56 protein-coding genes and 1 tRNA gene (2 of these 57 running past the window's edge) are annotated in these 55,676 nt (G+C 71.5%); 28 read left to right on the forward strand and 29 right to left on the reverse strand.

Annotated features, from left to right (window positions below; all coding sequences use genetic code 11):
- Positions 1-1,115, reverse strand: the 5' portion of a protein-coding gene (locus tag JYK04_RS15110) for a steroid 3-ketoacyl-CoA thiolase (RefSeq protein WP_189748648.1). It extends 55 nt beyond the left edge of the window; only the first 1,115 of its 1,170 coding nucleotides appear in the window; its start codon is at positions 1,113-1,115; its stop codon lies off the left edge, out of view.
- Positions 1,116-1,357: 242 nt separating this feature from the next.
- On the opposite strand from JYK04_RS15110, the gene JYK04_RS15115 reads away from it, so the two are divergent.
- On the forward strand, positions 1,358-2,602 hold the full coding sequence (locus JYK04_RS15115) for a cytochrome P450 (protein ID WP_189748645.1): 1,245 nt from the start codon (positions 1,358-1,360) through the stop codon (positions 2,600-2,602).
- A 436-nt stretch (positions 2,603-3,038) separates the two neighbouring features.
- Here JYK04_RS15115 and JYK04_RS15120 read toward each other — a convergent pair whose 3' ends face one another.
- Complete coding sequence (locus JYK04_RS15120; protein ID WP_189748643.1) at positions 3,039-3,584, reverse strand: PaaI family thioesterase; 546 nt, start codon at positions 3,582-3,584, stop codon at positions 3,039-3,041.
- 107 nt (positions 3,585-3,691) lie between these two features.
- On the opposite strand from JYK04_RS15120, the gene JYK04_RS15125 reads away from it, so the two are divergent.
- A complete protein-coding gene (locus JYK04_RS15125) occupies positions 3,692-4,633 on the forward strand; it encodes a GlxA family transcriptional regulator (protein WP_189748640.1) in 942 nt (313 codons plus the stop codon).
- Positions 4,634-4,692: 59 nt separating this feature from the next.
- Here JYK04_RS15125 and JYK04_RS15130 read toward each other — a convergent pair whose 3' ends face one another.
- Both JYK04_RS15130 and JYK04_RS15135 read right to left on the reverse strand, forming a co-directional pair.
- The gene (locus JYK04_RS15130; RefSeq protein ID WP_189748766.1) at positions 4,693-5,646 is read right to left on the reverse strand and encodes an IS481 family transposase; all 954 of its coding nucleotides are present in this window, start codon (positions 5,644-5,646) and stop codon (positions 4,693-4,695) included.
- 285 nt (positions 5,647-5,931) lie between these two features.
- Entirely contained in the window at positions 5,932-7,980 is a 2,049-nt protein-coding gene (locus JYK04_RS15135; protein ID WP_189736658.1) for a bifunctional glycosyltransferase 87/phosphatase PAP2 family protein, read from the reverse strand.
- Between the two features lie 254 nt (positions 7,981-8,234).
- Between JYK04_RS15135 and JYK04_RS15140 the strand changes: the two genes are divergently transcribed.
- Positions 8,235-8,441 carry an antitoxin gene (locus JYK04_RS15140; protein ID WP_189736660.1) on the forward strand — a complete coding sequence of 69 codons (207 nt, stop codon included), beginning with the start codon at positions 8,235-8,237 and terminating at the stop codon, positions 8,439-8,441.
- Positions 8,442-8,581: 140 nt separating this feature from the next.
- Positions 8,582-8,926, forward strand: coding sequence for an antibiotic biosynthesis monooxygenase family protein (locus JYK04_RS15145; protein WP_189736661.1), 345 nt, complete (start codon positions 8,582-8,584; stop codon positions 8,924-8,926).
- A gap of 109 nt (positions 8,927-9,035) precedes the next feature.
- On the opposite strand, the gene JYK04_RS15150 is transcribed toward JYK04_RS15145, so the two are convergent.
- The gene (locus tag JYK04_RS15150; RefSeq protein WP_189736664.1) at positions 9,036-9,431 is read right to left on the reverse strand and encodes a nuclear transport factor 2 family protein; all 396 of its coding nucleotides are present in this window, start codon (positions 9,429-9,431) and stop codon (positions 9,036-9,038) included.
- A gap of 107 nt (positions 9,432-9,538) precedes the next feature.
- Here JYK04_RS15150 and JYK04_RS15155 point away from each other — a divergent pair, with 107 nt between their 5' ends.
- Entirely contained in the window at positions 9,539-10,051 is a 513-nt protein-coding gene (locus JYK04_RS15155; RefSeq protein ID WP_189736666.1) for a GNAT family N-acetyltransferase, read from the forward strand.
- A gap of 28 nt (positions 10,052-10,079) precedes the next feature.
- Here JYK04_RS15155 and JYK04_RS15160 read toward each other — a convergent pair whose 3' ends face one another.
- Positions 10,080-12,149, reverse strand: a complete 2,070-nt coding sequence (locus tag JYK04_RS15160) for an MFS transporter (protein WP_189736667.1) — start codon at positions 12,147-12,149, stop codon at positions 10,080-10,082.
- A gap of 134 nt (positions 12,150-12,283) precedes the next feature.
- Positions 12,284-13,027: a hypothetical protein gene (locus tag JYK04_RS15165; RefSeq protein WP_189736669.1), complete on the reverse strand. Its 744-nt coding sequence runs from the start codon at positions 13,025-13,027 to the stop codon at positions 12,284-12,286.
- 40 nt (positions 13,028-13,067) lie between these two features.
- Between JYK04_RS15165 and JYK04_RS15170 the strand changes: the two genes are divergently transcribed.
- Together JYK04_RS15170 and JYK04_RS15175 are read left to right on the forward strand one after the other, a co-directional pair.
- The gene (locus JYK04_RS15170) at positions 13,068-13,241 is read left to right on the forward strand and encodes a peptidoglycan-binding domain-containing protein (protein WP_189736671.1); all 174 of its coding nucleotides are present in this window, start codon (positions 13,068-13,070) and stop codon (positions 13,239-13,241) included.
- A gap of 134 nt (positions 13,242-13,375) precedes the next feature.
- Positions 13,376-14,059, forward strand: coding sequence for an HAD-IA family hydrolase (locus JYK04_RS15175; RefSeq protein ID WP_189736673.1), 684 nt, complete (start codon positions 13,376-13,378; stop codon positions 14,057-14,059).
- A 1,504-nt stretch (positions 14,060-15,563) separates the two neighbouring features.
- Here JYK04_RS15175 and JYK04_RS15180 read toward each other — a convergent pair.
- Together JYK04_RS15180 and JYK04_RS15185 are read right to left on the reverse strand one after the other, a co-directional pair.
- Positions 15,564-16,091: a DinB family protein gene (locus JYK04_RS15180; RefSeq protein WP_189737423.1), complete on the reverse strand. Its 528-nt coding sequence runs from the start codon at positions 16,089-16,091 to the stop codon at positions 15,564-15,566.
- Positions 16,092-16,299: 208 nt separating this feature from the next.
- Entirely contained in the window at positions 16,300-16,881 is a 582-nt protein-coding gene (locus tag JYK04_RS15185) for a TMEM165/GDT1 family protein (protein ID WP_189736675.1), read from the reverse strand.
- Positions 16,882-17,457: 576 nt separating this feature from the next.
- On the opposite strand from JYK04_RS15185, the gene JYK04_RS15190 reads away from it, so the two are divergent.
- The 4 genes from JYK04_RS15190 (at position 17,458) to JYK04_RS15205 (ending at position 21,458) form a co-directional block, all read left to right on the forward strand.
- A complete protein-coding gene (locus JYK04_RS15190; protein ID WP_189737426.1) occupies positions 17,458-18,102 on the forward strand; it encodes an HNH endonuclease family protein in 645 nt (214 codons plus the stop codon).
- A 94-nt stretch (positions 18,103-18,196) separates the two neighbouring features.
- Positions 18,197-19,855 (forward strand): alkaline phosphatase D family protein, encoded by a 1,659-nt coding sequence (locus JYK04_RS15195; protein WP_189736677.1) that lies wholly within the window; start codon positions 18,197-18,199, stop codon positions 19,853-19,855.
- A 267-nt stretch (positions 19,856-20,122) separates the two neighbouring features.
- On the forward strand, positions 20,123-20,749 hold the full coding sequence (locus JYK04_RS15200) for a DedA family protein (RefSeq protein ID WP_189736679.1): 627 nt from the start codon (positions 20,123-20,125) through the stop codon (positions 20,747-20,749).
- Positions 20,750-20,921: 172 nt separating this feature from the next.
- On the forward strand, positions 20,922-21,458 hold the full coding sequence (locus JYK04_RS15205) for a hypothetical protein (protein WP_229875206.1): 537 nt from the start codon (positions 20,922-20,924) through the stop codon (positions 21,456-21,458).
- A gap of 12 nt (positions 21,459-21,470) precedes the next feature.
- Here the strand turns inward: JYK04_RS15205 and JYK04_RS15210 are convergent, their stop codons facing one another.
- Together JYK04_RS15210 and JYK04_RS15215 are read right to left on the reverse strand one after the other, a co-directional pair.
- Positions 21,471-21,698, reverse strand: coding sequence for a DUF2277 domain-containing protein (locus JYK04_RS15210; protein ID WP_189736681.1), 228 nt, complete (start codon positions 21,696-21,698; stop codon positions 21,471-21,473).
- 15 nt (positions 21,699-21,713) lie between these two features.
- A complete protein-coding gene (locus JYK04_RS15215; protein WP_229875207.1) occupies positions 21,714-22,358 on the reverse strand; it encodes a TRADD-N-associated membrane domain-containing protein in 645 nt (214 codons plus the stop codon).
- A gap of 126 nt (positions 22,359-22,484) precedes the next feature.
- Between JYK04_RS15215 and JYK04_RS42385 the strand changes: the two genes are divergently transcribed.
- Positions 22,485-22,559 (forward strand): 50S ribosomal protein bL37, encoded by a 75-nt coding sequence (locus JYK04_RS42385; protein WP_100661309.1) that lies wholly within the window; start codon positions 22,485-22,487, stop codon positions 22,557-22,559.
- Positions 22,560-23,174: 615 nt separating this feature from the next.
- On the opposite strand, the gene JYK04_RS15220 is transcribed toward JYK04_RS42385, so the two are convergent.
- Entirely contained in the window at positions 23,175-23,660 is a 486-nt protein-coding gene (locus JYK04_RS15220) for a DUF6650 family protein (RefSeq protein WP_189736683.1), read from the reverse strand.
- A 294-nt stretch (positions 23,661-23,954) separates the two neighbouring features.
- Positions 23,955-24,029, reverse strand: a tRNA-Val gene (locus JYK04_RS15225).
- Between the two features lie 105 nt (positions 24,030-24,134).
- Here JYK04_RS15225 and JYK04_RS15230 point away from each other — a divergent pair.
- The 3 genes from JYK04_RS15230 to JYK04_RS15240 all read left to right on the forward strand — a co-directional run bounded on the left by JYK04_RS15230 (position 24,135) and on the right by JYK04_RS15240 (position 26,575).
- The gene (locus JYK04_RS15230; protein ID WP_229875209.1) at positions 24,135-25,379 is read left to right on the forward strand and encodes a coiled-coil domain-containing protein; all 1,245 of its coding nucleotides are present in this window, start codon (positions 24,135-24,137) and stop codon (positions 25,377-25,379) included.
- 236 nt (positions 25,380-25,615) lie between these two features.
- On the forward strand, positions 25,616-26,329 hold the full coding sequence (locus tag JYK04_RS15235) for a DUF4383 domain-containing protein (RefSeq protein ID WP_373297417.1): 714 nt from the start codon (positions 25,616-25,618) through the stop codon (positions 26,327-26,329).
- A 33-nt stretch (positions 26,330-26,362) separates the two neighbouring features.
- Complete coding sequence (locus JYK04_RS15240; protein ID WP_094744670.1) at positions 26,363-26,575, forward strand: FmdB family zinc ribbon protein; 213 nt, start codon at positions 26,363-26,365, stop codon at positions 26,573-26,575.
- A 38-nt stretch (positions 26,576-26,613) separates the two neighbouring features.
- On the opposite strand, the gene JYK04_RS15245 is transcribed toward JYK04_RS15240, so the two are convergent.
- The 4 genes from JYK04_RS15245 to JYK04_RS15260 form a co-directional block, all read right to left on the reverse strand.
- Complete coding sequence (locus JYK04_RS15245; protein WP_189736687.1) at positions 26,614-27,273, reverse strand: O-methyltransferase; 660 nt, start codon at positions 27,271-27,273, stop codon at positions 26,614-26,616.
- Positions 27,270-28,100 carry an HAD family hydrolase gene (locus JYK04_RS15250; protein ID WP_189736689.1) on the reverse strand — a complete coding sequence of 277 codons (831 nt, stop codon included), beginning with the start codon at positions 28,098-28,100 and terminating at the stop codon, positions 27,270-27,272. The genes JYK04_RS15245 and JYK04_RS15250 overlap by 4 nt, the downstream gene beginning before the upstream one ends.
- Entirely contained in the window at positions 28,097-30,652 is a 2,556-nt protein-coding gene (locus JYK04_RS15255; RefSeq protein WP_189737442.1) for a phosphoribosyltransferase, read from the reverse strand. Before JYK04_RS15255 ends, JYK04_RS15250 begins: the two co-directional genes overlap by 4 nt.
- Before the next feature lie 65 nt (positions 30,653-30,717).
- Entirely contained in the window at positions 30,718-31,884 is a 1,167-nt protein-coding gene (locus JYK04_RS15260; RefSeq protein ID WP_189736691.1) for an HpcH/HpaI aldolase/citrate lyase family protein, read from the reverse strand.
- A gap of 194 nt (positions 31,885-32,078) precedes the next feature.
- Between JYK04_RS15260 and JYK04_RS15265 the strand changes: the two genes are divergently transcribed.
- Entirely contained in the window at positions 32,079-32,837 is a 759-nt protein-coding gene (locus JYK04_RS15265; RefSeq protein ID WP_189736693.1) for a TerD family protein, read from the forward strand.
- An 83-nt stretch (positions 32,838-32,920) separates the two neighbouring features.
- Here JYK04_RS15265 and JYK04_RS15270 read toward each other — a convergent pair whose 3' ends face one another.
- The 6 genes from JYK04_RS15270 to JYK04_RS15295 all read right to left on the reverse strand — a co-directional run bounded on the left by JYK04_RS15270 (position 32,921) and on the right by JYK04_RS15295 (position 37,493).
- A complete protein-coding gene (locus JYK04_RS15270; protein ID WP_030009305.1) occupies positions 32,921-33,661 on the reverse strand; it encodes a TerD family protein in 741 nt (246 codons plus the stop codon).
- Between the two features lie 121 nt (positions 33,662-33,782).
- The gene (locus JYK04_RS15275; protein WP_189736695.1) at positions 33,783-34,898 is read right to left on the reverse strand and encodes a DUF475 domain-containing protein; all 1,116 of its coding nucleotides are present in this window, start codon (positions 34,896-34,898) and stop codon (positions 33,783-33,785) included.
- 25 nt (positions 34,899-34,923) lie between these two features.
- On the reverse strand, positions 34,924-35,499 hold the full coding sequence (locus JYK04_RS15280; RefSeq protein ID WP_189736697.1) for a TerD family protein: 576 nt from the start codon (positions 35,497-35,499) through the stop codon (positions 34,924-34,926).
- Positions 35,500-35,706: 207 nt separating this feature from the next.
- Positions 35,707-36,282, reverse strand: coding sequence for a TerD family protein (locus JYK04_RS15285; protein ID WP_030715382.1), 576 nt, complete (start codon positions 36,280-36,282; stop codon positions 35,707-35,709).
- Between the two features lie 165 nt (positions 36,283-36,447).
- Complete coding sequence (locus JYK04_RS15290; RefSeq protein WP_189736699.1) at positions 36,448-36,906, reverse strand: peroxiredoxin; 459 nt, start codon at positions 36,904-36,906, stop codon at positions 36,448-36,450.
- Positions 36,907-37,067: 161 nt separating this feature from the next.
- Positions 37,068-37,493, reverse strand: coding sequence for a DUF3052 domain-containing protein (locus tag JYK04_RS15295; RefSeq protein WP_189736701.1), 426 nt, complete (start codon positions 37,491-37,493; stop codon positions 37,068-37,070).
- A gap of 480 nt (positions 37,494-37,973) precedes the next feature.
- Between JYK04_RS15295 and aceE the strand changes: the two genes are divergently transcribed.
- Together aceE and JYK04_RS15305 are read left to right on the forward strand one after the other, a co-directional pair.
- Positions 37,974-40,706, forward strand: a complete 2,733-nt coding sequence (gene aceE / locus JYK04_RS15300) for a pyruvate dehydrogenase (acetyl-transferring), homodimeric type (RefSeq protein ID WP_189736702.1) — start codon at positions 37,974-37,976, stop codon at positions 40,704-40,706.
- Positions 40,707-40,788: 82 nt separating this feature from the next.
- Complete coding sequence (locus JYK04_RS15305) at positions 40,789-41,619, forward strand: potassium channel family protein (RefSeq protein WP_189736704.1); 831 nt, start codon at positions 40,789-40,791, stop codon at positions 41,617-41,619.
- On the opposite strand, the gene JYK04_RS15310 is transcribed toward JYK04_RS15305, so the two are convergent.
- Positions 41,600-42,001: a peptidase inhibitor family I36 protein gene (locus JYK04_RS15310; protein WP_189736706.1), complete on the reverse strand. Its 402-nt coding sequence runs from the start codon at positions 41,999-42,001 to the stop codon at positions 41,600-41,602. The two genes, JYK04_RS15305 and JYK04_RS15310, sit on opposite strands and share 20 nt — an antisense overlap.
- 386 nt (positions 42,002-42,387) lie before the next feature.
- On the opposite strand from JYK04_RS15310, the gene JYK04_RS15315 reads away from it, so the two are divergent.
- From JYK04_RS15315 to JYK04_RS15325, 3 genes are all read left to right on the forward strand, one after another.
- Positions 42,388-43,050: a TetR/AcrR family transcriptional regulator gene (locus JYK04_RS15315; protein WP_189736708.1), complete on the forward strand. Its 663-nt coding sequence runs from the start codon at positions 42,388-42,390 to the stop codon at positions 43,048-43,050.
- A 219-nt stretch (positions 43,051-43,269) separates the two neighbouring features.
- Complete coding sequence (locus tag JYK04_RS15320) at positions 43,270-44,421, forward strand: alpha/beta hydrolase (protein WP_373297430.1); 1,152 nt, start codon at positions 43,270-43,272, stop codon at positions 44,419-44,421.
- Positions 44,422-44,487: 66 nt separating this feature from the next.
- Complete coding sequence (locus tag JYK04_RS15325) at positions 44,488-45,342, forward strand: DUF4429 domain-containing protein (RefSeq protein ID WP_189736710.1); 855 nt, start codon at positions 44,488-44,490, stop codon at positions 45,340-45,342.
- A 28-nt stretch (positions 45,343-45,370) separates the two neighbouring features.
- Here the strand turns inward: JYK04_RS15325 and JYK04_RS15330 are convergent, their stop codons facing one another.
- Together JYK04_RS15330 and JYK04_RS15335 are read right to left on the reverse strand one after the other, a co-directional pair.
- Positions 45,371-46,393, reverse strand: a complete 1,023-nt coding sequence (locus JYK04_RS15330; protein ID WP_189736712.1) for an aldo/keto reductase — start codon at positions 46,391-46,393, stop codon at positions 45,371-45,373.
- Complete coding sequence (locus JYK04_RS15335; protein WP_189736714.1) at positions 46,390-46,788, reverse strand: MerR family transcriptional regulator; 399 nt, start codon at positions 46,786-46,788, stop codon at positions 46,390-46,392. Before JYK04_RS15335 ends, JYK04_RS15330 begins: the two co-directional genes overlap by 4 nt.
- A gap of 78 nt (positions 46,789-46,866) precedes the next feature.
- Between JYK04_RS15335 and JYK04_RS15340 the strand changes: the two genes are divergently transcribed.
- A complete protein-coding gene (locus JYK04_RS15340; protein WP_189737448.1) occupies positions 46,867-47,685 on the forward strand; it encodes a serine hydrolase domain-containing protein in 819 nt (272 codons plus the stop codon).
- On the opposite strand, the gene JYK04_RS15345 is transcribed toward JYK04_RS15340, so the two are convergent.
- Positions 47,682-48,353 carry a pirin family protein gene (locus JYK04_RS15345; protein WP_189736716.1) on the reverse strand — a complete coding sequence of 224 codons (672 nt, stop codon included), beginning with the start codon at positions 48,351-48,353 and terminating at the stop codon, positions 47,682-47,684. The two genes, JYK04_RS15340 and JYK04_RS15345, sit on opposite strands and share 4 nt — an antisense overlap.
- Positions 48,354-48,445: 92 nt before the next feature.
- Here JYK04_RS15345 and JYK04_RS15350 point away from each other — a divergent pair, with 92 nt between their 5' ends.
- The 5 genes from JYK04_RS15350 (at position 48,446) to JYK04_RS15370 (ending at position 53,357) form a co-directional block, all read left to right on the forward strand.
- The gene (locus tag JYK04_RS15350; protein ID WP_189736718.1) at positions 48,446-49,663 is read left to right on the forward strand and encodes a PucR family transcriptional regulator; all 1,218 of its coding nucleotides are present in this window, start codon (positions 48,446-48,448) and stop codon (positions 49,661-49,663) included.
- An 89-nt stretch (positions 49,664-49,752) separates the two neighbouring features.
- A complete protein-coding gene (locus JYK04_RS15355) occupies positions 49,753-50,670 on the forward strand; it encodes an ACP S-malonyltransferase (RefSeq protein WP_189736720.1) in 918 nt (305 codons plus the stop codon).
- A gap of 19 nt (positions 50,671-50,689) precedes the next feature.
- On the forward strand, positions 50,690-51,694 hold the full coding sequence (locus JYK04_RS15360) for a ketoacyl-ACP synthase III (RefSeq protein ID WP_030009996.1): 1,005 nt from the start codon (positions 50,690-50,692) through the stop codon (positions 51,692-51,694).
- A gap of 57 nt (positions 51,695-51,751) precedes the next feature.
- Positions 51,752-52,000 carry an acyl carrier protein gene (locus tag JYK04_RS15365; RefSeq protein ID WP_030009997.1) on the forward strand — a complete coding sequence of 83 codons (249 nt, stop codon included), beginning with the start codon at positions 51,752-51,754 and terminating at the stop codon, positions 51,998-52,000.
- Positions 52,001-52,079: 79 nt separating this feature from the next.
- Complete coding sequence (locus JYK04_RS15370; protein ID WP_189736722.1) at positions 52,080-53,357, forward strand: beta-ketoacyl-[acyl-carrier-protein] synthase family protein; 1,278 nt, start codon at positions 52,080-52,082, stop codon at positions 53,355-53,357.
- A 79-nt stretch (positions 53,358-53,436) separates the two neighbouring features.
- Here the strand turns inward: JYK04_RS15370 and JYK04_RS15375 are convergent, their stop codons facing one another.
- Positions 53,437-53,931, reverse strand: a complete 495-nt coding sequence (locus JYK04_RS15375) for a DUF3145 domain-containing protein (protein ID WP_052875531.1) — start codon at positions 53,929-53,931, stop codon at positions 53,437-53,439.
- Positions 53,932-54,180: 249 nt separating this feature from the next.
- On the opposite strand from JYK04_RS15375, the gene JYK04_RS15380 reads away from it, so the two are divergent.
- Positions 54,181-55,083 (forward strand): SGNH/GDSL hydrolase family protein, encoded by a 903-nt coding sequence (locus JYK04_RS15380; RefSeq protein ID WP_189736724.1) that lies wholly within the window; start codon positions 54,181-54,183, stop codon positions 55,081-55,083.
- An 87-nt stretch (positions 55,084-55,170) separates the two neighbouring features.
- Here the strand turns inward: JYK04_RS15380 and JYK04_RS15385 are convergent, their stop codons facing one another.
- Positions 55,171-55,676, reverse strand: partial view of a beta-glucosidase family protein gene (locus JYK04_RS15385; RefSeq protein WP_189737451.1) — the 3' portion only. Its footprint extends 1,939 nt past the window's final position; 506 of the gene's 2,445 nt are visible here — the last part of the coding sequence; its start codon lies off the right edge, out of view; its stop codon occupies positions 55,171-55,173.

Below are 55,676 nucleotides of genomic sequence, written 5' to 3' on the forward strand. Positions count from 1 at the left end.
ATCAGCGCGAACTCCTTGTCACGGCGCTCCAGCTCGTGCAGCGCGGTGGTGATCAGCCGGGCGCCGGTCGCGCCGACGGGGTGGCCGAGCGCGATGCCCCCGCCGTTGACGTTGACCTTCTCCAGGTCCTGGTCGAAGACCTGCGCCCAGGACAGGACCACGGAGGCGAAGGCCTCGTTGATCTCGACGAGGTCGATGTCCCGCAGCGACATCCCGGCCTTGCCGAGCACGGCCCGCGTCGCGTCGATCGGCCCGTCCAGGTGGTAGTGCGGGTCGGCGCCGACGAGCGTCTGGGCGACGATCCGGGCGCGCGGCTTGAGCTTGAGGGCGCGGGCCATCTTGCGCGAGGCCCACATGACGGCGGCGGCTCCGTCGGATATCTGCGAGGAGTTCCCGGCGGTGTGCACGGCGGTGGGCATGACCGGCTTGAGCCGGGCCAGCGCCTCCATGCTCGTGTCCCGCAGCCCCTCGTCCCGGTCGACCAGGCGCCACATGCCCTGTCCGGCGGCCTGTTCCTCCTCGGTCGTCGGCACCTGCACGGCGAAGGTCTCGCGCTTGAACCGCTCCTCGGCCCATGCGGCCGCGGCCCGCTCCTGCGAGCGGAGCCCGAGCCGGTCGACGTCCTCGCGGGACAGGCCCCGGTGGCGGGCGATCCGCTCGGCGGCCTCGAACTGGTTCGGGAGGTCGACGTTCCACTCGTCCGGGAAGGGCTTGCCCGGGCCGTGCTTGGATCCGGAGCCGAGCGGCACGCGGCTCATGGCCTCGACGCCGCAGGCGATGCCGATGTCCATGACCCCGCCGGAGATCATGTTGGCGACCATGTGGTTGGCCTGCTGCGAGCTGCCGCACTGGCAGTCCACCGTCGTCGCGGCGGTCTCGTACGGGAGTCCCATGGCGAGCCAGGCGTTGCGGGCGGGGTTCATCGACTGCTCGCCGGCGTGCGTGACGGTTCCGCCGACGATCTGCTCGACGCAGTCGGGCTGGATTCCGGTACGGGCCAGCAGTTCGCGGTAGGTCTCACCGAGCAGGTAGGCGGGATGGAGGTTGGCGAGAGCGCCCCCGCGCTTACCGATCGGGGTGCGTACGGCTTCGACAATGACGGGTTCCGCGGCCATGAGCTCGTCCTCTCCTGCACTGCGTCAGCACGGCGGGCCGTCCCGGCGCCCCGCCCCGAACTAGTACGCGTTCTAGTTCTCCCCGCAGTCTTATGACCTGAGGCCCCGGCACGCAAGGGTCTTGCACGCGGCCTGCACGGATTCCACACGCAACAGTTGGCGCCAGGACCCTTGTCACTTCTAGAACTCGTTACTACCTTCAAGCCAACTTCTGATGGTCCGTCAGACTTTGGAGTTGCCCGATGTCCTGCCCCGCACTGCCCGAAGGCTTCGACGCCACCGACCCAGACCTGCTGCAGAGCCGCGTCCCCTTCCCGGAGTTCGCGCAGCTGCGGCAGACCGCGCCCGTGTGGTGGTGCCCGCAGCGGCGGGGCGTCACCGGCTTCGACGACGAGGGCTATTGGGCCGTGACCCGGCACGCGGACGTCAAGTACGTCTCCACGCACCCGGAACTGTTCTCCTCGACGACCAACACCGCGATCATCCGCTTCAACGAGCACATCCAGCGTGCTGCGATAGATGCCCAGCGCCTGATCATGCTGAACATGGACCCGCCGGAACACACGCGCGTGCGCCAGATCGTGCAGCGCGGCTTCACCCCCCGGGCCATCCGCGGCCTGGAGGAGGCCCTGCGGGACCGCGCCCGGAAGATCGTCGAGGAGGCCGCGGCGACGGCGGCCGACGGCAGCTTCGACTTCGTCACGCAGGTGGCGTGCGAGCTCCCGCTGCAGGCCATCGCCGAACTGATCGGCGTACCGCAGAAGGACCGCACCAAGATCTTCGACTGGTCGAACAAGATGATCGCCTACGACGACCCGGAGTACGCGATCACCGAGGAGGTCGGCTCCAACGCGGCGATGGAGCTCATCGGCTACGCGATGAACCTCTCCGCCCAGCGCAAGGAATGTCCGGCCAAGGACATCGTCACCCAGCTGGTGGCGGCCGAGGGCCAGGGCAACCTCGGCTCGGACGAGTTCGGCTTCTTCGTGCTGCTGCTGGCGGTCGCGGGCAACGAGACCACGCGCAACGCCATCAGCCACGGCATGCACGCCTTCCTCACCCACCCCGAGCAGTGGGAGCTGTACAAGGCGACCCGGCCGTCGACGGCCGCCGAGGAGATCGTCCGCTGGGCCACCCCGGTGGTGTCCTTCCAGCGCACCGCCACCCAGGACACCGAACTGGGCGGCGCGAAGATCAAGGCGGGCGACCGGGTGGGGATGTTCTACTCCTCCGCCAACCACGACCCCGAGGTCTTCACGAACCCGGACGTCTTCGACATCACCCGCGACCCCAACCCCCACCTGGGCTTCGGCGGCGGCGGCCCGCACTTCTGCCTCGGCAAGTCGCTGGCGGTGATGGAGATCGACCTGATCTTCAACGCCCTGGCCGACACCCTCCCGGACCTCCACCTGACGTCCGAACCCCCACGCCGCCTCCGCGCGGCCTGGCTCAACGGCATCAAGGAACTCCGCGTCACCCACCCATAGCCCCGCCGTCGTTCGAGGCCCTGAATCCGGGGCGGAGCCCCGATCTTCCAGCCCCTCCAGCCCCGCGTCCCCCTCCCCCCTTCCAGCCCCGCCGGCGATTGAAGCGCGGGGTCCGGGGCGGAGCCCCCCGGGTCTTCCAACCTCGCCCCCTCCCCTCCAGCCCCGTCGGCGATTGAGGCGCGGGGTCCGGGGGCGGAGCCCCCCGGGTCTTCCAGCCCCGCCGGCGTTTGAGGCGCGGGGGCTCGGGGGCAGCGCCCCCGCAACGGCGCCGCACCCGTTCGAGTGGCGGTCCGGCCCGAACGGAGTGATCCTGGCAAGCAGCGGCGATCCAGCCGAAGGGGCGCCGGGGCGACATGCGCCCCGGCGCCCCTTCGGCCTGACCCGATCCGGGCCAGGCCGACCCGGGCTGACCCGGATCGGGCCGGCCCGACCCGGGTCAGCCCATGCGCAGGATCGCGCACGTCGTGGTCGCGTGCGCGTAGAGCTTCCCGTCGTGCGTGCCCGTGACCCGCGCCTCGGCGGTGGCGGTGGTCCGCCCCACGTGCAGCGCGGTGCCCTCGCAGCGCAGGGTCGGGGTGTCCGCCATGACCGGCCGGATCATGTGCACCCCGAGCTGCACCGTGGTGTAGGCGGTGCCGGCCGGGAGCAACGTCATCACGGACGAGCCGAGCGCCGAGTCGAGCAAGGTGGCCAGGAAGCCGCCGTGCACCGTCCCCATGGGGTTGAGCAGGTGGTCGCCCGGATCCCCCTCGAAGACGGCGACACCCTCGGCCGCCCCGGTGAGCCGGAAGCCCAGGGTGCTCATCATCGACGCGCCGGGCAGCTCGCCCCTGAGGCTCGCCCGGAGGATCTCCAGTCCGCTCATGCCGAGGATCTCCGGGGTCATCTCCGGACGCGGCTGCCAGGTGTGCGTACGGCTGCGGAGCGGGGCGCCGGTCCCGGGGAGGCCGGTCTCGGGGGCGCTGGTCTCATACGTGGTCATGGCAACGACCCTAGGCACGGCCCGGCCACATCGGGAGTGTCGGATCCGGCAGCTTGCGTACGGATTCCGACAGCCCGTACGGGGCCGGTCGCCGCTACGGTGGAGCCGTGAAAGTCGCCGTACTGGCCCTCGACGGGGTCTTCGACTCGGGCATCTCCGCCGTCCTGGACGTGCTGCACACGGCCGACGTGCTGCGCGGCCGGGTGGCCGGAGCCCCGCCGCCCGCCTTCGACATCCGTACGGTCGGCGTGCGGCGCCGGGTCCGCACCGGGCTCGGCCACCGCATCGACACCGAACCGGCCGCCGTCGCCGAGGACGCGGACCTCCTGGTGGTGCCCGCGCTGATGGAGCGCCGCCCGGACGCCCTCGTCGAGGCCGTCGCGTCGGCCGCGCACCGCCCAGCCCGCCGGGTCCTGGCCGAGGCACGCGAACGCGGCACCCCGCTCGCCACCTCCTGCACCGGAACGTTCCTGCTCGCCGAGGCCGGGGTGCTGGACGGACAGCGGGCGACGACCAGCTGGTGGCTGGCCCCCTTCTTCCGGGACCGCTACCGCCGGGTCACGCTCGACGAGACCCGTATGGTCGTCAGCTCCGGCGGCGTCACCACGGCGGGCGCCGCGTTCGGCCATCTCGACCTGGCCCTGTCGATCGTCGGTACGCGCAGCCCCGCCCTCGCGGATCTCGTCCGGCACTACCTCGTCGTCGACGACCGCGCCTCACAGGCCGCGTACGCCATCCCCAGCGCACTGGCCCGCCACGACCCGCTCGTCGCCGCCTTCGAGCAGTGGGCGCGGACCCGGCTCGCGGAGCCGGCACCGATCGCGGACGCGGCCCGGGAGCTCGGCGTGAGCGAGCGCACCCTCCAGCGCGCGGTCGCCCGTACGCTCGGCCGCACGCCCGTCGGGCTGGTACAGGACCTGCGGGTGGAGCAGGCCGAGCACCTGCTCCGCACCACGGACCTGCCGCTGGCGGCGGTCGCCCGGCGGGTCGGGTACGAGAGCCCGGGACCGCTGCGCACGCTGCTGCGCAGGCATCGCGACGGGCGCTGACGCGGACACGTTCCCTGGGGCGCGGCCCGGAGGCGCGCCCCAGCGGCGAAACAGACGGCCTAGGTGTGTTGTTCGGACAGGTTGGTGCCGCGGCTGGCGGGTGTTTGGCCTGCGATGCCGGTGTGGGGTCGGTGGTAGTTGTACCAGTGCAGCCAGTCGGTAAACGCTTCCATGCGCTCGTGGTCTGAGGTGTAGGGCTGCCGGTAGGCCCATTCGTCGAGCAGGGTGCGGTGGAAGCGTTCGACCTTGCCGTTGGTCTGTGGACGCCAGGGCCGAGTCCGCCTGGGGCTGATCCCCAGGTCACGACAAGTATCGCGCCAGGTGTTCTTGCTGTAGGCCCAGGCGTTGTCGGTCAGGACCCGCTCGACGGTGATGCCCAGGGAGGCGAACCAGGCGGTCGCCCGCTGCAGGAACGCGGCGCAGGTGGGGGCGGTCTCGTCGGGCAGGTCTTCTGTGTAGGCGAGGCGGGTGTGGTCGTCGAGCGCGGTGTGTAGGTAGGCCCAGCCGGTACCGGTCTTGTTGCGGCGTCCTTCGGCTCTGCCGAGGGTCTTGTGGCCGCCGCCGTCGGGGATCCGGCCGAGTTTCTTGACGTCGATGTGGACGAGTTCGCCGGGGCGGGCGCGTTCGTAGCGGCGGATGGGTTCGCCGGTGGCCCGGTCGAGTGCGGCCAGTGGTGGCTGGCCGTGACGGATCAGGATGCGGTGGGCGGTCGAGGGTGTGATGCCGCAGCGCGCGGCGAGCCGTAGCGGCCCGATCCGGTGTTCACGCCGCAGACGCAGTACCTGGTCTTCCACCTCGGCCGGTGTTCGGCGCGGCTGGTGGTGCGGTCGGCTGGAGCGGTCACTCATTCCGGCGATGCCCAGCTGCCGGTAGCGGGTGGCCCAGCGGGCGGCGGTGGTGTGGCTGACCTGGAAACGTTCCGCTGCCCGCCGCAGCGGCCAGCCGTCGTCCACGACACAGCGGGCCAGGCGCAGTCGCCCGGTCTCGGTCAGCGGGGCGTTACGGTGGGGCACGAGGGCCTCCTCGGATCGGTGCAGATGTCGCAATCCACACCGAACCCGGAGGCCCTCACCCATTTCAAGTACCCAGCACGCGTGTCACCAACGTCCCGGGACAACACACCTAGGCCGTGTCCGCAAAGTCCCGCCTGCCCCGCGACGCCTGGCACCGCACCTCGCCGCGTTGTCGGGCCGCCCGAGTACGTCCAGTACACGGGCGACCCTCCGCCTTGCGATGCACGGCACCAGACGCCGCGGGGCCCGCCCTCCGGGCGGCCGGCGCTACTTTGCGGACACGGCCTAGGAGCGCGACCCCGCGACGGGCTCGGCGGCGGCGGTCGTCCCGGGCGCGGCGGGCGCCGCCCGTTCCGCGCCGTCCGTGCGCTGTTGCGCCGGGAGGCTGACGTGCAGGCCCCGCGGCCCGGACAGCACGTACACGAGCCCGAAGCCGGCGGACACGACGACGGCCCCGCCCACGGCGTCCAGCACCCAGTGGTTGGCGGTGGCCACGATGGCGCACACCGTGATCAGCGGGTGGAGCGCCCCGAGCAGCTTCTGCCAGCCCTTCGGCGCCAGCACCACGATCACGATCCCGCACCACAGCGACCAGCCGAAGTGCAGCGAGGGCATCGCCGCGTACTGGTTGGAGATCGCGGTCATGGCCCCGTACGAGGGGTTGGCGAGGTCCTGCGGCCCGTGCACGGTGTCGATGAAGCCGAGGCCGGGCATCAGGCGCGGCGGCGCGAGCGGGTAGAGCCAGAAGCCTATGAGGGCCAGCACCGTGGCCAGCCCCAGCGAGGCCCGCGCCCACCGGTAGTCGCCGGGGCGCCGCCAGTACAGGACCCCCAGGATCGTCAGCGGGACCACGAAGTGGAAGGAGGTGTAGTAGAAGTTGAAGAACGCCTCCAGCCAGGGCGTGTTCACCACGGCGTGGTTCACGGCGTGTTCGATGTCGATGCCCAGCGCGCGTTCGATCCCGTGGATCTGGCTGCCGTTGCCCTCGGCGAGGCTGCGGCTGGTGGGCGCGGCGGCCCGGATGTGCGAGTAGAGCGAGTAGCCCACGCGTATCAGCAGGAGTTCGAGCAGCAGGTTCGGGCGGGAGAGCACGCGCCGCCAGAACGGCATCAGCGGCACGCGCGCCCAGCGGGCCGCCGCGGGCCGCCCGTAGTCGGTGGGGACGGGCTCGCGCCAGTACGCCGACGAGCGCGGCAGGAACGGTACGGCGCAGGCCGCGGCCACGGCGGTGAGCAGCAGCACGTTGTCGCGTACGGGGGCCAGTGCGGCCAGGTTCGGCAGCAGCATCGTGCTCGGCAGGGTCATGGCGAGGACCACGGCCACCGGCCACACGGGCCGGTCGGCGGCCCGCTTGCCCACCTTGCCGGCGACGGCGAGGAGCACCCACAGCAGCTGGTGGCGCCAGCCGGTCGGGGACACGGCGACGGCCACGCAGCCGGTGACGGCGACGGCGAGCAGCAGCTGGCCGTCCCGGGCGTAGCGGACCGCGCGGCGCAGGCCGGCCCAGACGACGGCGGCCGCGAGGGCGGCGTAGAGCAGGATCTCGGCGGGTCCGGTCAGGCCCAGGCGCAGCAGCGCGCCGTGCACGGACTGGTTGGCGAGGCCGTCGGGGGTTCCGCCGAGGCCGGTACCGGCCAGGTGCTGGACCCAGTACGTCCAGGAGTCGCGCGGCATGGCCGCCCAGGACAGCGCGGTGGCTCCGGCGAAGGTCACGGCGGCGGTGCGCGCGGTGGGTCGGCGTCCGGTCAGCCACAGCAGCGGGGCGAACAGCAGCAGTGCGGGCTGGAGCGCGGCGGCGAGGCCGACGAGGAAACCGGCGGGCCGGTCGCCGGGCACGCGGAACACGGCGATGAGCACCAGCAGCACGGGCAGGATGGCGGTCCGGCCGGGTGAGGCGGCCTCGCGGACGGGGAGCGAGACCATCATCAGGGCCGTGAGCACGGGCGCGGCGAGCAGCGCGGTGCGCCGCGGCACCGGGTCGGGCAGGCCGCGGGCGGCGACGAGCCCGATGGCGGCGACGCACAGCAGCGTCATGCAGGTCCAGGCGACTTCCAGCGACGGGGCGGCGAGACCGACCAGCGGCTTGAGGACCAGCCCGGCGAAGGGGGTGTCGGAGAACCGGCCGGTGTCGTAGACCGATCCGGGCAGGCTGCCGGGGAGGTGGAAGCCGCTCAGCCACTCGGCCGGTGGCACCCGCAGTACGGCGGCGGCCTGTCTGACGGCGAGCGCGCCGGCCAGTGCCCACAGGAGGAGGCGGGCCGCCCCGAGCCTGCCGTGATCGCCTATGACTCCGGCATGTCCGTTCGCACCGCTGTGCTCTGCCGCGTTAGCCACGCCTCGCCGGCCTCCCGCCCTGTTGACCGCAACCCTGACTTCGCCTGGCTGCCGCGCTCCATTACCCGGACGACGATATCTCCCACGGGATGCCTTGGAGGGCCCTCGCGGGCATCGCGGGGACCGACACGCGTGCCCACCTGCGAGGCCCTCTCCTTGACCGGCCGGACCGGGGGTCACGGGCTCTCCGGGTGCGGACACCGGACTTCGTGGCGAAGCTGAGGTGGACAGGCATTCCGTGGAGAGGATGGCTCATGTCCATGCTTGACAAGCTCAAGGACCTCATCAAGGGACACCCTGACCAGGCCCGCCAAGGCGTCGAGAAGGCCGGAGACGCCTTCGACGCGAAGACCGGGAACAAGTACCAGAGCCAGGTCGACACGGCGCAGCAGAAGCTCAACGAACAGATCGGCGGCAAGGAGCCGCCCGCGTCCGGGGAGGGCCGGCCGCCTCAGACCTGAGACGTGAGATGTGTGACGAGCGCAGGGACCGCACCACGGTGCGGTCCCTGCGGCCTTCCGGAGGGGCGGATGTAGGAAACTGCACGCATATCGTCAAGGCCGGGCGGACGGCCCGGTCCGTGTTCCATGAGAGGTGTCCTGTGCCTAGCGTCGTAAAGATCAACGTACTGACGGTTCCCGCAGAGCAGCGGGAGACCCTGGAGCAGCGCTTCGCCTCCCGGGCCGGGACGGTCGAGAGCTCGGACGGGTTCGAGTGGTTCGAGCTGCTGCGCCCCGTGGAGGGCACGGACCAGTACCTGGTCTACACGCGCTGGCGTTCGGAGCAGGATTTCCAGGCGTGGATGGAGGGCCCGATGAAGGCCGCTCACCAGGGCGGCGGCCAGGGTGGTGGCGAGGGCGGCGGCGAGCGGCCGAAGCCGGCGGCTTCCGCCTCGACGGTGTGGTCGTTCGAGGTCGTGCAGCAGGCGGCGCCGAAGCAGGCCTGACGCGATGCGCGCCGCGGGCCCGGGTCGGGGGGCGACCCCGACCCGGGCCCGCGGCGCGGCGCACGGACGGGCGGACGGGCGGACGGGCGGACGGGCGGACGGAGGAGCCTCAGCTCCAGAAGACGTCTTCCTCGTCGATGTCCGCGGTGCACTGGTCGATGTCGGTGATCTTGTGGCCGATGATCGTGAAGAAGAGCCCCTGGCGGATCTCGATGCCGCGGTCACCGCGGTCGGCACGCACCGTGTGGAAGCTCATCACGTGCCCGCGCCCGTCCGCCAGCACCGATTCCAGATCCACCTGGAAGGTGCCCTTCGTCTCCTCGCCGAGGCGGCGGTAGAGGTCGAGGACGTTCTCCCGCCCCTTGTGGTGCCCGGACAGGGGGTTGCTGCCCGGCACGTGGTGGATGGCATCGGCCGTCAGCAACGTGCTCATCGTCTCCATGTCGCCGTTGCCGAAGGCCTCGTAGCCGCGGCGGACCAGGGCACAGTCGGGATGCTCTGACATGGCGTTCCCACCCTCCGGGTACGCAGGGAATGTCCTTTTTCCTATCATCGGCCCGGCCTTGTGGATATTCCACGCGGGAGATCCGCCTCGAACTCCACAATGACGCCATGACCACTCACAGCGAACACCGCACGTCCACCCGGTCGTGGACCGTGGCCCCCGAACCGTTCACCACCCGGGACGCCACCGCCCTGCGCCGCGCGTACTACGCCGAGGTCGCCGGCCGCTACTGGGAACGGCAGGTCACCGAGGCCGAGATCGACCAAGGGCTGCTGGACTTCCCGGACGACGGGCTGACCCCGCCGACGGGACAGTTCGTCGTCGGCAGACTGGACGGCGAGCCCCTGGCGTGCGGCGGGATACGGCTGCTCGACCCCCGGACCGCCGAGCTCACCAGGGTGTACGTCGACCGGCGCGCCCGCGGCACCGGCGGCGGGGCGGCCCTGCTGAAGGTCCTGGAGGCGCAGGGCCGTGCGCTCGGCGCCGAGCGGGTCCGGCTGGACACCCGGTCGGACCTCGTGGAGGCCCGGGCGTTGTACGCACGGCACGGGTACGCGGAAATACCCGCCTACAACTCCGGCCCGTACGCACAGCACTGGTTCGAGAAGCGTCTGGTCTGAACCCGGGCCCGGGACACGGCGGCCGCCGCTAGTGGGCGGCGTGGTCCCGGCGCGGCAAGGCCTCGTAGGGCTCCTCGGCGTCGGAACCGCACAGCTCCATGTTGATCTGCCGTACCAGCTTCACCAGGTCCGTCGGGCGGTCCGGGCCCCACCAGTCGCCGAGCAGCTCGGCGAGGGACTCCTCCCGGGCCTCGGCGAGCTTCGCGGCGCACGCACGCCCCTCGTCGGTCAGCACCAGCGGCAGCCCGTCCCGGACGGCGAGCCCGCGCTCCTCGATCTGGCGGGCGGCGTCCGTGACGACCTTCAGCGGCACATTGACGCGCTCGGCGAGCAGTGCGGGCTCCGCGGAGCCGTATCTCTTGATCCGCAGCAGCAGCCAGCTGGAGGCGGGCAGCAGGTCGTAGCCCGCCTTCTCGGTGATCTTCTCGTAGACGTGGCGGCGGCCCTCACGGGTGCCGAGGACCGACAGGGCACGGGCGACCTCGTCGTGGGAGGAGCGCTGGACCGGGTTGGAGGCCAGGGTCTCCGTCACGTCGGGGGCGGTGACCGAGCCGCGGAGCTTGTCCTCCTTCAGGAACCAGGCGATCACGAAGGCGATCAGGACGATCGGCACCGCGTAGAGGAACACGTCGGTGATGGCGGTCGCGTAGGCGTCGAGCACCTGCGGTTGGAGCTCGGCGGGCAGTGCGCCGATGGCCCGCGGGTCCGCCTCCAGCTGGGCGACGCTCGCACCGGCCGGCAGCGTGACGCCCGCGAGGGAGGCGGCCAGCTTGTCGTCCAGCTGGTTGGTGAAGACCGTGCCGAAGATGGCGACGCCGAAGGAGGCGCCGATGGAACGGAAGAAGGTGGCACCGGAGGTGGCGACGCCGAGGTCGGCATAGCTGACCGCGTTCTGCACCACCAGGACGAGCACCTGCATGACCAGGCCGAGTCCGGCACCGAAGACGAAGAAGTAGACGCTCATTTCCCAGGTGGAGCTGGTGCGGTGCAACTGGTGCAGGAGGAGCAGCCCGATCGCGGTCACCCCCGTGCCCGCGATCGGGAAGACCTTCCAGCGCCCGGTACGGCTGACGATCTGGCCGGAGACGGTGGAGGTGATCAGCATGCCGATCACCATCGGCAGCATGTGGACGCCGGACATGGTCGGTGAGACGCCTTGGACGATCTGGAGGAAGGTCGGCAGGTAGACCATCGCGCCGAACATCGCGAAGCCGATGACGAAGCTGATCGCCGAGCAGAGGGTGAAGGTGCGGATGCGGAAGAGACCCAGCGGCAGGACGGGTTCGGCGGCCTTGCGCTCCACGAGGAGGAAGCACGCGAGCAGTACGGCGCCGAGGACGGCGACGCCGATGATCCGGGCCGAGCTCCAGCCCCAGGTGCCGCCGAGGGAGGCGACGAGCACGAGGCAGGTGGCGACGCAGGCGATGAGGAAGGTGCCGAGGTAGTCGATGGTGTGCTGCGAGGACCGCGCCGGGATGTGCAGGACGGCGGCGATGACGACGAGCGCGACGAGACCGATCGGGAGGTTGATGTAGAAGACCCAGCGCCATGACAGGTTGTCCACGAACAGGCCGCCCAGCAGCGGGCCCAGCACGCTGGTCGCGCCGAAGACGGCGCCGAAGAGGCCCTGGTACTTGCCGCGTTCGCGCGGCGGGACGATGTCGCCGACGATCGCCATCGACAGCACGATCAGTCCGCCGCCGCCCAGGCCCTGCAGGGCGCGGAAGCCGATGAGCTGGGGCATGTCCTGGGCGATCCCGCACAGGGCCGAGCCGATGAGGAAGAGGACGATGGCGTACTGGAAGAGCCTCTTGCGTCCGTACTGGTCGCCGAGCTTGCCCCACAGGGGGGTGGCGGCGGTGGAGGCGAGTATGTAGGCGGTGACGACCCAGGACAGGTGCGCCATGCCGCCGAGGTCGCTGACGATGGTCGGCAGCGCGGTGGAGACGATGGTCTGGTCGAGTGCGGCGATCAGCAGGCCCAGCAGCAGGGCTCCGATGGAGACGAGGACGTCGCGGGAGGCGTGCTCGGTGGCGGGACCGGTCTTGTCCGGGTCGAAAACGGGGCCCGGGCCCTGCGCGGTCACATCCTGAGCCATCGATACCTCCTCAGGCCGGATCAACATCTCCATCCTGAGCGGTGTGTCCGGTTATGGCCTCTCGGGCGGTTGGGAGGGCCCCCGCGGGTCTGCATAATCGCAGGCAATAACCAGGGAGGGAGTCCAGTGAGCCGTCAGCACTGTCCAGAATGCGGTGCCGCCGGCGCCGGCTGCGGGTGCGTGCCGGGTGTGGGTTTCAACCCCTTGCGCATCCGCCCGTACGTGACGTTGCCCGACCCCGGCGGGCCGGACACCCCGGTCTCCCCGCAGCCGGTGTCCGGGGTGGTGTCCCCGGAGCCCGCGCCCGTGCCCGTACCCGCGCCGACGCCGGCGCCGGTGTCGGACGACACGCCGGCGTACGGGATACCCGTGCCGCCGCAGGACGGTCCGTGGCCAGCGGGGCCTGGCGGGCCTGCGCACGCATCGCACCCGGCCGAGACGGTCCAGCTCCGGACCATCCCGGCAGCGGGCCACACGTACGGCAGCGGAGGGGGAGGGGGTGGGGGTGGGGGCGGGGGCCCGGAGAAGCGGACCGGCGCGGCCGCCCGCAAGCCGCTCGCGCTGCTGATCGGCGCCGCGGCGGCGGTCGCCCTCAGCGGGACGGCCGTGGCGGTGTGGGCGCTCCCTGGTTCCACCGAGAACAACGAGGCCGTGCTGCTGGACGCGAAGGTGTCGGCGCCGGTGACGAGCGCCGCCCCGGCCGCACCCTCCGCGAGCCCGTCCCCGAGCAAGGGCAGCCCGTCGCCCTCCGCCTCCCCGTCGCCGAGCGCCTCGAAGTCGGCGTCGCCGTCCCCGTCGCCGAGCGCGTCCCGCACATCGGCGCCCCCGTCCCCCAGCCCGTCCCCGAGCGTGAGCCGCTCCTCCAGCCCGCCGCCCACGCAGGCCCCGACCCTGCGGCACGGGGATTCGGGTTCGGAGGTGGAGAAGCTCCAGCGGCTGCTGGCGGCGCAGGGCCTGTACCGGGGCAGGATCAACGGCCGGTTCGACGGGCGGCTGGAGGACGCCGTGTCGGAGTTCCAGTACGACAGGGGCATCGACGATCAGGAGTGGGGCTTCTACGGGCCGGTGACCCGCAAGGCCCTGGAGGGATGAGCGTCACATGTCCGCTGGTGGCGAGGACTGCCCTTTGTTTTGTATCGTGAGGGAACAAAGTGGTTCCGTCCTCACTCCCTGACCGGTGGACGGAACCACTTGTTCTCTTTTCCCGCCCCGTCTGGAGTACTCCGATGCCGGCCAGCACCACCACCACACCCGTCGCCCTCACCGCCAAGGCCCTGCTCCTGGACATGGACGGCACGATCGTCAACTCCGACGCGGTGGTCGAGCGCTGCTGGCGCGACTGGGCGGTCTCCCACGGGCTGGACCCGCACGAGGCCATGAAGGTGGTCCACGGCCGCCAGGGCTACGCCACCATGGCCGTACTCCTGCCGGACCGCCCCATGGAGGTCAACCACGCCGAGAACGCGGTGATGCTGGCCCGCGAAACGGCCGACACCGACGGCGTGGTCCCGGTCGCGGGCGCCCCGGAGTTCATGGCGGCGATCGACGGCCTGCCGCACGCCCTGGTCACCTCCGCCGACACGGCGCTGGCCACGGCACGGATGACCGCCGCCGCCCTTCCGATGCCCGAGGTACGAGTCACGGCCGAGTCCGTCCAGGCCAGCAAGCCCGACCCCGAGGGCTTCCTCATGGGCGCCGCCGCGCTGGGAGTGGACCCGGCCGACTGCATCGTCTTCGAGGACTCGGCCGCGGGCATCACCGCGGGCCGGGCGGCGGGCATGCGCGTGATCGGCGTGGGCCCGCGCGCAGCCGCCCACGCCCCGACGGCCCACGTCCCGGACCTGACGGCACTCCACGTCGCGACCACCCCGGACGGCTCGATCACCATCACCCTCCACCCGGCGGCCTGACCGCGGGGCGGCGCCCCGCGGTCAGGCCTACGGGGACGGGTCGGCCACGGTCGGCACCCGCGGCGGTGGGGCGGCGGCTCCGGGTACGGGGGCCGACCGGGCGGGGCCGCAACGCCGGGCGGCGGCTCCGCGGTGCAGGAAAGCCGCCCGACCGGAGTCACGACCGGGAGCGGGCCTTCAGTGGGCGGGAGCCACTCGACCGGAATCACAGACGCGCATGGGGTTTCCCGTCAGTCCGATCGTCTCCGGGTCGGGCCGGTCCCTCAAGGGCGCTCCTTCGTCGCGTCGCTTCGCGATGTCGCTGCGCTCCACCCTTGACCGACCGTCCCGCCCCGGAGGAACGAAGACTGCCGGGAAACCCCCAAAGGAACGGGCCGGGCGTTCAAGGATCAGGACGGGGCGTCGCATATGCCCATGCCTGTCCAGGGTGAGGGACAACCAGGAGACGGGCTCAATCCAGACCGGGAGCCGCGTCGGCGGGGCGCGCCAAATCGCTACGCGCTCCTCATCCCTCAGCGTCCGACGACCGTCCTGGGCTGGACATAGACCGCCCACGACCACAGATACTCCCCACTGACGGCGTCCGGCGACCGTCTGTGGCTGTTCACAAGCCGCCCACGGGCCCGGTCCGCCGCTCGACCTGCGTCCGACGACCGCCTTGGGCTGGACATAAGCCGCCCACGACCCGCAGAGACTCCTCACGAGTCGCGTCCGACGGCCGCCCGGGGCGGAAAAGCGCGAAACAGCGGCTATTCCGCAGTGGATGCGGGTCAGCGCACATGGGCGCCCCGAAAGGCCGACCGTTTGCCCTAAGTACCCCTTTTCGGTGGCGGCTTTGTGGTGTCCTGCTCGCACCGACCCGGCCCCACTACGGAATAGGTGAAGTCCCGGCGGTCAGCTCCTCCCATCCGTTCTCCTCAACCCCTGGCGGCCGTCTGTCGCGGTCATGCAGAAGCGCGTAGCGATCCGAGGCGGCCTACGTCCGGCCACAGACGGTCGTCGGACGCAGATCGAGCGCCGGACCGAGCTCGTGGGCGGCTTATGTCCAGCCCAAGACGGTCGTCGGACGCTGAGAGATGAGGAGCGCGTAGCGATTGGACGCGCTTCCCCCAACACAGGCCATGGTCTCGATGGCCCCGCCTGCCGGACATGCCCCACCGGAACCGGGCTGGGCATCTCTGACGGGCCCGTCGTGATCCTTGAACGCCCGGCCCGTTCCTTTGGGGGTTTCCCGGCAGTCTTCGTTCCTCCGGGGCGGGACGGTCGGTCAAGGGTGGCCGAAGGCCATCGCGAAGCGACGCGACGACGAAGGAGGAGCGCCCTTGAGGGACCGGCCCGACCCGGAGACGATCGGACTGACGGGAAACCCCCACACGCATCCCTGATACCGGCCGAGAGGCTCCCGCCCACCGAAGCCCCCGCCGCACCTCCCCCACCCCGTCCACCCCGTCCACCCAACCCCCGCCACCCGAAGCCCCCGACCGCCCGACCGCCCTACCGCGCCCTACTGCCCCACTCGCCCGTCGATGCGTTCCCGAAGGAAGTCCGCGTGGCCGTTGTGGCGGGCGTATTCCTCGATCATGTGGACCAGGACCTCGCGGAGTTCCATCGGCTCGTCGCCGTGCCCGCTGTCACCCGTGACGTCCAGGCCGGCGGCCTCCGCGACCAGTTGTTCCGCGAAGGCGACTTCGGCGCGCCAGGTGGCCCATGCGTCCGCGACCACCTCCGGGTCGGCCACCGCGCCGGTGAACTCCCCCGCGCGGTCCTCCTCCGTGCGGTAGTGCCTACGTATCTCCTGGCCCGCCATGACCTGCCGGAACCAGTACTGCTCGACGCCCGCCAGGTGGCGCACGAGACCCAGGAGGGACAGGTTGGACGGTTCCACCGAGCGCCGCGCCAGGGCCTCCGCGTCGAGGCCCGCGCACTTGAGCTCCAGCGTCAGGCGCTGGTCGCGCAGGTAGCCGGCGAGTACGGCGCGCTCGCCCTGGAACCCGCCGTCGGTCCGGGTGTCCTCGTCGGGGTGGACGAACATGTTGGACCAGCCGAACCTCCGGTCCTCGGCGGGCACCGGTGCGGACGCGGATCGGGGTGCGGGCTCAACGTCGGGGCCGTCGGAACCGGCGGGGCCGCCGGTCGAGGTGGCGGGGGCGGTGGTGTCAGTCACGCGCACGAGCGTGACCTGTACGTCTCCGCCCCGCAAGGAAATATCCGCCACCGCCGCGGCCCGCACCTGCGGCGCGTCAGCCCGCGATCGCCTCGTAGAGCGAGAACGCGGCGAGTGCGGCCATCACGGCAGCCGCGATCTTGGTGATCAGTCGCAGCGGCACGTACTTCATCAGGGTGCGCCCGCCCAGGATGCCGATGCCGGCGACCGCCCACAGGGCGAGCACGGCGCCGATGCCGACCGAGACGGCGTTGTCGTACCGGGCGGCGAGGTTGGCGGTCATGATCTGGGTCAGGTCACCGAACTCCGCGACCAGGATCAGCATGAAGCCCGCCCCGGAGACCTTCCAGAAGGACTGGTCGGCGGGCGGCTTGACCTCCTCGTCCCCGTCGTCCTTCTTCAGGAGCAGCATGGCCGCGCCCAGCAGGAAGAGGATGCCGACGACCGCCTGCACGAGCCGGTGCGGGAGCAGCGTGAGGACGCTGCCTGCGGCGATGGCGAGTGCGACGTGTACGGCGAAGGCGGCGGCGACGCCCGCGAAGACGTAGGAGGCGCGGTAGCGCGTGCCGAGCATCAGGCCGGCGAGGGCCGTCTTGTCGGGGAGTTCGGCAAGGAAGACGACGCCGAAGGCGATCGCCATGATGCTGAAGCTGAACACGGGGGTGAAACCTCGATCGGTCGGGCAGGGCGCCATCGGTACCGAGAGACCTGGGGTGTGTCAGGGGTCGCTTCGGCTCGGCGGCGCCCTGGTTGCGCGTGCGCGTACGAAACGCACCTGCGCTGGACAGGACACTGCGGCCGAAGGTCTCGCTGGCCTGCCGCTTTCCGCGGCCTGCCTCCGGGCGCCGGCTGGGGTGACCCAGCAGTATGTCGACGGTCCGGCGAAGAGCTACTCCCCTTCTGCTCCGAACAGAGTACGCGACGCCCGCGACGGGCCGGAATAGGTCTTTGGTCCCGCCTCCGCCCCACGCCGTGACCGCTCGGGCCCTGCCGCCGGCCCGCGCTGGCCCTGCTCCGACCTGGGCCCGGCTGCTCGTCTTCGCCGGACCCACCCCCTGCGGAATATCAAACTCCCTTTAAATCAGGTGCGTTGGCGGCTTGATGTGACGTGCTCATGTCGCCAGGCTGTCACCTGGCGCCCATCCCTGCGATACCCGGCGCCGCAACGATGGCCACGCCCCGCCGGGGCCACACGGCCACACCCCCCGCACCCAGGGAGCCCCTCATGGCACTCATACCCAGCATCTACGCGCGTCGAATTGGCGTGCTCGCGTCAGCAGCCGCACTGGCCGCGCTGACCTCCCTCCTGAACGCCCCCACCGCCCAGGCAGCCCCGCCCGCCCCCATCAGCGCCTCGGCCGCCCGCGCCTACCTGGCTACGGTCACCCCGAAGACCGAGGGGTCCACCAGCGGCTACAGCCGCGACCTCTTCCCGCACTGGAGCACCGTCTCCGGCACCTGCAACACCCGCGAGACCGTCCTCAAGCGGGACGGCGTCAACGTCGTCCAGGACTCCGCGTGCGCCGCGGTGAGCGGAAGCTGGTACTCCGAGTACGACGGCGTCACCTGGACCGCCGCCGCCGACCTCGACATCGACCACGTCGTCCCGCTCGCCGAGGCCTGGCGTTCCGGTGCCAATTCCTGGACCACGAGCAAGCGCCAGCAGTTCGCCAACGACCTCACCCGCCCGCAGCTCATCGCGGTCACCGACAACGTCAACCAGGCCAAGGGCGACCTCGACCCCGGCAAGTGGCTGCCCCCGCGGACGGCCTACCGTTGTACGTACGCGCGGATGTGGGTCAACGTGAAGCAGTACTGGGGTCTGAGCATGGACTCCGGCGAGAAGACGGCCCTGGTCAACATCCTGAACGGCTGCTGACCAAGCCGGCCGATCTTTCCCCCGTCAGGGGGAGGCGTGGCTCCCCCCACCCGTCGTACCGTGATCGAAGGGGCTACGGAGGAGGGGGAGTTCCATGGCCGGACTGCGTCTGGGGCCGCTGCTGCGCCACGTCGACTGGGACACGGGCCGGTCGGCCACGATATGGGTCGAGGCGGACCGGCCGTGCACGGCCGAGGTGCGGTGCGCGGACGGGGCGGGCGGCAGTGCGCGCACCTTCCAGATAGCCGGTCACCACTACGCGCTGGTGCCGGTGACGGGCCTGACCCCGGGTGCGACCACGGCGTATGAGGTGCTGCTCGACGACCGGCCGGTGTGGCCGCTGCCGGAGAGCGGTTTCCCGCCGAGCACGATCACCGCTCCGGCCGTGACGGGCCCCGGCCGGCCCTCGCCCGGGCTGCGCGTGACATTCGGTTCCTGCCGGCAGGCCGCGCCGCCCGCCGGCCGGCACGGACCGCACGGCGCGGACGCGCTGGACACCCTCGCGGCGCGGCTGGCCGCCGACCCGGAGGCGGTGCGCCCGGACGTCCTGCTGCTGCTCGGCGACCAGGTGTACGCGGACGCACTGTCCCGGGAGACCCGGCAGTGGCTCGCGGCCCGGCGGGATCTGCGGGAACCGCCGGGTGCCCAGGTCGCGGACTATGAGGAGTACACCCGGCTCTACTACGAGTCCTGGCTCGACCCGGAGATCCGCTGGCTGCTGTCGACGGTCCCCAGCCTGCACATATTCGACGACCACGACGTCATCGACGACTGGAACACGAGCGCGGCGTGGCTCGCGGAGATGCGGGCGACGCCGTGGTGGCGCGAGCGCGTCCTCAGCGGGCTGATGTCGTACTGGGTGTACCAGCACCTGGGCAATCTCTCCCCCGCCGAGCTGGACGCCGACGCGGTGTACGGGGCGGTACGGCAGACCCCTGACGGTACGGACGTGCTCCAGGCCTTCGCGGCCGCGGCGGACGCCGATCCGGGCACGGTGCGCTGGAGCTACCGTCGCGACTTCGGCCGGACGCGGCTGCTGATGGTGGACACCCGGGCCGCGCGGGTGCTGGCCGAGGACGGGCGGGCGATGCTCGATCCGGCGGAGCAGCAGTGGCTGCGGGAGAACGCCCTGGCCGGGCACGGTGGTTACGACCATCTGCTGATCGGGTCCTCGCTGCCCTGGCTGATGCCACCGCTGATCCACGATGCCGAGACGTGGAACGCCGCGCTGTGTCGCGGGGAGCGGGGGCCGCGGTGGGCGCGGATCGGGGAGGATCTGCGCCGGCGCAGCGATCTGGAGCACTGGGCGGCGTTCCCGGCCTCGTTCGCGGCCCTGACGGATCTGATCGAGGAGGTGGGGACGGGGCCGCGGGCGCCGGCGACGGTGTGCGTGCTGTCCGGGGACGTGCATCACGCGTATGTGGCCGAGCCTCGAATACCGAGTACGGCACGGGTGTTCCAGCTGACGTGCTCGCCGGTTCACAATTCCATCCATACCGCGGTGAAGTGGGGTTTCCGGCTGGGCTGGTCCCGGACGGGGCGGTGGCTGGGGCGCGGCTTCTCGCTGCACGGGCGGACGGGGCGGCCGCCGCTCAACTGGCGGCGTACGGGTGGGCCCTGGTTCGGGAACCAGCTGATGACGCTGGCCCTGTCGGGGCGGACGGCGCGGCTGCGGCTGGACCAGGCGCGCAAGAAGCGCGAGGGGGCCGTGCTGGTGACGGTGCTGGACCGGGATCTCACGGCGGCGGAGTAGCGGAGCAGGGGGCGCGGCAGAGCTCGGCGGTGCGGGGCGGTGGAGTCTGCGTGGCGGCGTGCGGAGGTGTCCTTGGCGGGCGTGCGTCCCCCGGAGGCGTCCGTCCCCGGCGTCCCGTCCCGGGCGGGCGCACCGGGCAGGCGCCCCGGGCATCCGGGGTGCGAACGCCGGGCGTACGCTGTCTGGCTGTCAGGCCGCTCCTGCCGCTCCCCGCGACACCGCGGCGCTTCGTGTCGCAGCACGTCAACCGGACTGGGGAGTCCCGTTTTGTTTGAGACGCTGGGATCGCTGACCGCGAGCCCATGGATCTACGCCCTCGTGGCGGTCTCCATCGTGCTCGACGTCTTCCTCCCGGTGCTCCCGAGCGGGGTTCTGGTGATCACCGCGGCGGCGGCCGCGGCGGCCGCCGGGGCCGCGGGCCCGGTGCCGGGGCCCGAACAGGTGCCGGACATCCTGCTCCTGCTCGTGATCGCCACGACCGCCTCGGTGCTGGGCGACATGGCCGCGTACCGGCTGGGCCGGCGCGGCGGTGCCCGGCTGGACCGGGCCATCGCCCGCTCCCGCAGGCTGACCCGGGCCCACGAGCGCCTCGGCACGGCTCTGGCACGCGGTGGCGGCGCCCTGGTGGTCATCGCGCGCTTCGCCCCGGCGGGCCGCTCGGTGGTGTCCCTGGGTGCGGGCAAGACCCAGCGCAAGGTGGCGGAGTTCCTGCCCTGGTCGGTCCTGGCGGGCATGGCCTGGGCCGGTTACAGCGTGGCCCTCGGCTACTTCGGTACGCAGTGGCTGGGCACCCGGTGGCTCGGCACCGCCCTGTCCGTCGTCGCCCTCTTCGCCGCGGGTGCCCTGGCGGCGTTCCTGGTGCGCCGCCCGGAGGCGGGCGCGGCGACGGCGTAGGCCGTCCGGCACGGATCGGCTCCCCCGGGCGGAGCAGCGGCTCACCCGTTCACCCGGCCCCGATCGCCGCCCCAGGGCTGGGCTCCTAGCGTCCACAGCACGGTGCGCAATCGAATCCGCGTCACATCAGTGGCCTGGCCGCGCCGTTTCGACGAGCCGAGGAGTCCTCTCCATGCCCGCCAAACCGCCCGCGAAGCCGCCCGCCGCACCGCCTCCGGCACCGCCCGCCACGGCGCGCCGCCGCCTGATGACCGTCGCGGCCGCGACGCTCGTCGCCGCTGCCGCCGCGCCCGCCACTCTCGCGTACGCCTTCCCGTCCGCCACCGTCTCCCCCACCGCTGTGGCCCCGGGCGGCCGGGTCGCCCTCAATGTCGCGGGCTGCGGAATGCAGGTCGCCAGGGTCACGTCGACCGCCTTCGGCGAGACCCGGCTGACCCCGGGCAACCAGACGGCCGCCAGCCTCATCGGGAGCGCCACCGTCTACGACAACGCGAGCACGGGCACGCATCGCGTCGTCTTCGAGTGCGGCGGCCCCGGCGGCGAGCGCGTCACCTTGTCGCTGCAGGTCAGCTCGGGTGCGGCTCGCGGTGGTACGGGCGGCAGCATCGGTTCGATGAGCCCCGGGCAGATCGCCGCGGGCAGCGCCCTCACCGCGGGCGCGCTGGGCGCCGGAGTGTGGGTGATGCGCCGCCGCGCGGCGGCCTCGTAGGCGCCGGCCGGGTCACGCCGGGGCGGCTGCCTGCCCCCGTACGTGCACCCCGTCGAGCAGCGCCGCGGTGGCTTCGGCGACGGCGTCCACCGCCGCCTCGAACACCTCGCGGTTGTGCGCGGCGGGCACCCGGAACCCGGACACCTTCCGTACGTACTGCAGGGCGGCGGCGCGGATCTCTTCCTCGGTCGCCTTCTCGGGGATGGCGGGCGGGCGCAGGGTCTTAATGGAACGGCACATACCCCCACTATCCCGCTACCGGGGCAGCTCGGCCCCGGAAAGTTTCATGATCAAACCGGCTTGGAGGCGGGCCCTGAGCCCCGGGTCCTCGACCGCGTCCAGCAGCTCGATGGCCTGCTGGGTCGTCTCGGCGGCCCGCCGGTCGTCGCGCAGCGAGGCGGTCTGGTCGGCCATGTGCCGGAGCGCGGTGTCGGCCCGCCGGTGGAAGAGCTGCCCGATCAAGGTGGTGACCAATCCCGCCGAGCTCGTGACGATCCCCAGGTAGAGCTCCCCGCCGCCCTCGGCCTTCCAGACGGCCAGCCCGATCCCGAAGAGCAGGATCGCCGCACCGACCCCGGCGAACCGCTGGCTGGTCGCGAAGCTGCTGCGCGCCTGGGTCAGTCCGTAGGCGTAGTACTCGACGAGGATCGGCGTGAAGTCGTCCCGCCGGTCGCCGAGCTGCGCCGCGGGATGCTGGATCCCGCCGACGTCCTGGAACTTCCCTCCGCCGGCCACGGCGGACGGCCTGTCGGCCTCGCCCGGCTCGGCGAGGTGCGCGAGCAGCCGCGCCCGCTCCTCGTCCCGCTTCCGCTCGAAGCCCGCCCCCAGGGACCGCTCCATCAGCGCCAGCGCCACGGCGACCACGGCGACGACCGACCCACCCCAAGCGAGCTCGCCCATCCCCCGACGATCCCACGCCCCGGACCGGCGGCCAAGAGAGCGTCCATCTCCCCAAATGCGGATGAACCACACCGAACCTAGACTGACCGAGGCATGAACCAGTCGCCGACGAGGGAGACCATGACCATGGCCAAGCGAGGCAACAAGCGTCGGGCCCGCAAGAAGAAGAAGGCGAACCACGGCAAGCGCCCCAACGCCTGAACGAACCACCCGAAAGACCCCCGACCCCAACCGGCCGGGGGTCTTCGCGGATCACCCCTTCTTCCGGAGCTTCCGCATCTTCGCTTCGGCTTCCTTCTTCTTCCGCTGCGCCACGCCGTAGCTCGACCAGCCGCCCTGGTGCAACTGACACCGGGAGCTGTTCACCATCGCGGGCTTGGTACACGGCCGCCCCACGGCCGTCTGCGCCCCACACCTGGGCCGAGTCATCGCTCTCCCCTCCTCCGACACGGCGCCGGACCCCGGAATGCTCTCGCCCGTCACCCCCTCCGGGAAGGCGCAGAACCACGCGGCCGGAAGCACCCCCGGCACACGGCCTGTCGCCTCGAGGGTGGGGCGGGTGGCGTTGATGTGGGGCGTAAGAGCCGTCAGCGAGCAGTGGAGGCGGGCTCCGTGGATCGGGTCGAAGTCCTGGAAGTCGGAGGGTTCCAGGCCCCAGGCCTCGATCCGGCTCCAGCCGGCCTGAACCTCGGCGTTCCGGCCGTCACTTGAGCGCGCGCGGCGCATGAGGGCCCGGCGATGCCTGATCGTCCGTGTGAGGCCAAAGCCCGCTGTCGACCGCCGCTCCGGCCGGCACGCGGCCTCCCGGGCGCTTACCTACTCCTCATCGGTGTCCTCGGCGGGAAGGATGGACACGAGATCCCCGGACAGGTCGAGCTTGTAACGCGTGGCGATGACGCCGAGCTGAATCCCGAAGACCGCTCGCAGTTCGCCGAGCGCGGCCCCGAACACGACGCCTTCACGGCGGCCCTCTACGTGGCTGCCGTGGTCGATACCCACGGTGTCCAGGAACCGGCGGCAGGCGGCACGCATCGCCTTGAGGTTCTCGGCAAGTTCATGTCCCGTGTCGGGCTCCATCAGGATCCGGGTCAACGTCTCCCTGATCTTCAGTACCGATGCGACGCAGTGCCCTGCCTCGTTAACCGAGTGCTCGACACGGGTCATCGTGAGAACCCGCCGGTCCTCCAGGTAGACGAGGACCTTCTCGGCAACCGCGCGTTGCGGGAGCGGCAGTTCCCAGTCCACACCTCCGAGTGGTGTGCTGAAACCCTTGATCCGTCGCATGATCTCTAAAACCTTCACGCTCGGCATACTAAGCAGGCCGGTGGGCCTGCGTTGTGGTGACGACGGGTACGGCGTGAAGCAGCAACGCCCGCTCCGTTGAATTCCGTTGAGCCGCTCAGGACTCCGTACGGGGCTCACCGACGGTGGCGACGAAGCCGTACTGCGCCTTCCGGCACCCGACGCGGCCATCCTCGGCAGCCTCCGCACCGGCCTGCCCGAGCTCGTCGAGCCACGCGCCACCGGCCGGGCCCGTTGCCGTCAGGCAGTACATGCCGATGGCCCCCAACCATGATCGGTTGGGGGCCATCGTGCTGGTGGGCGCGGACGGTTTCGAACCGCCGACATCTGCTTTGTAAGAGCAGCGCTCTACCCCTGAGCTACGCACCCGTGGATGAGTGGACAGCCTACATGGCAGGCGCACCCCCCACGTAAACCCGTTCTCGTGGGAGAGAATGGACCGGGGCATGGCGGACGCGGTACGGGAGAGGCATTGTGACGACGGCATCCCGGCGGTGGTTCGGCGGGCGGGACGAGAGTCGGCGGGCGGATGCGCAGGCGGCGAAGGATGCCGCCGCGGCCGCGTTCTACGAGCTGGACACGGCGCAGCGGGATCTGCGGATCTCCATCGAGACCATCGCCGCGGCGGACGGGTCTCCGGCGGCGCGGCAGGCGACCGAGGGGTTCGCCGCGCTGGGGCGGCGGATCGACGAGGTCAGTCACGTCTACATCGAGGCGGTCGACGCGCACGACCTGGACCGGGCGGAGTTGGAGGCCTCGGTCGCCACGCGCGCGCGGGAGCAGCTGACCCGGGCCCGGGACGAGCTGGTGCGGGTCCAGGGGGAGCTGGAGCGGTTCGCGCAGGGGCTGCAGCCGCTGCTGGACAAGGCCGAGACGCAGCTCGCGCGGGTGGCGCCGGCCCGGGAGCGGGCCAAGGCCGCGCTGATCGGGGCGAGTGACGCGCTGGACGCCGTACGGGCCAAGGGGATACGGGCCGATGACCTGGCGGCGCGGCTGGCGGCGCTCGGCCCGGAGCTGACCAAGCTGAACCAGGGCGCGGCACAGCACGGTGTGCAGGAGACGGTGCAGCGCGCCGACCGGATCCTGCGGGACGCGGAGGCCGTACGGGCCGAGGCGGCGCGGCTGCCCGAGCGGGCGGCGGAGATCGACCGGCGGCTGGTGAGTCTGCGGACGCGGGCGCAGGCGTTGCGCAACCGGGCGGACCGGGTGGATCCGGTGCTCAGCGAGCTGCGGCGGCGGTTCAGTGCGGCCTGCTGGCAGGACCTGCAGCACGTGCCGGACCAGGCGGTACGGGACGTGGCGCGGGCCGAGGAGCAGCTGCTGGAGGCCGGCCGGGCCCGGGACGAGCAGCGCTGGGCCGAGGTGGGGGCGCTGATCGAGGCGGTCCGCGGCTCGCTGGGCGCGACGGACGAGGCGGTGTCGGCGGCGCAGGACCGGCTGACGCGGTTGGAGGCGGTGGCGCGGGATCCGCAGGCGGAGGTGGACCGGACCCGTTTCGCGATCCGGGACGCGCAGCGGCTGGCGATGGCGGGGCGCAGTGTGCCCGATCCGCGGCACGCGCGGCCGCTGGACGATGCGGTGGCGCGGGTGGCCCGGGCGCTTTCGGCGCTGGAGGGGCGGCATCCGGACTACTGGGCGTTCCTGCTGGAGATGGCGGACGTCCGGGCTTCGGTGAACCGGGTGGTGAGCGGGATCCGGGCCGAGCGCGGGCACGCATAGGCCGTCTTTCGGATCTTGTCGGCCGAGCCCGCGGCGTCCGCCGCCATGGGGCCTCCCCAGGCCCGTCACTGGAGCTCGGGCGCCCCGACAATGCGGCCAGGTGTGGTGCCGGGCGTCGCGGGCCCGACAGGATCCGAAGGAGACCGCCCAGGCCGCCGCCCGGGCGTGCCCGGTTGTTTCCCGGCGGTCGGCGACGGATGCTGGGAGGTGCCGGGAACGGAACAGAGGAGGGCACCATGGCTGCCCACACCACCCACGAGCCTCCCGCGGCCCATGAGCCTTACGTGGCTCACGCGGCGTACGGGTGCACCGAGCCGCACGAGCACTACGCGCCCTACGTGGCCCACGAGCCCGATCCCGACGCGCCCACCCCACCGCGCTTCGCCGACACGGTCTCGCGGCGCATGGCACGCATGCTGCATCCCGTCAACGCGCAGCTCGATGATCATCTGCCCACCGACCACAAGCTGGGCCAGGTGTACCGGGTCGGGGCGGGACTGACCGGCCTGCTGCTGGTGGTGTTCGGGATCCTGGGCCTGGTCAATCAGATCGGGTTCTTCGACACCGGTGGGGACACGGTGCTCGCCCTGAACACCAACGGTGCGCTGAGCGTGCTGTCGATCTGCATCGGCGTGCTGCTCTTCGTCGGGATGGTGATCGGCGGAACCTTCGCCTCGACCCTGAACATCGTCCTGGGCGTGCTGTTCATCGCGAGCGGGTTCGTGAATCTCGCGCTGCTGGACACGGAGCTGAACTTCCTGGCCTTCAAGATCCAGAACGTGCTGTTCAGCTTCGTCGTCGGCGTGATGCTGATGTGGTTCGGGATGTACGGGCGGGTGGGCAGCGCCCTGCCGCACGACAATCCGTACTGGCGGGCACGTCACCCCGAGCAGGCGGCCCGGGAGGACCGGGCACACCGGGCCGGGTCGAGACAGACGAGAGTTGCGTAGCGCGCGGCGCCCGGCCCCGCTTAGCCTGTGCGCATGCCTCGATACGATTACCGCTGCCGGACCTGCGACGACACCTTTGAGGTCAGCCGGCCCATGGCCGAGTCCTCCGCGCCCGCCGACTGCCCGGCGGGGCACTCCGACACCGTGAAGCTGCTGTCCGCCGTCGCCGTGGGCGGGACGAGCAGCGCCCCCGCGCCCGCGATGGGCGGCGGGGGCGGCTGCTGCGGTGGCGGCGGCTGCGGCTGATCCCGGCGCGATCCGGGACGGACGGCCGGCCGGCCGGCCTAGCGCTTGCGCGACAGGGTCAGGCCGTCCGAGATCGCGAGCAGGACGGATTCCATGCGCGGGTCCGCCGACACGTGGTCGTTGAAGGCGCGGACGCCGGCCGCCGCGCCCGTGGCCGAGTCGTCGAGGACCGTGCCGTGGAACAGGGTGTTGTCGGTGACGATCAGGCCGCCCGTGCGCAGCCGCGGCACGAGCTCCTCCCAGTAGGAGATCTGGCTCTGCTTGTCCGCGTCCACGTAGGCCATGTCGATGTGCGGTTCGGTCGGCATCGCGCGCAGGGTCTCCAGCGCCGGTGCGATGCGCAGCTCGATGCGGTCCGCGACGCCCGCCTCCTCCCAGGCCTGTCGGCCGTACTGCGTCCACTCCTCGGAGACGTCGCAGGCGATGAGGCGGCCGTCGGCGGGCAGTGCCTGGGCCATCGACAGGGCCGAGAAGCCGGTGAAGGTGCCGACCTCCACGATGTGGCGGGCGCCCGTCAGCCGCACCAGGAAGGCCAGCAGCGGCCCCTGCTCCTCCGCCGACTGCATCCCGGCCACGTCCGGGAATTTGGTGTACGTCGTCGCCACGAGCCCCCGCTGGACCCGGTCCAGCGGGGGGTTGTGGTCGAGCATGTACCGGTAGAGCTCGTCCGTGATCTTGGTGCTGTTCCCCTTGGTCATGCGTCCAGTCTGCCCAGTCGGGCGGCCTCCTGGGTGAATGCGCGCACGATTTCCTCGCCCGCCAGGACGCCCGCCGTGGCCAGCGCGGTCACCGACGGCGCCGTCCAGGCCGCGTCGGCCAGTTCGCCGTGGCCCGGTCGCCAGGCCGCGTCCGCCGCCAGCAGCAGGTCCGCGTCCAGCAGCGAGTCGCCGGCCGCGAGGGTGGTGGAGGCTCCCGTGCGGCGGGCTACCTCGCGCATCGCGGCGCTCTTGGTGAGCGGGCGCGGGACGGCGTAGATCTTCCGGCCCTGGAGGGAGACCGTCCAGCCGCGGTCCTCGGCCCACCGGGTCAGGGACTTGAGCCATTCGTCCGGGACCAGGGACCGCTCGACGACGAGGTACGCGAAGAGGTCCTCCGCCAGGCGCGTCTTGCGCAGCCACGCCGGGTCGGCCGTGGCCAGCAGGTGCTGGTGCACCTCCTCGAGGGGGGCGCACTCCTCGGCCAGGCGCGCCGCGACCTGCCGCCGCCAGTCCCGGTCCGGGACCCCGTCGACGAGCAGCTGGCCGCCGTTGGCGCAGATGGCGTACGGAGCCGGGCGGCCGGGGAAGCGGATGCGCTGGTACTGCTTGCGGGTCCGGGTGGTGGTGGGGACGAAGACCACCGAAGGATCGGCCGTCAGCTCCGCCAGCAGTCCCGCCGCCGTCTCCGTCATGTAGGACAGCGGCTTGCTCTCGTGGACCTCGACGCACAGCAGCCGCGGGGCCACCGGGTCGGGCATGGTCAGGCCGAGGGCGGCCGTCGAGTAGATGAGCGTACGGTCGAGATCACTGGCTACGAGGACAGTCACTTCGAGGCCACAGCCTTTCCGTCGGCGCCGGTGGCGCCGCGCGTGAATCGGGGGTGGATGAGTCCTACGCACGTGTAGGGCAGTCCGTCGACCTCTTCCACCGGGACGCCGCGCTGCTCGGCGAGCAGCCGTACGTGGTCCAGGTCGGCCCCGGCGCCGCGCTGCGCCAGGATCTTCCACGGCACCCGGCGCAGCAGGACGCGGGTGGTCTCGCCGACGCCGGGCTTGACGAGGTTCACGTCGTGGATGCCGTACTCCTCGCTGATCCGCTCGACCGCCGCCCAGCCCTCCCAGGTGGGTGTGCGGTCGGCCGCGAGGAGCTCCTTGACCTCCTCGTCGACGGCGTCGGCCACCGCGTCGAAGTGGCCGGCGACGGTGTCGACGAACTCGACGGAGACGTCGGCTCCGGCGAGCTCGCGGTAGAACTTCGCGCCGTGGAAGTCTGCGGGACCGACGAGGTCGGACCTCAGCACCGTACGCGAGATGAGACCGGAGACGGTGGAATTGAGGCAGGCGGAGGGGATCAGGAAGTCCTCCCGGGTGCCGTACGTGGGCACGCAGGAGCCGGGGTCGGCGAGGACGACGATCTCCGGGTCGAAGCCCTCGAACTCGGCGAGGGCGTCGCGCAGCTCGCGGGTGATGGCGCCCTTGCCGGTCCAGCCGTCGACGAAGACGATGTCGGCCGGGTCGTGGTGGGCGGCCAGCCAGCGCAGGGCGTTGGCATCGATGCCGCGGCCGCGCACGATGGAGACGGCGTAGTGCGGCAGGTCCAGGCCGTGCCGGGCGCGGGCCCAGCGGCGCATCAGGACGCCGACGGGGGTGCCGGCGCGGGCCAGCGAGACCAGGACCGGGGACGGGGAGCGCTCGGCGAGCACGGTCTCGGTGACCGTGCCGACGGCGCGGGCCACGCGGACGGCGGAGGCGGCCAGTGCGCTCTGGTACAGCTCCTGGTACTGGGGGGACGGCTGGTACTCGACGGGCAGGGACTCGGCGTAGTGCGCGCCGCCCGCCTGTATCGCCTCCTCGCGCTCCTCCGTCGGCGCCTCCAGCTCGATGTCGGAGAAGTCCTGGAGCAGCCAGCCGACGTCCTCGGCGGCGTACGAGGAGAAGGCGGGGCCGCGCAACGGCTCGCGCAGGGTCGGGTCGGTCAGCTGGGTCGGCTCGGTCGGCCCGGTCAGCCGGGTCGGGTCGGTCGGCTCGGTCATGATCGGCTTCGGCTCCCGCCGGTCGGGTGTGTAGGAGGGGACGACGGCCAGCACGACGTGGCCGGTGTGCGGGGCCAGGGCCGCCAGCAGTCCCGTGTGCAGCTCGGGGGTGTCCCCGGCCGAGTCCACGACGGCGACGACGGCGTCGAAACCGGCGCCGTCCGTGCTGTGGACGTTGTAGGCGTAGCGGTCGCCGGGGCCGTCGGCCGGGGCGTCGTGGGCCGGGAAGACCAGCCGGGTGCGGATGGCGTATCCGGGGTCGTCGACGGCGAGCACGGGCGAGCGGGTGGTGGTCGAGAAGCGGACCTCGCGGGCCGCCCCCGCGTCCTCCAGGGCCTTGGCGAGGCGCAGCGGCGCGTACATCAGCTCCTCGTTGCCGAGGACGAGGATCCGGCCGGGTTCGGTGCCGAGCGCTGTGGTGAGCCGGTCGGCGAGCGCCGGCAGGGCCGCCTCCAGGCGGGCGCGGTGGGTGGGGGTGAAGCCGTGGCGGCCGCCGTCGGGGACCCCGGAGGGCCAATCCAGGTCGACGCGCGTGACCGGCCGCGGGCCGTCTGCCGGGGCTTCGCCCCGGACCCCGCTCCTCAAACGCCGGAAGGGCTGAATCGGCCCGGCTGCGGGGACGCCCTCGGCGAGAGCCTCGTGTTCCTCGACCAGGGCCTGGCCCTTGGCGAGGACGTCGTCCGGGAGGGAGACCGTGCCCGAGGCGAGGGCGATGAGGTCCACGCGCGCGCCCAGCTCGGCGGCGAAGGCGGTGAGCCGGTCGCGGTCGGCCGGGGAGCGCATGTCGACGAGGGCGACGACCACGTAGTGCGAGCGGGGATGGCGGGCGTGCAGGTCGCGGATGGTGTTCAGGACCGTGTTGCCGGTGGAGAACTCGTCGTCGACGAGGACGAGCGGGCCGCTGCCCGCGAGCAGCTCCGGGTCCTCGGGCAGCAGCAGGTGCGAGGTGGCGTGCGAGTGCGCCTCCTCGAAGCCGCCGGCCGCCCGCACGCCCGGTACGGGCCGTCGGGTGGAGTGCAGGTAGGGGGCGCTGCCCAGGCCGTCGGCCACGCAGTGGCCGAGCCCGGTGGCGGTCTCGGCGTAGCCGAGGACCACGGCCGCGGCGGCCCCGTCCTCGCCGAGCAGGGCCCGGACGCGTTCGCCGAGCCCGTACCCGGCGGCGTACACGGTCCGCGGGGACTGCGGGACGTGCTTGCCCAGCACCTGCGAGACCAGCAGGTGCGCCCGCTTGGGGTTGCGGCGCAGGGCCAGTCCGAGCAGCTCCGTCAGCCGCAGACCGCCTTCGGAGTCCTCCAGGCTGACGCCCAGCCGCTCCGCGACCCAGGTACCCGACCACACTGCTTCGATCGTCTTGCCTTTCCTCGTCGTCGGCGCGGCCGTCGGCGGCCGCGCGTCCCTTTCCAGGGGCCTGCTCACACCTGGAGCCCGGCCGTGAGCAGGTCGACGAAGCCGACCTCCTCCTTCGCCACCCCGAAGACCTCGGCGCGCAGCATGGTGCGCTCGGCCCAGGCCCGGTGGGGCTTCACCTCGTTCATCTTGTTCGTGTAGGCGGAACGCATGACGCCACCGCCGCCGCGCTCGGGCCTCAGGATGTCCTGGGCGTCGCAGAACTCCTCGTGCGAGACCACCGACAGCGCGTGCACGGGCGTGACGTGCGCGGGGTGGATACAGGTCTTGCCGAGCAGCCCGTTGGCCCGGTCCAGCTCGATCTCGCGCAGCAGCCCGTCCAGGTCGTGCTCGATCAGGGCGGTGCGCAGTTCCTCCACGCCCTCCTCCAGGAAGGGGCTGCGGCGCAGCTGGGGCTTGAAGAGGCGCTGCTGGCTGCGGAAGTACTCCCAGACCGGCCCGGTCACGGTGAAGCCGGTGCCGTCGGCCCGGCTGAGGACGTTGACGACGTCCGCGATGACGCCCGCCACGATCTGGACGTCGTAGGCGGTCATGTCGGGCGTGCGCCGCAGGCCGTAGGCCGAGCAGAAGTCGGTCACGCCGAGCCGCAGCGCCAGGACGCGCTCGCGGTGGCGGTTGACCGTGCGGGAGATGCCGGCGAGGGCCTCGACGCGGGTTTCGAGGTGCAGGAGGTCCGGGGTCTCCAGGACCGGCATGGCGTACAGGCGGGAAAGTCCGCCGACCGCCTCCGCCTCGGCGACGGCTTCGAGGAAGGCGATCCCGCGGTTCTCGTCGAACTTCGGGAGTACGAATCCGGCCAGTCTCCGCACGGAGCCGCCCAGCCGGCGCACCAGGTCGGGTATCTGCTCGGGCGTGCGGACGCGGATGAAGAGCAGCGGGAGCTCCGCGCCGTCCGCGTCGAGCTCGCAGAAGTGCCGGACGAGGTTCTCCTCGGCCCCGGCGACATCGCCGTCGCTGATGGAATCCTCCAGGCAGAGGACCATCGAGACGACTCCGCGGCCGGCCTGCTTGCGGATGTCGGCCGCGAGCGTGGGCCGGGTGGCCGGGCTGTAGAGCGTGGCTCCAAGCGCCGCCGCGAGGACGCGGGAGGGCGAGGCTCCGGTGAATTCCGCCGGTTCCTGGTGGAAGAGGTCCTTACGGACGGTGGGCGTTATGTGCCCAAAGTGACGCATGTGCTTCCCCCGTACTGCCTCGGCGGCCCAACTGGCATGGCCGGTAATAGTACGTACGAACGTGAGTCAAGAGTTCCTCAAGCACATGAAGTTCAGGTAACCCTCTTGCACCATGCCCAGGTCTCGCGTTCGAGACAAGGCCCTACGGGGGGCCGCATTGTCCCTGTCCACCCCGGGAGGGCAGGATGACGTGCATGACGCACGCGATGCAGAAGGGCTCGAACATCCCGGTGGCCGCCGTGGCGGTCCGGGCGGTGCTGCGCTGGACCGCCGGCCCCGAGGTGCCGGACGTGGACGCCTCGGCACTGCTCGTCGGCCCGGACGGCCGGGTGCGTTCGGACGAGGACTTCGTCTTCTACAACCAGCCCCGGCACCCTTCGGGGGCCGTCTGGCGACTCGGCAAGAAGCAGATCGGTGACGCGATCACCGACGCCGTCCAGGCGGACCTGCGCACGGTGACGCCCACGGTGGACCGGATCCTGGTGGTCGCCTCCGCCGAGGACGTCCCGTTCCAGCGGGTCCACGACCTGCGGATCCTCCTCTACGACGCCACCGCGACCGGTGGCTCCGAACCGCTGGCCCACTTCGACGTACGGCCCGAGACCGGCGCCGAGACGGCGCTGATCTGCGGGGAGCTGTACCGGCGGGGCGAGGGGTGGAAGTTCCGCGCGCTCGGCGAGGGCTACTCCGACGGACTGGTGGGGCTCGCGACCGACCACGGGATCTCGGTCGACGAGAACGCCGCCGAGTCCGAGGCGGCCCCCGCGCCCGGCCCCGCCGCCGGGCCGGCGTCCGAGCAGACGGCGATGATGGCCCCGCCCACGCAGGCCCCGCCGCCCGTCCAGCCCGCCTACGGGTACCCGCAGCCGGTGTCTCCGGCCCCGGTGCCGGGTCCGGGCGGCGATCCGTCCTTCCGGCTGCCGGTGCAGGGCCCGCAGTTCATCCGCCGCTGACGCCGCCGGCAACACCGCCGACGCGGCCACGCCGCCCGCACCGCCGAGGGCCCCGTGGACGGTCACCCGTCCCGGGGCCCCGGTCAGTTCTTGGCGCTCTTGTAGCCCCGCCCCCACTGGAGCCCCCAGCCGTACAGCCGGTCCAGCTCGGCCTGGAACCCGTAGACGAACTTCACCTCGCGCCGCACCACGAGCTCGCCCTTGACCTTCTCCAGGGAGACGACCGCGCAGGAGCGGGCCTGCGGGTGCCGCTCGTCCAGCGGGATCTCGATCCGCGGCCCCGTGACGGGGTAGAGGGTCACCATGGCGTGCGTCCGGTCGAAGGCCGGCGTCTGGTCGTAGATGTAGACGAAGACCAGCAGCCGCTTGATCTCGTCGGCGTGGTCGAGGTTGACGTAGAGGGTCTCCCCCGACGCCGAACCGAACCGGTCGTCCCCGCTGAGCTTGACGTACGGCGGGTCGTTGAGGTCGCCCAGCAGGTTCCCCAGCGGCTGCACGGCGCCGCGGGTCCCGTCCGTCAGCTCGTACAGGCAGCCCATGTCGAGGTCGACGTTGACCATGCCCTGGGTGTGCGCCTGCACCATGTCCGGCTTGAACAGCTTGAACGGATGCCGGAAGAGCTGGCCGCTCTGGCCGGAGCGGCCGCCGATGTCCGAGGTCCGCATGCGCCAGGACAGGTTCACCCGCAGATTGCCGTGGACGGCCCCCTGTTTGGTGAGCGACACCGTCGAATGTCGCTTGGTCAGCTCGATCGCGTTCGACGAGGCACTGCCCGACTGGAACTGCACGGCCCGGCTGCCCATGATGCCGTCGAAGAAGCCCATCCCCTACCCCCTGGTCCCCTGATCCCCTGATCGGCCTGAGCCTACGGAAGCGGGGCGGCCCTCCGGGTCCGTGGACCCGGTGGACCGCCCCGCAATGGAGCGTTCCGCATTACCGCGGCGGTCATGCCTCGGCGGGGGAACCCTCCAGTTCCAGGCGCTTGTTGCGGCGCACCGAGGACCAGAAGGACCAGCCGATGAGCAGCACGCCGACGAGACCGGTGATGATCTCGTTGATCTCGTACTGGATGGTGATGAGCAGGATCGCGGCGAGCGCGCCGATGGCGTAGTGCGCGCCGTGCTCCAGGTAGACGTAGTCGTCGAGGGTGCCCTGGCGGACCAGGTAGACCGTCAGCGAACGGACGTACATGGCGCCGATACCGAGGCCGAGGGCCATCAGCACGATGTCGTTGGTGATGGCGAAGGCGCCGATGACCCCGTCGAAGGAGAAGGAGGCGTCGAGGACTTCGAGGTAGAGGAACATGAAGAAGGCGGCCTTGCCGGCCATGGCGACGGCCGAGACGGCCTTGCCGGTCCGCTTGGCCTCTTCCTCGGCCTCGTGCTCGGCCTCCTCCTCTTCCTCCAGCTTGTTCTCGAAGTAGCCGGAGAGACCACCGACGATCATGTAGGTGATCAGGCCGAGGACGCCGGAGATCAGGACGGTCTGCGCCTTGTCCACGTGGACGCCGCCGTGCTGGTGGGCGTTGGCCCCCACCGTCATCGAGGCGATGACCAGGACGATCAGCGCGATGCAGGCGGAGAGCATGTCGATCTTGCCCAGCTTCGCGAGCGGGCGCTCCAGCCACGCGAGCCACTTGATGTCACGGTCCTCGAAGATGAAGTCGAGGAAGATCATCAGCAGGAACATGCCACCGAAGGCGGCGATGGACGGGTGGGCGTCCGTCACCAGCTGCTCGTACATGTCCTTGTCGGAGAGGGCCAGGTCGACGGCCTCGATGGGCCCGATCTTGGCGCTGATCGCGACGATCACAACGGGGAAGACCAGTCGCATGCCGAAGACTGCGATGAGGACGCCGACGGTGAGGAAGATCTTCTGCCAGAAGGCATTCATCTTCTTCAGGATCCCGGCGTTGACCACCGCGTTGTCGAAAGACAGCGAGATCTCGAGGACCGACAGGATCGCGACGATACCGAAGGCCTGCCACCCCCCGTAGAACACCGCTGCGACCAGACCGAGCGCAGTGATTGCGAACGACCAGCCGAAGGTTTTGAGAACCACTGGCACCCCATCGTCTTGTACGGCTTTACGAAACGTTGACCCCGAAGTCTAGAGCGATGCCTCGGAGCCCCGACGCGTACCCCTGCCCCACCGCACGGAACTTCCATTCACCCCCGTACCGGTAGACCTCGCCGAAGATCATCGCGGTTTCACTGGACGCGTCCTCGGACAGGTCGTAGCGGGCCAGTTCCTGTCCGTCGGACTGGTTCACCACGCGGATGAAGGCGTTGCTGACCTGGCCGAAGCTCTGCCGGCGGGAGTCCGCGTCATGGATCGAGACCGGGAAGACGATCTTGTCCACGGCCGCCGGCACCTTGGTGAGGTCGATGATGATCGACTCGTCGTCGCCTTCACCCTCGCCGGTGAGGTTGTCCCCTGTGTGTTCGACGGAGCCGTCGGGGCTCTTCAGGTTGTTGTAGAAGACGAAGTACTCGTCCCCCAGCACCCGGCCGCTATTGCAGAGCAGCGCGCTGGCGTCGAGGTCGAAGTCGGCTCCCGTGGTCGAGCGCGCGTCCCATCCGAGACCGATCAGAACCCTGGTGAGGTTCGGTGCGGCCTTGGAGAGGGAGACATTGCCCCCCTTGGCGAGTGTGACGCCCATGTTGTGGTCCTCCCCGGACGACGGTGTGACGGTACGGCGGTGTGCCGGTGGTGCGGTGTGGCGGTGGTGCGGTGTGGCGGTGTGGCGGTGTGGCGGTGGTGCGGTGTGCGGTGTGCGGTGTGCCGCCTGCGGCGGTGTCCGCGGGTAAAGCCGGTCCGGCGCCGTACACACAGTGCACGGCGCCGGACGGACGGACTGCTCTCAGGCTCAGACGTTGACGCCGAAGTCCTGCGCGATGCCGCGCAGGCCCGATGCGTACCCCTGGCCGATGGCGCGGAACTTCCACTCCGCACCGTTGCGGTACAGCTCGCCGAAGACCATGGCGGTCTCGGTCGAGGCGTCCTCGGAGAGGTCGTAACGCGCGAGCTCGGAGTTGTCGGCCTGGTTCACCACGCGGATGTACGCGTTGCGGACCTGGCCGAAGCTCTGCTGGCGGCTCTCGGCCTCGTAGATCGAGACCGGGAAGACGATCTTGGCGACGTCGGCGGGAACGCCGGCCAGGTTGACCTTGATCGCCTCGTCGTCGCCCTCGCCCTCACCGGTGGTGTTGTCACCGGTGTGCTCCACCGAGCCGTCGGGGCTCTTCAGGTTGTTGAAGAAGACGAAGTTCGCGTCGCTGGTGACCTTGCCCTGGTCGCTGGTCAGGATCGCGCTGGCGTCGAGGTCGAAGTCGACACCGGTGGTGGTGCGAGCATCCCAGCCCAGACCGACGATGACCGCCGTCAGGTTAGGCGCGGCCTTGGTCAGCGAGACGTTGCCGCCCTTGCTGAGGCTGACTCCCACGGGTCCTCCATTGGGTTCTGTGTGTGGGGCGGTGCCCCGTCGTGCAGGGGCCCTCCCGGCCGTGACCGGGGGAGCTACCGGATCAACGTTTCGATCCTAGTGACGGGTTCCCGCCTGTGAGCGGTTTTCGCAGGGAAAATGCGTGTACGGCCCGCTCGGGTGCGCTCAGAGACTGTCGAGTGCCTTGATGTACTCGTTCAGGTCACGCGCGTCGGGCAGTCCGTTGACGACAGTCCAGCGCACGACGCCGTCCTTGTCGATGATGAAGGTGCCGCGGACCGCACAGCCCTTGTCCTCGTCGAAGACGCCGTAGGCGCGCGAGGTCTCCCCGTGCGGCCAGAAGTCCGACAGCAGGGGGTACTCCAGGCCCTCCTGCTCGCCGAAGACCCGCAGGGTGGGCACCGAGTCGTTGGAGACGGCCAGGAGCTGCACGTCGTCGTTCTGGAAGCGCGGGAGCTGGTCGCGCAGCTCGCACAGCTCGCCGGTGCAGACGCCGGTGAAGGCGAAGGGGTAGAAGAGCAGCACCACTGCCTTCTCGCCCCGGAAGTCGGAGAGCCGCACCGCCCGGCCGTGGTTGTCCTTGAGCTCGAAGTCCGGGGCCTTGTCGCCGACCTCGATCGCCATCTCTCGCATCCCTTCGTTCCCGCATCCCCGCGTTGGGCTGTTCGGGTGAGTCACAGACTAGGTCCTGATCGCGGCGCGGGCACGGAACGCACGCACCCCGCCGACCGGGGTCACCTGGTCGGCGGGGTGCGGTTGCGTGTCCGCTCGGCTGCGGTTGCGGCTCAGCGCTTGGCCTTGGCCGCCTTCGGCGTCACCAGCTTGGTGGACGTCCACTCCTTGCCGACGGGCAGGCCCTTGGCCAGGGAGAGGCCGGCCGTCTCGGCGGCCTCGCTGATGTCACTGGCCTCGACGTAGCCGTCACGGCCCGTCTTGGGGGTCAGCAGCAGGATCAGTGCGCCGTCCTCGACCAGCTCGGTCGCGTCGACCAGGGCGTCCGTCAGGTCGCCGTCTTCGTCGCGGAACCACAACAGCACCGCGTCGGCGACGTCGTCGTAGTCCTCGTCGGCGAGCTCGCTGACGAGCTTCTCGACGGCGTCACGGAATTCCTGATCGACGTCTTCGTCGTAGCCGATCTCCTGGACCACCTGTTCGGACTGGAAACCCAGCCGGGCGGCCAGGCTCTCCGCGTGGTCCGCGGTCGCGCTCACGGGGTGCCTCCTGCTCATGTTCGGTGAATGTCTTCGGCGGCGCGCGTACGCGCAGCATTGGGCGTAGTCCACACGGGCGCGGCGGATCGCGCAAGTACCCGGCCGTCGAGACCGTCGAAACGGTGACGATTGCGGCCGTCTCGCCGCAACTTTCAGCCTTCCCGCGCGCACCTCTCGTGATTCATCCCACACCATTCCAGCTCATTCGGCATCATCGTCGACGCTTGAGGACTTTCCTACCTGTTTGAGGGACGAACGGTCTTACGAAGACGGCGCCCGTCTTGGGCGTAAGGTGCGGTTTGGCCGGACTCGTAGCGGATCCCCGCCGATCCATCCCTCCCTGGTTCCACCGGGTTCCCTGCGGTTTCCAGGGATTACCCGGTGGTAAAGATGAAGATTTCGGCCCAGCGTAAGAGCATGGGAGGCGGCGCCCCCCAGTTACAGCTTCAGCACGACTCCCCCCGACAGCGAAGGAACAGCGTGGCTTCCGCATCCGATCGCAATCCGATCATCATTGGCGGCCTGCCGAGTCAGGTCCCGGACTTCGATCCGGAGGAGACGCAGGAGTGGCTCGACTCCCTCGACGCCGCAGTCGACGAGCGGGGCCGTGAACGCGCCCGCTACCTGATGCTGCGGCTGATCGAGCGGGCCCGCGAGAAGCGCGTGGCCGTGCCGGAGATGCGCAGCACGGACTACGTCAACACGATCGCCACCCGGGACGAGCCGTTCTTCCCCGGCAACGAGGAGATCGAGCGCAAGGTCCTCAACGCCACCCGGTGGAACGCGGCCGTCATGGTCTCGCGCGCCCAGCGTCCCGGTATCGGCGTCGGCGGCCACATCGCCACGTTCGCCTCCTCAGCCTCCCTCTACGACGTGGGCTTCAACCACTTCTTCCGGGGCAAGGACGAGGGCGACGGCGGCGACCAGATCTTCTTCCAGGGCCACGCCTCCCCCGGTATCTACGCCCGCGCCTACCTCCTGGACCGGCTGACCGAGCAGCAGCTCGACTCCTTCCGCCAGGAGAAGTCGAAGGCCCCGTACGGCCTTTCGAGCTACCCGCACCCGCGGCTGATGCCGGACTTCTGGGAGTTCCCGACCGTCTCGATGGGCCTCGGTCCGCTCGGTGCGATCTACCAGGCGCGGATGAACCGGTACATGGAGGCGCGCGGCATCGCCGACACCTCCAAGTCCCACGTTTGGGCGTATCTCGGCGACGGCGAGATGGACGAGCCGGAGTCGCTGGGGCAGCTGTCGATCGCGGCCCGCGAGGGCCTGGACAACCTGACCTTCGTCGTCAACTGCAACCTGCAGCGCCTCGACGGCCCGGTGCGCGGCAACGGCAAGATCATCCAGGAGCTGGAGTCGATCTTCCGGGGTGCCGGCTGGAACGTCATCAAGCTGATCTGGGACCGCTCCTGGGACCCGCTGCTGGCCCAGGACCGCGACGGCATCCTCGTCAACAAGATGAACTCCACGCCCGACGGGCAGTTCCAGACGTACGCCACCGAGTCCGGCGCGTACATCCGGGAGCACTTCTTCGGCGGCGACCAGCGGCTGCGCTCGATGGTCGAGAACATGTCCGACCAGCAGATCCAGCACCTGGGCCGCGGCGGTCACGACCACAAGAAGGTCTACGCGGCGTACGCGGCGGCCAAGGCCCACAAGGGCCAGCCGACGGTGATCCTCGCCCAGACGGTCAAGGGCTGGACGCTCGGCCCGAACTTCGAGGGCCGCAACGCGACGCACCAGATGAAGAAGCTGACGGTCGACGACCTCAAGCGCTTCCGCGACCGTCTGCACATCCCGATCACGGACGCGCAGCTGGAGGGCGGGGCCCCGCCGTACTACCACCCGGGCCCGAAGTCCCCCGAGATCCAGTACATGCACGACCAGCGCAGCGCGCTGGGCGGGTACGTGCCGACCCGCGTGGTGCGCGCGAAGCCGCTGCAGCTGCCGGACGACACGACGTACGCGGCCGCCAGGAAGGGCTCCGGGCAGCAGTCGATCGCCACGACCATGGCCTTCGTCCGCATCCTGAAGGACCTGATGCGGGACAAGGAGATCGGCAAGCGCTTCGTGCTGATCGCGCCCGACGAGTACCGCACCTTCGGTATGGACGCCTTCTTCCCGAGCGCCAAGATCTACAACCCGCTGGGCCAGCAGTACGAGGCGGTCGACCGCGACCTGCTGCTCGCGTACAAGGAGTCCCCGACCGGCCAGATGCTGCACGACGGCATCTCGGAGGCGGGCTGCACGGCCTCGCTGATCGCCGCGGGTTCGGCGTACGCGACGCACGGCGAGCCGCTCATCCCGGTCTACGTCTTCTACTCGATGTTCGGTTTCCAGCGCACGGGTGACCAGTTCTGGCAGATGGCCGACCAGCTCGCGCGCGGTTTCGTCCTCGGCGCGACCGCCGGACGGACCACCCTCACGGGTGAGGGCCTCCAGCACGCCGACGGTCACTCGCAGCTGCTGGCCTCGACGAACCCGGGCTGCGTGGCGTACGACCCGGCCTACGGCTACGAGATCGCGCACATCGTCAAGGACGGTCTGCGGCGGATGTACGGCCCGGAGGCGGAGGACGTCTTCTACTACCTGACCGTCTACAACGAGCCGATCCAGCACCCGGCCGAGCCGGCGGACGTCGACGTGGACGGCATCCTCAAGGGCATCCACCGGGTGTCGCAGGGCACCGAGGGCACGATCGGGGCGCAGCTGATGGCCTCGGGCGTGGCGGTGCCGTGGGCGCTGGAGGCGCAGCGGATCCTGGCGGCCGACTGGGGCGTCCGGGCGGACGTCTGGTCGGCGACCTCCTGGAACGAGCTGCGCCGCGAGGCGGTCCAGGTCGAGGAGCACAACCTGCTCCACCCGGAGGAGGAGCAGCGCGTCCCGTACGTGACGCGGAAGCTGTCGGGTGCGGAGGGGCCGTTCGTGGCGGTCTCGGACTGGATGCGGGCGGTTCCGGACCAGATCTCTCGGTGGGTGCCGGGCGCGTACACCTCGCTGGGTGCGGACGGCTTCGGCTTCGCGGACACCCGTGGCGCCGCGCGGCGCTTCTTCCACATCGACGCCCAGTCGGTGGTCCTGGCGACGCTCACCGAGCTCGCCCGGGCGGGGAAGGTCGACCGCTCGGTGCTGAAGCAGGCGGTCGACCGGTACCAGCTGCTGGACGTGGCGGCGGCGGACCCGGGCGCGGCGGGCGGCGACGCGTAGTCGCCGCTTGGCGGGCCCGGTGAGCGGGTCCCGGCTTCGGCCGGGGCCCGCTCACCTTTACTTGTTCCTTACGATGCTCGGCATGAAGGAACCCTCCCGCCAGCTGGTGTGGGAGCGGCGGAGCCAGACCCCGCTGCTCCTGCTCGCCGTGGCGTTCGCCGTGGCGTACGCCGTGCCCATCGTCGCCCCCGACGCGCGCGCCGGGGTGCACCGGGCCTGCACCCACGTCGAATGGGTGGTGTGGGGCGCCTTCGCCGTCGACTACCTGGTCCGCCTGGCCCTCGCGGCGAACCGCAGGCACTTCGTCCGGACCCACTGGCTGGACCTGGCCGCCGTGGTGCTGCCGCTCGTGCAGCCGCTGCGCCTGCTGCGGCTGGTCGCCACCTTGATGCTGGTGGGCCGGCGGGCCCGGATGGCTCCGCAGATCCAGCTGACGACGTACGTGGCCGGGGCGGTCGTGGGACTGCTGATGTTCGGGTCGCTGGCGGTGCTCAGCGTGGAGCGGGACGCCCCCGACGGGAACATCAAGAACCTGGGCGACGCCGTGTGGTGGTCCTTCACCACGATGACGACGGTCGGGTACGGGGACCATTCGCCGACCACCGGCCTCGGCCGGGTCCTGGCCGTCGGTCTGATGCTGTCCGGGATCGCCCTGCTCGGTGTGGTGACCGCCAACATCGCCGCGTGGTTCATCTCCCGCTTCGAACGCGACGACCGGGCGGACATGCTCCAGCTGGCGGCGATCCGGGAACTGCAGGACGAGGTACGGGCGCTGCGCGGCGAGGTCGCCCGGCTGGGCGGCACGACGGCCGCCTCCGCCGCGGCCGAGGTGGCCGCGGTCGAGGTGGCCGCAGTCGACCAGCCCCAGCCGAACGCCCCGGCGCAGCGGGAAGCTACCTCTCCCACACCTTGAACGCCCGCACCTGGTAGGGCGACTGGGGCAGCCAGACCCCGTCACCCGGATAGGTCTGGAACTCGCCCGTCTCGGCGCACTCGGCCGACTGATAGGTGGTCACCGGGCGCCCGGTGCGGTTGGTGAGCGACTGGGCACTGGTCCCGGCCGGCAGCGCGGTGCAGCTGTTGATGTCCAGGGTGCTGAGCTCGTGCGTCTGCCGTGCTCCCTTGAACTCCGGTTTCGCCCACAGGCACAGCTGCCCGGTCGCGCAGGCCCCGAGGGTCGGCGGGCCCGCGGCGTGCGCCGTGGTGGCCGTACTCGGGATGAGGGCGGTGAGGGCCAGGACGGTCGCGGCGAGGGTGGTCGTGGTGGTGGCGCGGCTGCTTCGACACGTACGCATGACGGGTCAACTCCTTGTGGACGGCGGGCGCCCGGACCGTTTCCGAAAGCTCCGCCGACACCACGCTGACCTGCGGCGACGGGCGGGCGGAAGAGGCCCCGGGCGGGTCCACCCGGATAGGCGACAGCCCCGGCGGAACCCGTCGGCATGGCCTTCGTACGTGCGGAGTTGACGCGTCCGGGAGCCGTGGGACCGGGCCGCGGCCGCCCCGGCCGGGGTCCGGGCCCGGCCTGCCCCGCACCCGAACGTGTCAAGCGCGGACACTCCCGCGGCCCGGCCGAGGCGCTCGGACGACGCGTCGCAAACGGCTTAACGCAGCGGTCGCCACCCCGTCCGTCACCGGTACGCTGACCGCCCACTCGGCGTCAGAAGGGAGCCCCGCGGTGATGACCGACGAGCGGTCGGCGACGGCCGCGCCGGTGACCGGACTGCGCGAACGCAAGAAACGGCGCACCCGGAACGCGCTGCTGCGCGCCGCCCTCCTGCTGTTCCTCTCCCAGGGGTACGAGCGCACCACGGTCGACGAGATCACCGGCGCCGTGAACGTGTCCCAGCGCACCTTCTTCCGCTACTTCGCCAACAAGGAGGAGGTCGTCTTCGCCCTCCAGGAGCTGGTCGAGTCGCGGTTCGTCGCCGAGCTGCACGCCCGGCCGGCGGCCGAGGGCCCCTTCGAGGCCCTGCGGGGCGCGGCGCTCGCCGCCTGGGACACCGTGGAGGTGGCCCTGTCCGAGGTGGTGCCGGTCGATCTCTACATGCGCAGCTACCGGCTGATCGAGTCCACCCCGGCCCTGCTCGCCGTGCACCTGCGGCGCTCCACGGAGCTGGAGGAGCGGATCTCCCGGCTGATCGGCGCCCGCGAGGGTCTGGACGTGGACGCCGATCCGAGGCCGCGGGTCGCCGTCGCCGCGTTCTGCGGCGTGATGCGCGTCACGGGGCGGCTCTGGGGGCAGGGCGAGGACACCAGTGTGGAATCGATCCGAGGGCTGACGGAGCGCTACCTCGACCGGATCGGCCCGGCGCTGACCTCCAGTTGGCGCGGGTCCGCGTAGCCCGACGGCCCTCGCCGTGCGGTGCGACGGCTCGTCGGCGGGTCCCCCGCCCGGGCCTCACGGGGTCCCACGGTCGGCCGTGAGTCCTGTCACCCGGCACGTCTGTGGCGTAAGACGTCTCATAGGCTGGTCACAGTGAACCTGCCCGGCCTTGCCCACCCCACCGCCCTCGGCGCCGACCCGCGCCCTGCCGCCCTGCGTGCCCTGCTCGCGCTGGCGGTGGTCTTCATCATGCTGGCGACCACCGGCTGGACGGCCGTGCACCGGCCGGAGGCGGTCTCCCCGCTGCGGGTCTCCGCCCTCGGCGCCTGGGCCAAGGCCCGGATCGACGGCCGCCCGGTACCTCCCTCGGACGCCCCCGCCCGGACGGTGGCCCGTTTCTTCGCCGGCCTCGACGGCGCCCAGCGCGCCCGGCTCGCCGACGGCTACCCGCTCGTCGTGGGCAACCTCGACGGTGCCCCCGCGGCCGTCCGCTACCGGGCCAACCTGGAGGGCCTGGAGCAGGCCCGCCGGGTCGAGGAGGCCCGCAGCCGCGACGTCGCGCTGACCCCGGCCGACCGGTCCACGGCCACCCGGCGCTCCCACCGCTTCGCCTCGCTCGCCCAGCCGGGCCGGCAGATCTTCGCCTTCGACCCGACCGGCAGCGGCCGCGTGGCCGAGGTCTTCGGTGACCTCGCCTCGGCCGAGCGGGTCTCGGTGATCGTCCCCGGTGTCGACACCGACGTGCTCACCTTCGAGCGCACCCAGCGCCGCCTGACCTCTCCGGTCGGCATGGCCGAGTCCCTGTACGAGGCCCAGCGGGCGGCCGACCCGGACAGCCGGACGGCGGTCATCGCCTGGGCCGGCTACACCGCCCCCACGGGCATCGGCGTGGACGCCGCCACGGGCCGCATGGCCGCCGACGGCGCCGTCCTGCTGAAGTCCCTGACCGCTGCCCTGCCGGGGGACGCGAGCGTGGCGCTGTTCTGCCACAGCTACGGATCGGTGGTCTGCGGGGTCGCGGCGCACGAGCTGCCGCGCCGGGTGACCGACGTGGTGGTGGCGGGCAGCCCCGGGATGCGCACGGAGAACGTCGCCGGGCTGCACACCTCGGCGCGGGTCTGGGCGACGCGCGACGAGGGCGACTGGATCGCCGACGTACCGCACCTGGAGGTCGGCGGCCTGGGTCACGGCGCCGATCCGGTCTCCCCGGCGTTCGGCGCGCGGCTGCTGTCCTCGGCCCGGGCCAAGAGCCACACCGGCTATTTCGCGCCAGGTACGGACTCGATGGACAATTTCGCCAAGATCGGAACCGGCGCGTTCGGTTCCGTTGTCTGTGCGACCGGGAACGATGCGTGCCGACGCGGGATTTCCGGGACAGAGCAGGACTGACGCGCGTAGAGGCGCGGAAATCGGCCCCCGCAACCGGGGGGACGTGCGGGGGCGCCGCCGTTTACGATGTGCCACATGGGTGACGTACTGGCCGGAAATCATGCCGTCTGGGAGTTCGAATCGGACTCGGTGCTCATCCGCTTCGCACGGGGGATCAGAACGCCGAGGCTGCCACGACTCTGGCATGCCCTGGGCTCGCGCCGGATCCCCATCGAAGCGGTGTCCGCCGTGACCGTGACCGGCGGCAAGCGGGACACGGTGATCCTGCGTGCCGTCCCGCGGCCGGGCGCGGATCCGCTGATGGAGGCCGCCGCCGGGCAGCTCAAGGAGGTCTGCGACCCGTACCGGCTGGTGCTGCCGGGCGACCGGGCGGAGGCCGCCGCCGAGTTCGCCGACGCGCTGCGGTCCCGGCTCGGGCCGGACGCCGCCGAACCGTCCGAGCGCTTCCTCGTCGACGTGGCGCAGCCGCCGCTGCAGCTGAAGGCGTACGACGCCCGGGTGGCTTTCGACGGCTCGGCGGTCACCTTCCACTGGTCCCGTACGGGCGCCTCCAGCACCAAGTGGAAGGCGGGCGACCAGCGCTTCCCGCTGGCCGCGCTCACCGGCGTCGAGTGGTGCTCCCCGGAGGGCCCCGGCGGGCACCTGCGGCTGCTGCCGCGGGACACCACCGGTGACCCCCGCCCGGACCACGACCTGGCGGCGGCCGTCTTCGGCACGGGCTACGGGGCGGTGCACGAGTCGCTGCCGTTCGCCGCGGCCGTCCTGGCCGCCCTGCGCGCCCGCACCCCGGTCGCCGCCGTGCCACGGGCCCGCTCCGGCGACGACCGGCTGCGGCACCTGAGCGAGCTGCACGCGGCGGGACTGCTCACGGACGCGGAGTACGCGGCGCTGCGGGACCGGTTCGCCGCCGAGTCGCTCTGAGCGGTCGCTCCGGGCGGGGCCCGGCGGCTCAGGCCTCCCGCGCCGCCGAGGTGAAGCTCATGTCCGGGTAGCGGTTCCCGGCGACCTGCGCGGCGATCGGCTCCAACAGGTCCAGCTCGGCCTGCGTGAGGGTGATCCGGGTCGCCCCGGTGTTCTCGAGCAGCCGTCCCGGCTTGCGGGTGCCCGGGATCGGGACCACGGTCAGCCCGTGCACCTGCGCCCGCTGCTGCACCCAGGCCAGGGCGATCTGCGCCGGGCTCGCGCCGTGCTGCGCGGCGATCTCCCGGACCGGGACCAGCAGCTCCGCGTTGGCCTTCGCGTTGTCGCCGTTGAAGCGCGGCTGGTGGCGGCGGAAGTCGTTCTGCGACAGCTCCGCGGACGCGTCCGCGAAGGACCCCGTCAGGAAGCCCCGGCCGAGCGGGGAGTACGGCACGAAGGCCACCCCCAGCTCCGCCGCCGCGCCGACCGCGCTGCGCTCCACGTCCCGGCTGAACAGCGACCACTCCGACTGGAGCGCCGCGATCGGGTGGACGGCGTGCGCCTCCCGCAGCTCCGCCCCGGTGACCTCGCTGAGGCCGAGGTGGCGCACCTTGCCCTCGGACACCAGCTCCGCCATGGCGCCGACCGACTCGGCGAAGGGCACGGCCGGGTCGCGCCGGTGCATGTAGTACAGGTCGATGACGTCCACGCCGAGCCGGCGCAGGCTGGCCTCGACGGCCTCGCGGATGTAGCCGCGGTCGTTGCGGACGCCCCGGTACTGCGGGTCGTCGGTGCGCTCTATGGCGAACTTCGTCGCCAGCGTGATCTCGTCCCGGTGCGCGGCCACGAAAGGCGCCAGGAACTCCTCGTTGCGCCCCCGCCCGTAGACGTCCGCGGTGTCGAAGAGGGTGACCCCGGCGGCCAGCGCCGCGTCGAGGGTCTCGCGGGCCGCCGCCTCGTCGGTGTCCCCGTAGAACTCGCTCATGCCCATGCAGCCGAGCCCCTGGACGCCGACCAGCGGGCCGCCCTTGCCGAGCTCTGCCTGTTCGAGGGTGGTGCCGTGCTCCGTCATTGCTGTGCCTTCCCCGATACCGATTTCATGGCGTACAGATCGATCTTGTAGTCCAGTACGGCGAGCGCGTCCGTGAGCTCCGTGATCCGCGAGCGCACCTCGCGGCGCGTGCGTTCCAGCAGCTCCCGGCGTTCCCCCACCGTGTGCTCGCCCTCGCGGACCAGTTCGGCGTACCGCACCATGTCCGCCACCGACATCCCCGTGGCGCGCAGCTTGCCCACGAAGGCCAGCCAGTCGAGGTCCTTGTCGGTGAAGCGCCGCTGCCCCGAGTGGGAGCGGTCCACGTGCGGCATCAGGCCGATCCGCTCGTACCAGCGCAGGGTGTGCTGGGTCAGACCGGTCCGGGCCTCGACCTCACTGATCGTGTACCGCGTCTGCGTCAGGCTCTGGCTCATGGCTCCACGCTAAAACCCTGGAGTGCACTCCAGGCAAGTAGGCTCGGCCGCATGGACAGCGTGGAGGACGGGAACGGCATGGAAAGCCTGCGGATCATCGAAACCTGGCCGGTACCGACCGCCGCGGCGGCCGTCGTACGGGCCGACGGGAGCCTGGCGGGCTCCCACGGGCCCGTCGACCACCGGTTCGCCCTGGCGTCGGTCACCAAGCCGCTCGCCGCGTACGCCGCCCTCGTCGCGTACGAGGAGGGGGCGATCGAGCTGGACGAGCCGGCCGGACCCGAGGGGTCGACGGTCCGTCACCTGCTCGCGCACACCAGCGGCCTGGCCTTCGACGAGCACCGGGTGTCGGCCCCGCCCGGGCAGCGCCGGCTGTACTCGAACGCCGGCTTCGAGGAGCTCGGCGACCACATCGCCAAGGCCACCGGCATCCCCTTCGCGGAGTACCTGCACCAGGCGGTCTTCGAACCCCTGGGCATGGAGCGGACCACCCTGGAGGGCTCGCCCGCCAAGGACGGCGTCTCGACCGTCGCCGACCTGCTGCGGTTCGCCGCCGAGCTGCAGGCGCCGCGGCTGCTGGACGTCCGTACGGTCGCCGAGGCCACCTCCGTCGTCCACCCCGGGCTCAAGGGCGTCCTGCCGGGCTACGGGCACCAGTCCCCCAACGACTGGGGGCTCGGCCTGGAGATCCGCGACCACAAGTCCCCGCACTGGACGGGCGTTTCCTCCTCGCCGCGCACCTTCGGGCACTTCGGCCAGGCCGGCACCTTCCTGTGGGTGGACCCCGACGCGCGCGCCGCGTGCGTGGCCCTGACCGACCGGCCCTTCGGCCCGTGGGCGGCCGAGGCCTGGACCCCGTTCACCGACGCGGTGCTGGCCGAGCTCCGCTCCCGCTAGGCCGCCTCTTCCGGGTCGGGGAACTCCCAGATCAGCAGCTCCCCCGGGGATCCGGCGACGACCTCCAGGTCCCGCTCGGCGGTGATCCGCACCGAATCCCCGGGGCCCAGCTCCGCCCCGTCCAGGCGCACGTCCCCGCGCACCACGTGCAGGTACACCCGGTCCGCCGCGGGTACGGCGACGCGCTCGCCCGCGCCGGGCCGCCGGACGTGCAGGACGGCGCCGGCCTCGGGGACCTCGTAGGGCGCGGCGTCGGTGATCCCCCGGACGACCCCGTACGAGGGCTCGCCGCCCGCGGCCAGGGGCGCGAGCCACATCTGCACGAAACGCAGCCGCCCGGCGCCGTCGTTGCGCTCCGCGTGGCGCGCCCCGGATCCGGCGCTGAGCCGCTGTACGTCCCCGGGCCGCACCACGCTCTTCTCGCCGGTGCTGTCCTGGTGGGTGAGTTCGCCCTCGATCACCCAGGTCACGATCTCGGTGTGGCTGTGGGGGTGCTCGTCGAAGCCGGCGCCCGGCGCGAGGGTCTCCTCGTTGCAGGCGAGCACCGGGCCGAAGCGCAGGTTGTCCGGGTCGTAGAAGGCGCCGAAGGAGAAGGCGTGCCGGGTGGTGATCCCGGCGGCCGGGTCCCCGCCCTCGTACCGGTCGGCGCCTGGGCGAACATCAATCATGGACGCCACGGTAGACCCCGCCGGGGGCCGGGGCGCGGGCCACGGGCGGGACCGGACTCCGCGTACCCGTCCCGATAAGGCAGTCTTGTCACGTGCCCCAACCCGAACGTGAGCATTCGCCCGCCACACATGCCGCGCATCCCGCTCCGGCCCATCCGCACACCGCGACGCTCCGCCGACTGGAGAAGTCCGCGGGCCGGCTGGCCGCCAACGCGATCGCGCGCATGGACGAGACCCTGCCGTGGTACCGGGCCATGCCGCCCGAGAACCGGTCGTGGATCGGCCTGGTCGCCCAGGCCGGTATCGCCGCGTTCACGGAGTGGTTCAGGCACCCGGAGACCCCGCAGGCCATCTCCACCGATGTCTTCGGGACGGCTCCGCGCGAGCTGACCCGGGCGATCACCCTGCGCCAGACCGTCGAGATGGTCCGCACCACGATCGAGGTCATGGAGGCCGCGATCGAGGAGGTGGCGGCCCCGGGTGACGAGTCGATCCTGCGCGAGGCGCTGCTGGTGTACGCCCGGGAGATCGCCTTCGCGACCGCCCAGGTGTACGCGCAGGCCGCCGAGGCGCGCGGCGCCTGGGACGCCCGGCTGGAGTCCCTGGTGGTCAACGCGGTGCTGTCCGGCGAGGCGGACGAGGGTGCGCTGTCGCGGGCGGCGGCGCTGGGCTGGAACTCCCCGGAGCACGTGTGCGTGGTGCTCGGCACCGCGCCGGAGGGCGACAGCGAGCTGACGGTCGAGGCGATCCGGCGCGCGGCCCGTCACCACAAGCTCCAGGTCCTCACCGGTGTGCTCGGGGACCGGCTGGTCGTCATCGCGGGCGGCAGCGACAACCCGATCCAGGTGGCCAAGTCGCTGATCGGGCCGTTCGCGGCGGGTCCGGTGGTCGCCGGACCGGTGGTGTCGGACCTGCTGAACGCGACGAAGTCGGCGCAGGCCGCGGCGGCGGGGCTGAAAGCGTGCACGGCCTGGCAGGATGCCCCTCGGCCGGTCCTGGCGGACGATCTCCTGCCGGAACGGGCCATCGCCTCCGATCCCGCCGCCAGGGATCAGCTGGTGGAGGAGATCTACAGACCACTGGAGGAGGCGGGGTCAGCACTGCTGGAGACCCTGAGCGTCTACCTGGAGCAGGCGAGCAGCCTGGAAGGGGCGGCGCGGATGCTGTTCGTGCACCCCAACACGGTGCGCTACCGGCTGCGACGTGTGACCGACGTCACCGGATGGTCTCCTTCTGATGTCCGCTCGGCGTTCACGCTGCGAATCGCCCTGATTCTCGGGCGTCTGGCCGACGGCGACACCCAGTCCTAGACTTTTGTCGGACATCAACAATTACCCCGACGGTTCTTGGTCCCTGTCCCCACGGGCGGCAGGGACCCTCCACAAGAGAGAGTGTGAGGGTGCTCGTACTCGTCGCTCCCGGCCAAGGCGCTCAGACGCCCGGCTTCTTGACTCCCTGGCTCGAACTTCCCGGTGCCGCCGACCGCGTCGCCGCATGGTCGGACGCCATCGAGCTGGACCTTGCCCACTACGGCACGGCCGCAGACGCCGACGCGATCCGCGACACGGCCGTGGCCCAGCCCCTGCTGGTCGCCGCGGGCCTGCTGTCCGCGTCCGCGCTCGGTTCCCCGGCCGCCTTCGGCGCCGTCGCAGGCCACAGCGTCGGTGAGATCACCGCCGCCGCCTACGCCGGCGTGCTGTCCGAGGCCGACGCGCTGTCGTTCGTCCGGACCCGCGGTCTGGGTATGGCCGAGGCCGCCGCCGTCACCGAGACCGGCATGGCCGCGGTCCTCGGCGGTGACCGTGACGTGGTCGTCGCACACCTGGAGAAGCTGGGCCTGACGCCCGCCAACATCAACGGCGCGGGTCAGATCGTGGCCGCCGGCACGATGGAGCAGATCGCCGCTCTGGAGGCCGACAAGCCCGAGGGCTCCATGAAGGTCGTCGCCCTCAAGGTCGCGGGCGCGTTCCACACGCACCACATGGCCCCCGCGGTCGCCACGCTGGAGAAGGCCGCCGAGGCCCTCGCCCCGGCGGACCCGACGCTGAAGTACGTCTCGAACAAGGACGGCCTCGTCGTCGCCACGGGCGCCGATGTCGTCGCCCGCCTGGTCGGTCAGGTCGCCAACCCGGTCCGCTGGGACCTGTGCATGGAGACCTTCGCCGAACTGGGCGTCACGGGAATCATCGAGCTCAGCCCCGGTGGCACCCTGACGGGTCTGGCCAAGCGCGCGCTGAAGGGCGTACCGAGCGTGGCGCTGAAGACCCCGGACGATCTCGACAAGGCCGCGGCGCTCATCGCCGAACTGACGGCCTGAGAGAAGGAGCCCACACAGCATGTCCAAGATCAAGCCGGCCAAGGGCTCCCCCTACGCCCGCATCCTCGGTGTCGGCGGCTACCGCCCGACCCGCGTGGTGCCCAACGAGGTCATCCTCGAGACCATCGACTCGTCCGACGAGTGGATCCGCTCCCGCTCCGGCATCGCGACCCGGCACTGGGCCTCGCCCCAGGAGACGGTCTCCGCGATGTCGGTGGAGGCCTCGGGGAAGGCACTGGCCGATGCCGGTGTCGCCCCGGAGCAGATCGGTGCCGTGATCGTCTCGACGGTCTCGCACTTCAAGCAGACCCCGGCCGTCGCGACCGAGATCGCGCACCGGATCGGCGCGGGCAAGCCCGCCGCCTTCGACATCTCCGCCGGCTGTGCCGGGTTCGGCTACGGCCTGACCCTGGCCAAGGGTCTGGTGGTGGAAGGTTCCGCCGAGTACGTCCTCGTCATCGGCGTGGAGCGGCTCTCGGACCTGACCGACCTGGAGGACCGCGCGACGGCCTTCCTGTTCGGTGACGGCGCCGGCGCCGTGGTCGTCGGCCCCTCGGACGAGCCGGCCATCGGCCCCACGGTGTGGGGTTCGGAGGGCGACAAGTCCGAGACGATCAAGCAGACCGTGCCGTGGGACGAGTACCTCGGCAAGGACGGCGGCGAGAAGTTTCCGGCCATCACCCAGGAGGGTCAGGCGGTCTTCCGCTGGGCCGTCTTCGAGATGGCCAAGGTGGCCCAGCAGGCGCTCGACGCGGCCGGGATCACCGCGGACGACCTGGACGTCTTCATTCCGCACCAGGCGAACATGCGGATCATCGATTCGATGGTGAAGACTCTGAAGCTGCCGGAGCACGTCACGGTCGCCCGTGACGTGGAGACCACCGGCAACACGTCGGCCGCCTCGATTCCGCTCGCTATGGAGCGGCTCCTGGCGACCGGAGCGGCGAAGAGCGGCGACACCGCGCTCGTCATCGGCTTCGGGGCGGGACTCGTCTACGCCGCGACGGTCGTTACCCTCCCCTAGGGCCGGGATCCGCATCCCGCCCTGTTTCACCCCAGTTAGCTAGAGAAGGAGCGCCACATGGCCGCCACGCAGGAAGAGATCGTCGAGGGTCTCGCGGAGATCGTCAACGAGATCGCCGGTATCCCCACCGAGGACGTCGCGATCGAGAAGTCCTTCACCGACGACCTGGACGTCGACTCGCTCTCCATGGTCGAGGTCGTCGTCGCCGCCGAAGAGCGCTTCGACGTCAAGATCCCGGACGAGGACGTCAAGAACCTCAAGACGGTCGGCGACGCCGCGGACTACATCCTGAAGCACCAGGCCTGAGCCTGACGAGCGTTTGTCGCCACCTGGCGGTGGCGCCGTGACAATTCAGCACCCCCTGAGACGTGGAGAAAGAATTCCTGTGAGCCCGACCAATCGCACCGTGGTCGTCACCGGTATCGGCGCAACCACTCCGCTGGGTGGCGACAGCGCTTCGACCTGGGAAGGTCTGCTTGCCGGCCGTTCCGGCGTCAAGCCCCTGGAGGGCGAGCGCTTCGCCGAACTCCCGGTACGCATCGCCGCTCGGGCCGCCGTCGACCCGAACGAGGTCCTGCCCCGGCCGCTGGCCCGCAAGCTGGACCGCTCGGCGCAGTTCGCCATCATCGCGGCCCGCGAGGCGTGGGCCGACGCCGGTTACACCACCCCGGCCGGCGAAGAGACGGAAACCGGCGCCTTCGTCGCGCCCCAGCGTCTGGGCACCGTGATCGCCTCCGGCATCGGCGGTGTCACCACCCTGCTCGACCAGTACGACGTCCTGAAGGACAAGGGTGTGCGCCGGGTCTCCCCGCACACCGTCCCCATGCTCATGCCGAACGGCCCGTCGGCCAACGTCGGCCTGGAGGTCAACGCCCAGGCGGGCGTGCACACTCCGGTCAGCGCCTGTGCGTCCGGTGCCGAGGCCATCGGCTACGCCGTCGAGATGATCCGTTCCGGCCGCGCCGACGTGGTCGTCGCGGGCGGCACCGAGGCGGCGATCCACCCGCTGCCGATCGCCGCGTTCGCCAACATGATGGCGATGTCCAAGAACAACGAGAACCCCGAGCAGGCCTCCCGTCCGTACGACAAGGCCCGTGACGGCTTCGTACTGGGCGAGGGCGCGGGCGTCGTCGTCCTGGAGTCCGCCGAGCACGCCGCCGCGCGCGGTGCCCGGGTCTACTGCGAGGTGCTGGGCCAGGGTCTGTCCGCGGACAGCCACCACATCGCGCAGCCCGAGCCGACCGGCCGCGGTGTCGCGGCCGCGGTGCAGAACCTGCTCGACAACACGGGTCTGGACCCGGCCGAGCTGGTCCACCTGAACGCGCACGCCACGTCGACCCCGCAGGGTGACACGGCCGAGCTGAAGGCCCTGCGCAAGGTCCTGGGCGACGACCTCGACCACATCGCGATCTCCGCGACCAAGTCGATGACGGGGCACCTGCTGGGCGGCGCGGGCGGTATCGAGACCGTCGCGACCGTGCTGGCGCTGTACCACCGGCTGGCCCCGCCGACGATCAACATCGACGACCTCGACGAGGACATCGACGCGGACATCGTCGTCGGCGAGCCGCGCAAGCTGCCGGCCGGCGGCCCGATCTCCGCGATCAACAACTCCTTCGGCTTCGGCGGCCACAACGTGACCCTGGCATTCCGCACGGTCTAGTACGTCCGAGCTACGCGAAAGGCCCACCCGGTGAATCCGGGTGGGCCTTCTCCGTGCCTCCTGCGTACCTGTCGGGGGCTCAGACCACCTGGTGGAGCCAGCGGACCGGGGCACCCTCGCCGGCGTAGCGGAAGGGCTCCAGTTCGTCGTCCCACGGCTTGCCGAGCAGCTTGGCGATCTCCGCCTCCAGGTCGGTCTCGCCGCGCGCGGACCGGGCGAGGGCGGCGCGCAGCCGGTCCTCCGGGATCAGGATGTCGCCGTGCATGCCGGTGACCGCGTGGAAGATGCCCAGCTCCGGGGTGGAGCTGTAGCGCTCGCCCTCGGCGTTCGGGCACGGTTCCGCGGTCACCTCGAAGCGCAGCAGGTGCCAGCCGCGCAGCGCGGAGGCGAGTTTCGAGGCGGTGCCCGCTTCGGCCTGCCAGGAGAACTCGGCTCTCCACGTGCCCGGGGAAGCGGGCTGTCTGATCCAGTCGAGGTTCACCCGCACCCCGAGCACGCCCGCAACAGCCCATTCCACGTGCGGGCAGAGCGCGCGCGGTGCGGAATGCACGTACAGAACTCCACGTGTCGTCACCGGGACCTCCAGTGTGGGACGAGGTCGGGAATAAACTCCAGAAAACGGACAGTATGTGACGTGATGTAATGTAACGGAAATTATTTGACATTGCGCTACGGGACCTGCGGCCGAAACGCCACGGGAAAAAGCTACCGTGCGCCAGGGGTCATGGTGTGACGTACGGTCGCTACAAGACCCGTAAACGCAGAGCTTTCACTCAGCAGGACCCCCCGAACGACGTGGGGACGACAAGGAGGGCCCCTTCCCATGCGCACCACCGCTCCGCGCCGCCGCGCGCGCCGGACGCTCGCGGGCGCGGGCGCGGCGGTCGTCCTGCTGGCCGGGGCGGGCACCGGCTGCAGCTCGGGCGGGCCGGGCGAGCAGGGCAGCGGCGAGCGCGGGGCGCAGGCCGCACCTCGCTGGAACACGGCACCCGCCTCGATCGCGGCCGTGGGCGACTCCATCACGCGTGGTTTCGACGCCTGTTCGGTCCTGGCCGACTGCCCGGAGGTTTCCTGGGCCACCGGGAACGACCCCGCGGTCCGCTCCCTCGCCGCCCGGCTGCTCGGGGACGCCGCGGCACCGGAACGCAGCTGGAACTACGCGGTGACCGGCTCGCGCATGGCGGACCTGCCGGGCCAGCTGGCCGGGGCCGCCGCGCACAAGCCCGACCTGGTCACGGTCATGGTGGGCTCGAACGACGCCTGCCGGCCGACGGCTTCGTCGATGACGCCGGTGGCGGAGTTCCGCTCCGGATTCGAGAAGGCCCTCGCGGATCTGCGGGCCGCGTCCCCCGCCTCCCAGGTGTACGTCTCGAGCGTGCCGGACCTGCAGCGGCTGTGGGAACAGGGCAAGGACCTCCCGATGGTCCGGCAGATCTGGAAGCTGGGGATCTGTCAGTCCATGCTGGCCGATCCGCTGTCGGCGGCCTCGGGGGCGACGGCCCGGCGCGAGCAGGTGCGGGCGCGGGTGGTGGAGTACAACGAGGTGCTGCGCGAGGTCTGCGGAAAGGATCCGCTGTGCCGCTACGACGGCGGCGCGGTGTTCCAGTACCCCTTCGCGGCGGATCAGTTGAGCCACTGGGACTGGTTCCATCCGGGCAAGGACGGGCAGGCGCGGCTCGCGGAACTGGCGCACCGCCAGGTGACGGCGGCCGACCCGCCGCGTTGACGCCCCGGTACGGGGCGGGTCCGGGGGCGGGAGTCAGGGCCCGCCCCCGGACCGGTTCTCAGGGGTGATTTCCGGCCATACGGCGTGTCACGCGAGGTCGAGCGTCGCGGTCAGCCGGGTGTCACCGTGCGAGTGGCTCGCGCGGACCTCGTAGGTCCCGCCGATCCGCCGCCAGCCGCGGGCCTGCTCGTCCCAGATCTCGAAGGCCCGGGCGGGCAGCGGGATCTCGGCCTCGACGCTCTCGCCGGGGCCCGCCGCGACGCCCGCGAAGGCGGCCAGCCAGCTCGCCGGGCGCTCCACCGTCGTGCTCCGCGCACCGTCGGACGCAGTGGCGACGGGGGCGAGGTAGACCTGGACGACCTCGCGGCCGGGGCGGGCGCCGGTGTTGGTGAGGCGGACCCGGACCGTGTCGGCGGTGAGCTCCAGGGAGTCGTACGTCCAGTCGGTGTAGCCGAGGCCGTGCCCGAAGGGGTAGGCGGGGGTCACCGCGTGGCGCTCGTAGGCCCGGTAGCCGATGAAGAGGCCCTCGCCGTACTCCAGGCGCCCCTCGGTCGGGACCACCTCGGTGACGGGCGCGTCCGCGAACCGCGCGG

It is taken from the genome of Streptomyces nojiriensis (assembly GCF_017639205.1).
Taxonomy (GTDB): domain Bacteria; phylum Actinomycetota; class Actinomycetes; order Streptomycetales; family Streptomycetaceae; genus Streptomyces; species Streptomyces nojiriensis.

Bases quoted from the DNA above. Each gene is read 5' to 3' on its own strand.
- JYK04_RS15115 (WP_189748645.1), top strand. From the start codon at position 1,358: ATGTCCTGCCCCGCACTGCCCGAAGGCTTCGACGCCACCGACCCAGAC.
- JYK04_RS15120 (WP_189748643.1), bottom strand. From the start codon at position 3,584: ATGACCACGTATGAGACCAGCGCCCCCGAGACCGGCCTCCCCGGGACC.
- JYK04_RS15140 (WP_189736660.1), top strand. From the start codon at position 8,235: ATGTCCATGCTTGACAAGCTCAAGGACCTCATCAAGGGACACCCTGAC.
- JYK04_RS15150 (WP_189736664.1), bottom strand. From the start codon at position 9,431: ATGTCAGAGCATCCCGACTGTGCCCTGGTCCGCCGCGGCTACGAGGCC.
- JYK04_RS15155 (WP_189736666.1), top strand. From the start codon at position 9,539: ATGACCACTCACAGCGAACACCGCACGTCCACCCGGTCGTGGACCGTG.
- JYK04_RS15160 (WP_189736667.1), bottom strand. From the start codon at position 12,149: ATGGCTCAGGATGTGACCGCGCAGGGCCCGGGCCCCGTTTTCGACCCG.
- JYK04_RS15175 (WP_189736673.1), top strand. From the start codon at position 13,376: ATGCCGGCCAGCACCACCACCACACCCGTCGCCCTCACCGCCAAGGCC.
- JYK04_RS15180 (WP_189737423.1), bottom strand. From the start codon at position 16,091: ATGTTCGTCCACCCCGACGAGGACACCCGGACCGACGGCGGGTTCCAG.
- JYK04_RS15195 (WP_189736677.1), top strand. From the start codon at position 18,197: ATGGCCGGACTGCGTCTGGGGCCGCTGCTGCGCCACGTCGACTGGGAC.
- JYK04_RS15205 (WP_229875206.1), top strand. From the start codon at position 20,922: ATGCCCGCCAAACCGCCCGCGAAGCCGCCCGCCGCACCGCCTCCGGCA.
- JYK04_RS15210 (WP_189736681.1), bottom strand. From the start codon at position 21,698: ATGTGCCGTTCCATTAAGACCCTGCGCCCGCCCGCCATCCCCGAGAAG.
- JYK04_RS15215 (WP_229875207.1), bottom strand. From the start codon at position 22,358: ATGGGCGAGCTCGCTTGGGGTGGGTCGGTCGTCGCCGTGGTCGCCGTG.
- JYK04_RS15235 (WP_373297417.1), top strand. From the start codon at position 25,616: ATGGCTGCCCACACCACCCACGAGCCTCCCGCGGCCCATGAGCCTTAC.
- JYK04_RS15240 (WP_094744670.1), top strand. From the start codon at position 26,363: ATGCCTCGATACGATTACCGCTGCCGGACCTGCGACGACACCTTTGAG.
- JYK04_RS15245 (WP_189736687.1), bottom strand. From the start codon at position 27,273: ATGACCAAGGGGAACAGCACCAAGATCACGGACGAGCTCTACCGGTAC.
- JYK04_RS15260 (WP_189736691.1), bottom strand. From the start codon at position 31,884: ATGCGTCACTTTGGGCACATAACGCCCACCGTCCGTAAGGACCTCTTC.
- JYK04_RS15265 (WP_189736693.1), top strand. From the start codon at position 32,079: ATGACGCACGCGATGCAGAAGGGCTCGAACATCCCGGTGGCCGCCGTG.
- JYK04_RS15270 (WP_030009305.1), bottom strand. From the start codon at position 33,661: ATGGGCTTCTTCGACGGCATCATGGGCAGCCGGGCCGTGCAGTTCCAG.
- JYK04_RS15280 (WP_189736697.1), bottom strand. From the start codon at position 35,499: ATGGGCGTCACACTCGCCAAGGGGGGCAATGTCTCCCTCTCCAAGGCC.
- JYK04_RS15290 (WP_189736699.1), bottom strand. From the start codon at position 36,906: ATGGCGATCGAGGTCGGCGACAAGGCCCCGGACTTCGAGCTCAAGGAC.
- JYK04_RS15305 (WP_189736704.1), top strand. From the start codon at position 40,789: ATGAAGGAACCCTCCCGCCAGCTGGTGTGGGAGCGGCGGAGCCAGACC.
- JYK04_RS15310 (WP_189736706.1), bottom strand. From the start codon at position 42,001: ATGCGTACGTGTCGAAGCAGCCGCGCCACCACCACGACCACCCTCGCC.
- JYK04_RS15315 (WP_189736708.1), top strand. From the start codon at position 42,388: ATGACCGACGAGCGGTCGGCGACGGCCGCGCCGGTGACCGGACTGCGC.
- JYK04_RS15325 (WP_189736710.1), top strand. From the start codon at position 44,488: ATGTGCCACATGGGTGACGTACTGGCCGGAAATCATGCCGTCTGGGAG.
- JYK04_RS15330 (WP_189736712.1), bottom strand. From the start codon at position 46,393: ATGACGGAGCACGGCACCACCCTCGAACAGGCAGAGCTCGGCAAGGGC.
- JYK04_RS15335 (WP_189736714.1), bottom strand. From the start codon at position 46,788: ATGAGCCAGAGCCTGACGCAGACGCGGTACACGATCAGTGAGGTCGAG.
- JYK04_RS15340 (WP_189737448.1), top strand. From the start codon at position 46,867: ATGGAAAGCCTGCGGATCATCGAAACCTGGCCGGTACCGACCGCCGCG.
- JYK04_RS15345 (WP_189736716.1), bottom strand. From the start codon at position 48,353: ATGATTGATGTTCGCCCAGGCGCCGACCGGTACGAGGGCGGGGACCCG.
- JYK04_RS15360 (WP_030009996.1), top strand. From the start codon at position 50,690: ATGTCCAAGATCAAGCCGGCCAAGGGCTCCCCCTACGCCCGCATCCTC.
- JYK04_RS15365 (WP_030009997.1), top strand. From the start codon at position 51,752: ATGGCCGCCACGCAGGAAGAGATCGTCGAGGGTCTCGCGGAGATCGTC.
- JYK04_RS15380 (WP_189736724.1), top strand. From the start codon at position 54,181: ATGCGCACCACCGCTCCGCGCCGCCGCGCGCGCCGGACGCTCGCGGGC.